At 53.7% G+C, this 57245-nt stretch carries 51 protein-coding genes and 2 tRNA genes (2 of these 53 cut by a window edge); 36 read left to right on the top strand and 17 right to left on the bottom strand.

Translation table 11 applies throughout. From position 1 onward, the window contains the following. The 4 genes from HMJ29_RS12350 to HMJ29_RS12335 form a co-directional block, all read left to right on the top strand. Positions 1-579, top strand: partial view of a T9SS type A sorting domain-containing protein gene (locus HMJ29_RS12350; RefSeq protein WP_171591782.1) — the end only. It extends 648 nt beyond the left edge of the window; the window shows 579 of its 1227 coding nt (coding positions 649-1227); the start codon falls outside the window, past its left edge; its stop codon occupies positions 577-579. A gap of 166 nt (positions 580-745) precedes the next feature. Next, positions 746-1570, top strand: a complete 825-nt coding sequence (locus HMJ29_RS12345) for an MOSC domain-containing protein (protein WP_171591781.1) — start codon at positions 746-748, stop codon at positions 1568-1570. A gap of 345 nt (positions 1571-1915) precedes the next feature. Further along, positions 1916-2722, top strand: coding sequence for a DUF547 domain-containing protein (locus tag HMJ29_RS12340; protein ID WP_171591780.1), 807 nt, complete (start codon positions 1916-1918; stop codon positions 2720-2722). Positions 2723-2820: 98 nt separating this feature from the next. Continuing rightward, the gene (locus HMJ29_RS12335) at positions 2821-3492 is read left to right on the top strand and encodes a DUF2461 domain-containing protein (RefSeq protein ID WP_171591779.1); all 672 of its coding nucleotides are present in this window, start codon (positions 2821-2823) and stop codon (positions 3490-3492) included. Positions 3493-3769: 277 nt separating this feature from the next. Here the strand turns inward: HMJ29_RS12335 and HMJ29_RS12330 are convergent, their stop codons facing one another. Then, on the bottom strand, positions 3770-4393 hold the full coding sequence (locus HMJ29_RS12330; RefSeq protein ID WP_171591778.1) for a deoxynucleoside kinase: 624 nt from the start codon (positions 4391-4393) through the stop codon (positions 3770-3772). Positions 4394-4560: 167 nt separating this feature from the next. Between HMJ29_RS12330 and HMJ29_RS12325 the strand changes: the two genes are divergently transcribed. Then, positions 4561-5031 carry a hypothetical protein gene (locus tag HMJ29_RS12325; RefSeq protein ID WP_171591777.1) on the top strand — a complete coding sequence of 157 codons (471 nt, stop codon included), beginning with the start codon at positions 4561-4563 and terminating at the stop codon, positions 5029-5031. Between the two features lie 98 nt (positions 5032-5129). Here HMJ29_RS12325 and HMJ29_RS12320 read toward each other — a convergent pair whose 3' ends face one another. After that, positions 5130-5780, bottom strand: a complete 651-nt coding sequence (locus HMJ29_RS12320) for a DUF6565 domain-containing protein (protein WP_171591776.1) — start codon at positions 5778-5780, stop codon at positions 5130-5132. Positions 5781-5925: 145 nt separating this feature from the next. On the opposite strand from HMJ29_RS12320, the gene HMJ29_RS12315 reads away from it, so the two are divergent. Both HMJ29_RS12315 and HMJ29_RS12310 read left to right on the top strand, forming a co-directional pair. After that, positions 5926-6441 (top strand): GNAT family N-acetyltransferase, encoded by a 516-nt coding sequence (locus tag HMJ29_RS12315; RefSeq protein WP_171591775.1) that lies wholly within the window; start codon positions 5926-5928, stop codon positions 6439-6441. Between the two features lie 159 nt (positions 6442-6600). Beyond that, the gene (locus HMJ29_RS12310; RefSeq protein WP_244679284.1) at positions 6601-6879 is read left to right on the top strand and encodes a CDGSH iron-sulfur domain-containing protein; all 279 of its coding nucleotides are present in this window, start codon (positions 6601-6603) and stop codon (positions 6877-6879) included. 102 nt (positions 6880-6981) lie between these two features. Here HMJ29_RS12310 and HMJ29_RS12305 read toward each other — a convergent pair whose 3' ends face one another. Then, on the bottom strand, positions 6982-7326 hold the full coding sequence (locus HMJ29_RS12305) for an acyl-CoA-binding protein (RefSeq protein WP_317241699.1): 345 nt from the start codon (positions 7324-7326) through the stop codon (positions 6982-6984). 63 nt (positions 7327-7389) lie between these two features. Between HMJ29_RS12305 and HMJ29_RS12300 the strand changes: the two genes are divergently transcribed. Together HMJ29_RS12300 and HMJ29_RS12295 are read left to right on the top strand one after the other, a co-directional pair. Beyond that, positions 7390-8697 carry a metal-dependent hydrolase family protein gene (locus HMJ29_RS12300; RefSeq protein WP_410780016.1) on the top strand — a complete coding sequence of 436 codons (1308 nt, stop codon included), beginning with the start codon at positions 7390-7392 and terminating at the stop codon, positions 8695-8697. A 196-nt stretch (positions 8698-8893) separates the two neighbouring features. After that, positions 8894-9397 carry a CinA family protein gene (locus HMJ29_RS12295; RefSeq protein WP_171591774.1) on the top strand — a complete coding sequence of 168 codons (504 nt, stop codon included), beginning with the start codon at positions 8894-8896 and terminating at the stop codon, positions 9395-9397. Here the strand turns inward: HMJ29_RS12295 and HMJ29_RS12290 are convergent. Continuing rightward, a complete protein-coding gene (locus HMJ29_RS12290; RefSeq protein WP_171591773.1) occupies positions 9394-10440 on the bottom strand; it encodes a hypothetical protein in 1047 nt (348 codons plus the stop codon). The two genes, HMJ29_RS12295 and HMJ29_RS12290, sit on opposite strands and share 4 nt — an antisense overlap. A gap of 184 nt (positions 10441-10624) precedes the next feature. On the opposite strand from HMJ29_RS12290, the gene HMJ29_RS12285 reads away from it, so the two are divergent. Both HMJ29_RS12285 and HMJ29_RS12280 read left to right on the top strand, forming a co-directional pair. Beyond that, entirely contained in the window at positions 10625-11863 is a 1239-nt protein-coding gene (locus HMJ29_RS12285; RefSeq protein WP_171591772.1) for a zinc dependent phospholipase C family protein, read from the top strand. Positions 11864-12131: 268 nt separating this feature from the next. Further along, positions 12132-12881: a peptidylprolyl isomerase gene (locus HMJ29_RS12280; RefSeq protein ID WP_171591771.1), complete on the top strand. Its 750-nt coding sequence runs from the start codon at positions 12132-12134 to the stop codon at positions 12879-12881. Positions 12882-12985: 104 nt separating this feature from the next. Here the strand turns inward: HMJ29_RS12280 and HMJ29_RS12275 are convergent, their stop codons facing one another. Together HMJ29_RS12275 and HMJ29_RS12270 are read right to left on the bottom strand one after the other, a co-directional pair. Continuing rightward, positions 12986-13447 (bottom strand): hypothetical protein, encoded by a 462-nt coding sequence (locus HMJ29_RS12275; RefSeq protein WP_171591770.1) that lies wholly within the window; start codon positions 13445-13447, stop codon positions 12986-12988. Positions 13448-13548: 101 nt separating this feature from the next. Further along, the gene (locus tag HMJ29_RS12270) at positions 13549-15660 is read right to left on the bottom strand and encodes a M13 family metallopeptidase (RefSeq protein WP_171591769.1); all 2112 of its coding nucleotides are present in this window, start codon (positions 15658-15660) and stop codon (positions 13549-13551) included. A gap of 260 nt (positions 15661-15920) precedes the next feature. On the opposite strand from HMJ29_RS12270, the gene xseA reads away from it, so the two are divergent. From xseA to HMJ29_RS12240, 6 genes are all read left to right on the top strand, one after another. Next, positions 15921-17393, top strand: a complete 1473-nt coding sequence (gene xseA / locus HMJ29_RS12265; protein ID WP_171591768.1) for an exodeoxyribonuclease VII large subunit — start codon at positions 15921-15923, stop codon at positions 17391-17393. A gap of 15 nt (positions 17394-17408) precedes the next feature. After that, positions 17409-17636 carry an exodeoxyribonuclease VII small subunit gene (xseB, locus tag HMJ29_RS12260; RefSeq protein ID WP_171591767.1) on the top strand — a complete coding sequence of 76 codons (228 nt, stop codon included), beginning with the start codon at positions 17409-17411 and terminating at the stop codon, positions 17634-17636. A 206-nt stretch (positions 17637-17842) separates the two neighbouring features. After that, the gene (locus tag HMJ29_RS12255; protein ID WP_171591766.1) at positions 17843-18220 is read left to right on the top strand and encodes a hypothetical protein; all 378 of its coding nucleotides are present in this window, start codon (positions 17843-17845) and stop codon (positions 18218-18220) included. A 70-nt stretch (positions 18221-18290) separates the two neighbouring features. Continuing rightward, a complete protein-coding gene (locus HMJ29_RS12250) occupies positions 18291-18911 on the top strand; it encodes a hypothetical protein (protein WP_171591765.1) in 621 nt (206 codons plus the stop codon). Positions 18912-19013: 102 nt separating this feature from the next. Next, the gene (locus tag HMJ29_RS12245) at positions 19014-19826 is read left to right on the top strand and encodes a sensor histidine kinase (RefSeq protein WP_171591764.1); all 813 of its coding nucleotides are present in this window, start codon (positions 19014-19016) and stop codon (positions 19824-19826) included. Continuing rightward, positions 19823-20239, top strand: a complete 417-nt coding sequence (locus HMJ29_RS12240; RefSeq protein WP_135433714.1) for a response regulator — start codon at positions 19823-19825, stop codon at positions 20237-20239. Before HMJ29_RS12245 ends, HMJ29_RS12240 begins: the two co-directional genes overlap by 4 nt. 126 nt (positions 20240-20365) lie before the next feature. Here HMJ29_RS12240 and HMJ29_RS12235 read toward each other — a convergent pair whose 3' ends face one another. After that, entirely contained in the window at positions 20366-20728 is a 363-nt protein-coding gene (locus tag HMJ29_RS12235; RefSeq protein WP_171591763.1) for an MGMT family protein, read from the bottom strand. 938 nt (positions 20729-21666) lie between these two features. Between HMJ29_RS12235 and HMJ29_RS12230 the strand changes: the two genes are divergently transcribed. The 3 genes from HMJ29_RS12230 (at position 21667) to HMJ29_RS12220 (ending at position 27508) form a co-directional block, all read left to right on the top strand. After that, positions 21667-22842 carry an efflux RND transporter periplasmic adaptor subunit gene (locus HMJ29_RS12230; protein WP_171591762.1) on the top strand — a complete coding sequence of 392 codons (1176 nt, stop codon included), beginning with the start codon at positions 21667-21669 and terminating at the stop codon, positions 22840-22842. A gap of 109 nt (positions 22843-22951) precedes the next feature. After that, positions 22952-26032 (top strand): efflux RND transporter permease subunit, encoded by a 3081-nt coding sequence (locus HMJ29_RS12225; RefSeq protein WP_171591761.1) that lies wholly within the window; start codon positions 22952-22954, stop codon positions 26030-26032. Between the two features lie 51 nt (positions 26033-26083). Continuing rightward, entirely contained in the window at positions 26084-27508 is a 1425-nt protein-coding gene (locus HMJ29_RS12220; protein ID WP_171591760.1) for a TolC family protein, read from the top strand. A gap of 576 nt (positions 27509-28084) precedes the next feature. Here HMJ29_RS12220 and HMJ29_RS12215 read toward each other — a convergent pair. From HMJ29_RS12215 to mltG, 6 genes are all read right to left on the bottom strand, one after another. Next, on the bottom strand, positions 28085-29344 hold the full coding sequence (locus HMJ29_RS12215; RefSeq protein ID WP_171591759.1) for a zinc dependent phospholipase C family protein: 1260 nt from the start codon (positions 29342-29344) through the stop codon (positions 28085-28087). Between the two features lie 211 nt (positions 29345-29555). Further along, a tRNA-Ser gene (locus HMJ29_RS12210) sits at positions 29556-29640 on the bottom strand. A gap of 72 nt (positions 29641-29712) precedes the next feature. Beyond that, positions 29713-29799, bottom strand: a tRNA-Ser gene (locus HMJ29_RS12205). A 130-nt stretch (positions 29800-29929) separates the two neighbouring features. Further along, a complete protein-coding gene (locus HMJ29_RS12200) occupies positions 29930-30874 on the bottom strand; it encodes a YihY/virulence factor BrkB family protein (RefSeq protein ID WP_171591758.1) in 945 nt (314 codons plus the stop codon). Between the two features lie 171 nt (positions 30875-31045). Continuing rightward, positions 31046-31558, bottom strand: coding sequence for an acyl-CoA thioesterase (locus HMJ29_RS12195; RefSeq protein ID WP_171591757.1), 513 nt, complete (start codon positions 31556-31558; stop codon positions 31046-31048). A 95-nt stretch (positions 31559-31653) separates the two neighbouring features. Then, the gene (mltG, locus tag HMJ29_RS12190) at positions 31654-32730 is read right to left on the bottom strand and encodes an endolytic transglycosylase MltG (RefSeq protein WP_171591756.1); all 1077 of its coding nucleotides are present in this window, start codon (positions 32728-32730) and stop codon (positions 31654-31656) included. 368 nt (positions 32731-33098) lie between these two features. On the opposite strand from mltG, the gene HMJ29_RS12185 reads away from it, so the two are divergent. Continuing rightward, entirely contained in the window at positions 33099-33728 is a 630-nt protein-coding gene (locus HMJ29_RS12185; RefSeq protein WP_171591755.1) for an L-threonylcarbamoyladenylate synthase, read from the top strand. Between the two features lie 72 nt (positions 33729-33800). Here HMJ29_RS12185 and HMJ29_RS12180 read toward each other — a convergent pair whose 3' ends face one another. Together HMJ29_RS12180 and HMJ29_RS12175 are read right to left on the bottom strand one after the other, a co-directional pair. Next, a complete protein-coding gene (locus HMJ29_RS12180) occupies positions 33801-34727 on the bottom strand; it encodes a lysophospholipid acyltransferase family protein (protein ID WP_244679285.1) in 927 nt (308 codons plus the stop codon). Beyond that, entirely contained in the window at positions 34727-35602 is an 876-nt protein-coding gene (locus HMJ29_RS12175) for a hypothetical protein (RefSeq protein WP_171591754.1), read from the bottom strand. The genes HMJ29_RS12180 and HMJ29_RS12175 overlap by 1 nt, the downstream gene beginning before the upstream one ends. Positions 35603-35780: 178 nt before the next feature. Here HMJ29_RS12175 and HMJ29_RS12170 point away from each other — a divergent pair, with 178 nt between their 5' ends. The 8 genes from HMJ29_RS12170 (at position 35781) to HMJ29_RS12135 (ending at position 46254) form a co-directional block, all read left to right on the top strand. Then, positions 35781-36425: a WbqC family protein gene (locus tag HMJ29_RS12170; RefSeq protein WP_171591753.1), complete on the top strand. Its 645-nt coding sequence runs from the start codon at positions 35781-35783 to the stop codon at positions 36423-36425. A gap of 121 nt (positions 36426-36546) precedes the next feature. Next, entirely contained in the window at positions 36547-39168 is a 2622-nt protein-coding gene (locus HMJ29_RS12165; RefSeq protein WP_171591752.1) for an ATP-dependent Clp protease ATP-binding subunit, read from the top strand. Between the two features lie 211 nt (positions 39169-39379). Then, positions 39380-40183: a class I SAM-dependent methyltransferase gene (locus tag HMJ29_RS12160; protein WP_171591751.1), complete on the top strand. Its 804-nt coding sequence runs from the start codon at positions 39380-39382 to the stop codon at positions 40181-40183. Beyond that, positions 40180-41199 carry a polysaccharide deacetylase family protein gene (locus tag HMJ29_RS12155; RefSeq protein ID WP_171591750.1) on the top strand — a complete coding sequence of 340 codons (1020 nt, stop codon included), beginning with the start codon at positions 40180-40182 and terminating at the stop codon, positions 41197-41199. Before HMJ29_RS12160 ends, HMJ29_RS12155 begins: the two co-directional genes overlap by 4 nt. Before the next feature lie 97 nt (positions 41200-41296). Further along, positions 41297-42190 carry a glycosyltransferase family 2 protein gene (locus HMJ29_RS12150; protein ID WP_171591749.1) on the top strand — a complete coding sequence of 298 codons (894 nt, stop codon included), beginning with the start codon at positions 41297-41299 and terminating at the stop codon, positions 42188-42190. Between the two features lie 187 nt (positions 42191-42377). Then, positions 42378-43946 carry an acyl-CoA carboxylase subunit beta gene (locus tag HMJ29_RS12145; protein ID WP_171591748.1) on the top strand — a complete coding sequence of 523 codons (1569 nt, stop codon included), beginning with the start codon at positions 42378-42380 and terminating at the stop codon, positions 43944-43946. A 299-nt stretch (positions 43947-44245) separates the two neighbouring features. Then, positions 44246-45316 carry a M42 family metallopeptidase gene (locus HMJ29_RS12140; RefSeq protein WP_171591747.1) on the top strand — a complete coding sequence of 357 codons (1071 nt, stop codon included), beginning with the start codon at positions 44246-44248 and terminating at the stop codon, positions 45314-45316. A 137-nt stretch (positions 45317-45453) separates the two neighbouring features. Next, positions 45454-46254 (top strand): ABC transporter substrate-binding protein, encoded by an 801-nt coding sequence (locus tag HMJ29_RS12135; RefSeq protein WP_171591746.1) that lies wholly within the window; start codon positions 45454-45456, stop codon positions 46252-46254. A 68-nt stretch (positions 46255-46322) separates the two neighbouring features. On the opposite strand, the gene HMJ29_RS12130 is transcribed toward HMJ29_RS12135, so the two are convergent. Together HMJ29_RS12130 and aroB are read right to left on the bottom strand one after the other, a co-directional pair. Then, positions 46323-47603 (bottom strand): 3-phosphoshikimate 1-carboxyvinyltransferase, encoded by a 1281-nt coding sequence (locus HMJ29_RS12130; RefSeq protein ID WP_171591745.1) that lies wholly within the window; start codon positions 47601-47603, stop codon positions 46323-46325. A gap of 51 nt (positions 47604-47654) precedes the next feature. Further along, positions 47655-48695, bottom strand: a complete 1041-nt coding sequence (gene aroB / locus HMJ29_RS12125; protein ID WP_171591744.1) for a 3-dehydroquinate synthase — start codon at positions 48693-48695, stop codon at positions 47655-47657. Between the two features lie 176 nt (positions 48696-48871). Here aroB and HMJ29_RS12120 point away from each other — a divergent pair, with 176 nt between their 5' ends. From HMJ29_RS12120 to lysS, 7 genes are all read left to right on the top strand, one after another. Continuing rightward, positions 48872-49288, top strand: coding sequence for a hypothetical protein (locus HMJ29_RS12120; RefSeq protein WP_171591743.1), 417 nt, complete (start codon positions 48872-48874; stop codon positions 49286-49288). A gap of 187 nt (positions 49289-49475) precedes the next feature. Beyond that, positions 49476-50669: a proline dehydrogenase family protein gene (locus HMJ29_RS12115; RefSeq protein WP_171591742.1), complete on the top strand. Its 1194-nt coding sequence runs from the start codon at positions 49476-49478 to the stop codon at positions 50667-50669. 115 nt (positions 50670-50784) lie between these two features. Then, positions 50785-51153 (top strand): hypothetical protein, encoded by a 369-nt coding sequence (locus tag HMJ29_RS12110; RefSeq protein ID WP_171591741.1) that lies wholly within the window; start codon positions 50785-50787, stop codon positions 51151-51153. Positions 51154-51349: 196 nt separating this feature from the next. Next, entirely contained in the window at positions 51350-52183 is an 834-nt protein-coding gene (locus tag HMJ29_RS12105) for a hypothetical protein (protein WP_410780017.1), read from the top strand. Between the two features lie 337 nt (positions 52184-52520). After that, positions 52521-54668 carry a carboxy terminal-processing peptidase gene (locus tag HMJ29_RS12100; RefSeq protein WP_171591740.1) on the top strand — a complete coding sequence of 716 codons (2148 nt, stop codon included), beginning with the start codon at positions 52521-52523 and terminating at the stop codon, positions 54666-54668. A 289-nt stretch (positions 54669-54957) separates the two neighbouring features. Continuing rightward, complete coding sequence (locus tag HMJ29_RS12095) at positions 54958-55980, top strand: hypothetical protein (RefSeq protein WP_171591739.1); 1023 nt, start codon at positions 54958-54960, stop codon at positions 55978-55980. A 195-nt stretch (positions 55981-56175) separates the two neighbouring features. Continuing rightward, positions 56176-57245, top strand: the 5' portion of a protein-coding gene (gene lysS / locus HMJ29_RS12090; RefSeq protein WP_171591738.1) for a lysine--tRNA ligase. 493 nt of this gene lie beyond the right edge of the window; the window shows 1070 of its 1563 coding nt (coding positions 1-1070); it begins with the start codon at positions 56176-56178; its stop codon lies off the right edge, out of view.

The following is a 57245-nucleotide window of genomic DNA, read 5'->3' as shown; positions in this document are numbered from 1 at the left end:
GACCTGATGGGTATCTGGACGCTGGCTGCCAAAGGCAAACCATTGCCGGTTGAGCTAACCCAATTCACAGGCCAGGCCGAAGCCAATGCTGTACGGTTGCGGTGGGCTACGGCTGTTGAGCTAAACAACAAAGGCTTTGAGGTGCAGCATCAGCTTCCGAACGGCAAATGGCGGGCACTGGGCTTTGTGAACGGAAAAGGATCTTCTGAGCGCGCTTCTTCTTATGAGTACCTCGACCGTACCGCTGCTGCCGGCCTGCAGTACTACCGCTTAGCTCAAACGGACCTCGACGGGAAAGTGACTTACTCAGCTGTGGTAACGGTGAAAGTGGGCGACCAGGCAGGGGCACAGCTCGTGCTTTACCCCTCTCCGGCCAGTAGCTCCTTGTCGGTTAGTGGCCTAGCGAGCGGCAGGCACTCCGTTGAAATCTATAATGCGCAGGGCCAACGCGTGCTTACGCAGGAACTCACTGAGGCGCAACCTACCGTATCAGTTACGGTACTACCAGCGGGCATGTATACAATGCGTGTAGCTGGCCAAGGCCAAACCGCTAAATCTAGCCGCTTCATCAAAGAGTAGCTTTCTAAGTTGCTCTTTACTACCTCCCAGCCCTGCATTTTGCGGCGCTGGGAGGTTTTTAGTTTTTGGGAGAACCAGCTTAACACGCTCTCAGCAATTGACTAATGATGCAGAGGTGGTGGACTTATCTCATCAACTTCACCTATTCGTCGTCTACCTTTGAGGCATGACTTTGCAACTCTCCGATCTCTATATCTACCCCGTAAAATCTTTAGGCGGTATTCGTCTCACTGAAGCGCAACTTGATAGCCGGGGTTTGCGCCATGACCGGCGCTGGCTGATTGTGAATGAGCGTAACCAATTCATGACCCAGCGCCAGACACCCGGCATGGCCTTTCTCAAAGTAGAGCCGGCCTATAATGGGTTTCTGCTCCGCCACTCCGGCCGCCCCGAGATGTTACCCTTGTTCGTACCCTTTGAGGCTACCCCCGACAAGACTCTGTTTGTTACTATCTGGGATGACATGGTATTTGCCTGGCGGGCCCGCCCTGAGTGTGATGAGTGGCTCACAGCTGCGCTAGGCCAGACTTGCAAACTGGTGTATATGTCGGATATGGTGTGCCGCACAGTGGAGCCCGAGTTTAACCCCAACAATCAGCTCGTAAGCTTTGCCGATGGGTACCCCTACTTGCTGGTTGGGCAGAACTCGTTGGCTGAGCTGAATAGCCACCTCGCCGAGCCAGTGGGTTTAGACCGCTTCCGGCCCAATTTGGTGTTCAGCGGCGGAGAGGCCTTCACCGAAGATACGTGGTATGAGTTTCAGATTGGGGAAGTAACCTTTCGGGCGGTAAGGGCCTGCGCCCGCTGCGTGCTTACGACTATTAACCAGCACACAGGCCAAAGGCACCCCCACACTGAGCCCCTCCGGACGCTAGCCAGCTACCGCATTGAAGAAGGTAAAGCCATATTTGGCCAAAATGTAACTGGCCCCGCAACAGGTATCCTTCACGTAGGTGATACGCTCACGGTCAAGAGCTACAAGGCTTTGTAGCACAGCATTATTACAGCCGTGTTACCACATTGTATAACATATTTTCGTTCTAAAGCCATTAATATTTTTGCCTTATACCAATACCATTTTACCCTATAGTACTCACTGTCAAATATTTGCCTGTATTAACAGTTGAACCAAACCTCTTATATCACTTAAATTATTATATTGTATTCGGTTTATACACAATATTTAATGTATTTTTGAGAGCTAATCTTATCTGATGTAGCAAGGGAATATGTTTCCGCGCGCTGGTGCATTCCGGAGTGCCTTTACACTCCCTGAAAGGTTTCTGCCCTACCGATAAGAGCTGCCGCATTCGTATTTTACCTGCTCTCTTCTATCATGCCTGTTGCCCTTACTTTCTTGTCACGCTATGCTTGGCTGATCTGGCTGCTAGCACTGGCGCCCACATTTGTACACGCCGATAGCCAAACCTCGCTTCAGCGCTTGCATGAACCCTGGAGCGACCTACTGAATCGCCATGTAACCTACGAGGGCCGGCTGGACTACCAGGGTTTGCAGGAAGATGAGGCGGAGCTGCTAGACTACTTGATGAGCCTGCGCAAGGTAACCCCTAGCGCCGCCTGGACGCCTCAGGAGACCAAAGCCTTCTGGCTTAATGTGTACAATGCCTCTGCCGCTTATTTGGTGGTGCAGTACTACCCCGTAAGTAGCATCAACGACATCCGGGTGAAAGCACTTAGCGGTGCGAAGTCGCCGTGGGAGGCACCGGTAGTAAACGTGGGTGGCCAGACGTACTCGCTCAACCAGATTGAGCGCGAAAAATTAAGCAGCTCTACGCCCGATCCACGCATTCATTTCGGGCTGATGTACGCGTCGGCCTCGGCAGCACCCATGCCAAAGGAGGCCTACGACGGCAGCCGGCTTGATCAGCAGCTAGATGCTCAAACGCGGCGCTACCTCAACGACTCTAACTTCAACCTGCTCACGGCTACGCACCTGAAGCTCTCGGGCCTTTTTGATGCATATGCCAAGGATTTTGGTTCTCCCTCTGAGGTGCGAGCATTTATTACTCATTACACGCAAACCCCCATTGAGCCAACGGCCACCATTGAGTACCTCTCGTTCAGCTGGGCCCTCAACGACCGTAACACCCTCAATACTTCACAGCCCATGAGCAGGCACTAAGTGCCGTTCCTGTTAACCTCATCCTCTTGTGCCCCGTACCGCTAACCCGGTGCGGGGCATTTTTGGTTTTACCCTCACGTTCTCCTTACTTCGTCTGTATGCAACGGGCTTTTATTTTATCCTTCCTGCGTGATTTGGCCGACAACAATAGTAAAGCCTGGATGGATGTGCACCGCGCTGAGTACCACCGTGCCCGCGCCGACTACACCGCCTTTGTGGCAGAACTAATAAAGGGGCTTCAGCAGCTGGAGCCCGATTTGCTGGGCCTTACCCCTCAGGAGGTAATGTTCCGGATCAACAAGAATGACCGGTTTCAGCAGAGTGATGAGCCCTATAAGCGTCATATGGGCGCCGGCATTAAGCGGGGTGGGCGCCACAGCCAGTGGGCCGGTTACTTTGTGGCGCTGCAGCCTGGCGGCGAGACGTATGTGGGCGCCGGCCGCTGGCAGCCTGAAGCTGAGCAACTTGCCCGCATCAGGCAGGAAATTCATTATAACCCTGCTGAGTTTCACGCCCTACGCCAAAACCCAGAGCTGCTACACCATTTCCCAAGTGGCCTAGACATGACGCAGACACTTAAAACTGCTCCCAAAGGCTACGACCGCACCGACCCCGATATTGAGTGGCTGCGGCTTAAGAGCTTCTTTGTGTGGCAATCCTTCTCCGATAAAGAAGTGCTCCGGCCAGACTTCCTAGCCCGGGTGCTAGCCGCCTGGCAGGCCGCCCAACCTTTTGTGCATTTCCTGAATGAAGCCATGCAAGTGGAGTAGCGGAGAAATGTGTAGATGAAGTGGCCTAGCGGCTCTGTCATTGCAAGGAGGCGCCCGCCGGACAGCGTAGTTACTCCTTCTTTCCGCAGTGATAAGCCCAGAAACTTGAAAAGCCCTTACCTCCACGCAGGAGGTAAGGGCTTTTGAATGAATCAGAGATAATAGAGAGTCAAGAAAGAAGTAGCTGCGCTGTTCGATAGGCGCTTCGTCGCGCCTCCTTGCAATGACACTTTACCCAGTCATCAACTCGCTTAATCACCACCTCACCACTTCACCGTTAAAAGAGCCCGAAGAGAGTGCTGTTGATTTTATCGATGATGACGCTTAAGTCCTCGGGGTTGTGCACGTAGTCGAGGTTGTTGACGTCTACAATGAGCAGCCGGCCGTGCTTGTAGTTGCTGATCCAGTGCTCATAGTGCTCATTGAGGTTCTTGAGGTACTCAATCTTGATATTATTCTCGTAGTCGCGGTTGCGGCGCTCAATCTGCTGCACTAGCTTGGGCAGGTCGGCGCGCAGGTAGAGTAGCAGATCCGGCGGATCTACCATGCTAATCATCGACTCAAACAGGCCTAGATAGTTCTGATAATCCCGCTCCGACATTAGGGTAGACTGGTGCAGGTTGGCCGCGAAGATGTGGGCGTCTTCGTAGATGGTGCGGTCCTGAATTACTCCTTTGCTGGCGCTTTGCAGCTTTTTGATGTGCTGGGTTTGGCGGAAACGGCTGTTGAGGAAGTACACCTGCAGGTGAAACGCCCAGCGGGGCATATCGTCGTAGAAATCCTTCAGGTAAGGATTGTGGTCTACATCTTCCAGAAATACCTCCCAGTTGAAATGGTGCGCCAGTTTATTGGCCAGCGTAGTTTTGCCGGCCCCGATGTTGCCGACGATTGCAATGTGCATGAGCGAAGCGGGGGAGAATGCGAGAAATAAGGAGTTGCGTTAGGCTACAAAAGTAACGGAACCAACCTGAACCCGCACCCCTATTCTAATAGCAGATTTCTACTAATAAACTATATATTAGAGTTCTGCCCCGCGCCTACCTATCCTACCACAACCAACTCAGTGCTATGTATCGCTATCAACAATACCATATAGGCTCCCTGTTTGATGAGCATGGCACGCGCTTAGCAGAACTATATTACGCGGCCGCCCAAGAATTACTACAGGTTCAATGGTTCGGCAATATTACCAGCCGTGAGGTAGTGTTTGTGGCCCAGCAGTTTCTAGAAGCCCAGCACCGAATGAGTGTAAGCCTGCTGCTTAATGATAAAACCAATGCCACCGGCGACTGGGCTGAGTGCATGGAATGGCTGGAATTTGACTGGCTGCCGCAGGCTTTGTCCAATGGTTTGCGCGCAGTGGCCTACGTGTTCAGCCCCGATGCCAGCAGCCATTATGCCAGCAGGAAATTCTCGGAGCGGGTGGCGTCTTACCTCCCCATAAAACTATTTTTTGATGTTCCCTCCGCTTACAAGTGGCTGTGTGACTACGCGCATTTTAACCCCAATCCCGGTAGGGGGTTTGCCGCTCAGGCCTAGCGAGAGTGGCCTAGCGCCGGTCGGAAAATAGAATCGGCGGCTACCCTCTGAGAGCAGCCGCCGATTTGGCCTAGAACCACAACTAAGTGACGCTCTTGTTACTGTTCGTTGATGGCGTCCTTCACATTGCGGGCTTTCTCCAACGTCCGGAACTCGCCCTGCAGAGTACGAATGCGCAAGCGCTCTTCAATGGGCAAGTCGGTGCGCACCTGCTCATAGCGGGCATTCAGGTTGCTGAGCACGGCACTGGCGGCACTCCAGTCAGCAGAAGTCCAGTTCTTTCTTTTGTCGCGCATGGTTTCTACCAGCCGGAAGTACAGGTCAGGTAGCTCCGTGGCCCGCGCCCGGCTGATTACGACCTCCTCGCCCAACAAGCGGCGTTGCGCCTGAGCCGACGTTTCGGGCCTACGGGCCACCCGGTCGAGGCTATCCTGCTTGGTCGACCAGTTTTTATAGCGCACTTTTTGGGTTTCGTACTCCCGCTTGCCTTCCACAGTGAGGCTGTCTACGGCCCGGTCAATACGCTTGCTCTGGCGCTCAAACTCAGCATTGAGCCGGGGCTTTTCGCGGCGGATATCCGCGGCGGCACGGTCTATTTTATCGTTTACCCAGTCGCTGAACACGTCTAAGTCGCGTTGCACGGCCGTGGTAGTGCTCACCTTGGGGCGGGAAGCAGAAGGCGAATTTTGCGCTACTGCTGCCGTAAGGGAAAGCAGACTGGTAGCTAAGACTAGCGGAAGTTTTTTCATAAGACGGGAGAATGCGTGAGCGAACGGGAAATAACGGTTGAGGTAAACTGCCCCGTATACTGTAGCTGGCATTTCTGTCCCAAAAACGAGCCAACCTTTCGTTTGGGTTCGGTTTTGCGCGAAATAATGCCGTTTTTTGCTCGCTATGTCAGTTTCTGCCACCGCTTCCGTTATCATTCATCCGGCTACTCTGGCCGATATTCCTACTATAATTGAGCTGGCCGAAGCCACCTGGGAGCCCACGTACCGGTTTATCATATCTAAGGAGCAGATAGACTATATGTACCGCGTTATCTACACGCCCGCCTCCCTGGAGCGGCAGATGACGGAGCAGGGTCACCAGTTTCTGCTGCTGCTGGAGGATGGCCAGCCGGGCGGCTTCGCCTCTTACTCCGCCAAGGCTGAAGCCGGGACATATCACCTCAACAAAATTTACATTCTGCCCTCGCACCAGGGCCGGGGCTTTGGGCAGCTGCTGATCAGGGCCGTTGAAGAAGCCGTGCGGCAAGCAGGCGGCCTAGTGCTGGAACTGAACGTTAACCGCCACAACCCCGCCCTGGCCTTTTATGAACGCCAGGGGTTCCAGCGCCACCACGAGGAAGATATTCCGATTGGCCCCTACTGGATGAACGACTACGTAATGCGCAAAGAGCTGCGCTAAGCGCAGGTAGTGCCGCAGAGAGCCGGTAGAATGGTGCCGTTGCCACTCAATTGGCTTACGCAAAGTGAGTACAACCCACAGCGGCGCCAGAGCCGGCCTCTATCTTTGCTCCTGCTACCTCATCCCCCCTCATAATTTCACTCCTCACAACTTCACCATATGGCCACTAAAATCACCGTCCTTAGCAATGGCTCCCTCCGCGTAGAGGGCACCGATTTCGAACTCGTAGATGCGCAAGGCCAGGCTTACGGCCTCGGCGGCCGCGAGCGTATCAGCATTTGCCGCTGCGGCCTTTCCTCCAACAAGCCTTTCTGTGACGGCTCCCATAAAGGGCATTTTGAACACGATGCCAAGGCGTTTGACCTGCCGGCTCCCGCAGCGCCTAAGCCCGTTGCTCCTCCTACCGCTCCCGACGCCGGCGGACAGCCGCTCGGCTAGGCCAGTGGTAAAAGCACAACAGCCCGCTTCCGGCAACCGGAAGCGGGCTGTTGTACTTTTACGGGCAGCTTGAGCTACCCGCGCGCTACCTATATTGTGGCGTTAGGCGCCCTGAAACAGAGAGTCAACCAGGCCTACGTACTCCTGGCGGGCATCGTCCTGAGACTTACCTTTTAGGGAAGCCCAGGCATCGTACTTGGCAATGGCTTTGAAATCAAACCCACCGGGCCGGTCGCCGGATACGTCGCCTTCGCTGGCCTGCTTGTATAAGGCGTAAAGCTGCAACAATACCGTGTTAGAGGGCTTGGTAGGGAGCTGTTGGGCGCGCTGGGCAGCGGCTTCAAATTCGGCGGAGGTAGCCATGTAGTTAGTCTGAGTATATGAGTTGAGAGCAGGAACGGCAGAGCCGGGTGGGAAGATACGGATTCCGGCAATTTTAGGCTGCATGCAGCATTTATTTACGATGTATCTTCCGGCTCCCAACTCTCACCCATTGTCTTGCTCTTTTCTATGACCTCACCCCTACTCCGCTCGTTTGCAGCTTTTCTCATGACCGGTGCCCTGCTTGGCGCTGCCTCGCCGGTCTGGGCCCAAAAAACCTACCTGCACTGCGGCCGGCTGCTGGACATGCGCCAGGACCGCGCCCAAACCGAAATGACGTTGGTAGTGGAGAAGGGCCGGATTATAGCGGTTGACAAGGGCTACACTACTCCCACGGGCTCTACTGATAAGGTCATAGACCTGAAAACCCGGACTGTACTGCCCGGCCTCATTGACTGCCACGTGCACCTGGAGAGCGAAACCAGCAAAGACAATCAGCTGCAGGAGCTCACTCGCAACCCCGCCGACATTGCTTTTGGCTCTCTCGACCACGCCCGCACAACGCTGCTTTCGGGGTTTACTACGGTGCGTGATTTGGGCGGTACGGGCGTAAACCTGGCTCTGCGCAACGCCATCAACAAAGGCCAGGTGGTGGGGCCGCGTATTTTCACGGCGGGCAAAGCTATTTCGGGCACCGGCGGCCACATGGACCCCACCAATGGGTACCGCCTTGATTTGATGGGCATTCCGGGGCCCGCCGATGGCGTAGCCAACGGCCCCGACGAGTGCCGCCAGGCGGTGAGGGAGCAGTACAAGCGCGGCGCCGACCTCATCAAAATTGCCTCTACCGGCGGGGTGCTTTCGGTGGCGAAAGATGGCAGCAGCGCCCAAATGACGGAAGCCGAGATACGGGCAATTGTAGAAACCGCGCACGATTTAGGCCTGCAGGTAGCCTGCCACGCGCACGGGGCCGAGGGCATGAAACGGGCTATTAGGGCGGGCGTAACCAGCATTGAGCACGGCACCCTCATGGACGACGAAACCATGAAGCTCATGGTGAAGCACGGCACCTGGTACGTGCCCACTATTACTGCTGGCAAGTCCGTAGCCGACTCCGCTAAGATTCCGAACTACTACCCGCCCCTTGTGACGCCCAAGGCCATCAGCATCGGGCCTAAGCTGCAGAGCACGTTTGGGCGGGCGTACAAGGCCGGAGTTAAAATTGCCTTCGGGACCGACGCGGCGGTGTTCCGGCATGGCGTAAATGCCCTGGAGTTTCAGTACATGGTAGAGGCAGGTATGCCCGCCGTGCAGGCGTTGCGGGCGGCTACCGCCAATGCGGCCCTGCTGCTAGGCCAGTCAGAAAACCTGGGTACTCTGGAGCCAGGCAAGCTGGCTGACGTAGTGGCCGTAGAAGGCGACCCCGTGCAGGATATTAAAGTGATGCAGCACGTACGCTTTGTAATGAAGCAGGGCACCGTGTATCGGCAGGAATAAAATAACCGGCTGCTGGCCAGTCCGGCGCAACAAGGCCCCGCTCCCCTTTGGTAGTGGGGCCTTTTTCTTTACTCAAGCGCTGCCAGACCAATACTGCGCTACCCTAGGCCTGCCATTCAGCTACAATCAGCAGCAGAACAGTAGCAACCTTGCCCGTAGGCACCCCCGTATCCACAGCATTGCTCTCTCCCCGACTATGAAAAAAACCACCCCCGAAGTCCTGATCAAAGATTTTATCAAGCACAAGCTTACCCTGGCCCTGGCCGAAAGCTGTACGTGTGGTTTAGCCGCTGCCCAGCTGGCCCCTGCCGAAGGCGTGAGTGAGGTACTCCTGGGCTCCGTGGTTACGTATCATACTGATGCCAAGGAAAAGCTGCTTGGCGTGAAGAAAGCAACCCTCACCACCTACTCTGCGGAAAGCCAGCAGACCACCAATGAAATGGCCCTGGGCCTGCACCGCCAGCTCCCCCATGCTGATGTCTGCGTGGCCGTAACGGGCTTGTGCGGCCCCGGCAAGTCAGAAACCCCTGACAAGCCCGTGGGCACCGTTTTCGTGACCGTCTTGTTTAAGGGCCACGCCCACGAATACCGGGAGCAGTTTGGTGGCAACAGTGATGCTATCCGGCAGCAGGCCACCGAGTTTATCTACCGTAAGTTGGCTGAGCTCCTAGACCGCGAGCAAATAGCGCCCACTACCTAAACCTGCACCCGCCGGTCGGCCCGCCCTACCAGCATGATCTGCAGATTCAGGCGCACCACGTCGCCCATGCATCGGCAGTCAGCAAAGCGCTTGGTGGCGTGGTGCTTATTCAACTCCTGCTTGAGCTGCTCCACCTTTTCCGGGGGCGATATTTCGTCGCGGCGCAGGCAATCCATCAGATCCTTGAGGCGGTAGCGCTCTGAGCGCACCCGCCGGGCCATGAGGGTGCGCTCCTCGGCCTGGTACTGCCGAATGGTTTCGGGCTTGAGCAGCTTACTGCAGAGCATTACTACTGCGCGGTTGTCTTTGAAATACTGCGGCATGTACATGGTTTTCTTGCCTTCGTAGCTCTGCTGATCAAAGTCAATGGCCCGCACCCGGTACTGCTCATCTTCAAAGTCGGGGGTCACAACAATTACGTAGTTATAGGCGCGCATATCACCTAGCAGGCGCGCAAAGCAGCGCTCATTGAACTTCACAAACTCTTTGGCAATACGCACCTGGTTGAGATGGGGCCGCTGCAGATGGTCACGGATAAAATCGTCGCCGGGGATGCCAGCAATGTGCTCCTCAATGAGCGTATCGCCGTGCACGAGGTAGTTCATGCTGTTGGGGGAAAGCAAGTGCTCCAGCTCCAGGCCATACACCCGCGAGGCATCAGCCCGCTTCACGTAAAAATAATCGTAGTTGTCGTTGAGCTGGTTTACAATGCGCACCCGAAACGGGTTGCTGTTCCCAAAGCGGCAATAGTCGATGCGGTCGGCCAGCAGGTGGTCAGTGAATGATAAGTCGCCGGCGGTTTTCAGCAGAGCATACACTTGGGCCAAGCCCTCACTGAGCTCCCGCAGAGCCTGGGGCTCATAAAACACCGTTTCCCAGAGCGTGTCACGCTCCTGCCGGTCAAGCAACGGAAAGCTGCCGGCGGTGCGCGTGAGGTCGGCGTACGTCACGGGCAAACGGGTTTCACGGTCGTACTGGTGCAGGTATTGGCGCAGAGGCTGCCCAATGGTATAGTTGATTTTTTTGCGGGAAATAGCAGTCAATGAATAGGCAGATTAGGTGGGCAGACGGGTATCTAACGCGGAAAAAGTGAAAAGATACACGCGCAGCAAGCCGCCATAACTAGTTTCTGGTCATCACTTCGTCAAAAACTCCAATTGCTGCCTCATTGAATCGTCAAATTCCCGAACTTTGTTGCGCCGCGGGTTGCGGTGTGTTTGTGCTGCTATGAAAAAACTGATCCTCTCACTTCTCTTAGTCATACTGTGCCCCCTGCTGTCGCAGGGCTGGGGCTTCTTTGGGCACCGCACCATTGCCCAGATTTCAGTGTACGCGTTGCCCTCCTCTATGCGCGGCTTTTACTACCGGCACATGGCCGAGCTGGTGAAACGCAGCACCGCCGCCGATGAGCGCCGCGAAGCCGACCCCACCGAAGCCCCCAAGCACTTCATCGACATGGACCACTACGGCGACAACCCGTTCGGCCTGATGCCGAAGCTGTATGATAAAGCGGTAGCCAAATACACCGCTGATACGCTGCGCAAGTACGGCACTGTGCCCTGGACGGTGATGGAGCTAAAAGAGCAACTCACCGACGCCTTCCGCAAAGGCGACACCGTGGCCATTGTGCGCCTATCGGCTGACCTAGGCCACTACGTTTCCGATGCCTTCGTGCCCCTGCACACCACCGAAAACTACGACGGGCAGCTTACCAACCAGGCGGGTATTCACTCGCTCTGGGAAAGCAAACTCCCTGAGCGCAACATTGCCAAGTACAAGCTTGATGCTGAGCCGGCTTCCTATCTGAAGGATCCGCAGACGGATATCTGGAAGGTAGTGCAGAGTTCCTACGGCTTTCTGGGGGCCACGTTTGATTACGAAGACGACCTGAACCGCAAGTTTACGCCGGAGCAGAAGTACGTATTCTCGCATAAGTATGGCAAAACCCGCCGCTCCTACTCCGATGCGTTTGCTGATGCTTACCATGAGAAAGTAGGTGGCATGGTGGCCTACCGTCTGAAGCAAGCACCTACTATGGTAGCCTCTATGTGGCTGACGGCTTGGAAAGACGCCGGCAGCCCCAACCTCGATGCCATGATGACCAAGAAGCCGAGCAAAGAGGAAAAGGAAAAGCTGGCCGCCGAGCTCAAGATCTGGGACAAGAATGAGCTGGTTAACCAGCAGATGCTGTTGTCGCTGCAGAAGGTAGAGCAGGAAGTCCGCCCCGACCTCATTAATGCAGCCCAGGATATGGCTCCCGTGCCAGATGAGCCTACCCCGGCGGCTACTGCCCCCACGGGCTCGCCTGTACCAGGTGCGCCGCCCGTGCCTGCCGGTACCAATAAGGTGAAAGTGAAAACCAAGGAGCCCAATGCCCCCGCGCAAAAGCAAAAGGCCAAGGCCGCACCGGCGCCCAAGAAAAAGGCCGATGACGGCTGGGGAGCTCCTAGTGGCTCAGGGTGGTAGCCCAACACTAAGTACAGCACAACAAGAAAGGCGGCCTTCAACAGGGCCGCCTTTCTTGTTGCCGTTTGATTGCGGGTACACACGTTTGCGCAGCTGGCGTCTGCCATTACCAGCCTATATCAATAGGCAGAGTGGGCGGAAAGGTGGCCTAGGCCACTCTGCTCAGCGCAAACGCCTACTTTTGGGCGTGGTTTTCTGCTGAAAGCTGCACGTATTGCGTTTCTGCCCGTTTGCTAGTGGCCTAGGCCACCTTTCCGCCCGCTCTGCCATGAAACACCTCCTCGCCACACTGCTGCTTGGAACCGCGCTTACTACTGCCTGCAACCGCGCCCAACCCGAAACTGCCACAGAACCGGCAGCTCCGGCCCCCCTTCCCGGCCCCGATCTTATGGCCCTGACCGACTCAGGAGGAGTTGCGGAGCGCCTGATCCTGGCTTACGGGCAGCAGTACCCCGCCTCAGAAGTTATTATGCATACGCGCCTCGGCGACATGCGCATCCGCCTCTACGACGACACGCCCCTGCACAAGGCCAACTTCTTGCTGCTCAGCCGTAAGGGCGTATTTGATGAAACGGTGTTTCACCGGGTAGTGAAGGATTTTGCTATTCAGGGAGGTAACTCCAACTTCCGCACTATTGACATGAAGGAGTACCACCTCAAGCCGGAAATCAGGCCCGAGCATTTCCATAAGTACGGGGCACTGGCAATGGCCCGCTACGATGGCGCACAGAACCCCGGCAAGCTCTCCTCCAACAACGACTTTTACATTGTGCAGGGCAAAAAAATGAGTGCAGCCGAAGCCAAAGCCTCCTCGAGCCGCCCTCTCACGCCTGAGCAGATAAAGGCCTACACTACCAGTGGTGGCACCCCCGGCCTCGATGGCGAATACACCGTGTTTGGGGAAGTAGTTGAAGGGCTCGAGGTCATCGATAAAATTGCCAATGAGCCTCTCGACCCCTATAACTGGCCTAAGAAGGACGTGTGCATCAAGATGGAAGTAGTAGAGCCTCAGAAGTAGCAGACTGCTTTTTTAGTAGTCTCGCTTACATACAGCAAGGCCCGGCTCGCTAGGAATAACCCTCCTAACGGGCTGGGCCTTGCCGTAGGGTAACCCCTTGCTTTTTACGGCCGACGCACAGCTACCAGGCGGCTATGCAGTACGTCGCCGGGTTGCTCCTGTAACAGTTCCCGGGCTTCGGCGCGGGTATAGGTCATTGCGTTGCTGGCTTCGTTGGCGAAGAACCGGGGAGCACTGGTATCAGCCTGCGGATCTTTAGCCTCCTGCCGGGCCGGGTATAAATCAACTTCATTGGGGCGCACGGCAAACACTTGGTAGAAATAGTACCGCTGCTCAGTGGTATTGCGCGGCTGAAACTGCACCACATATACGTCGCCTACGCGCGGGTTTTGCAGCTGCGCCGAGATGCTGGTAGTATCTGTGGGTGCCGCTGAAGCCGGTTGGGTTGCCACTGGTGAGGCAGCCGGAGCAGCTGCAGATTGCTCTGAGGAAGGCGCCGAGTTGCAGCCGCTGCTGAGTGCAACACCAGCCAGCAGCATGGGTAGTAATCGAGATAGAATTTGCATGGGGTAAGCTAGTAACGAACTAGGCGTAACGAAGCAGACAAAAAAAGGTGGCCTATATGTAGTAGGCCACCTTTTTTTATTGAGTGAGAGCGGGCCGGGGCCTACCACACTTTAGCACGGTCAGCTTGGGCGCGCACCATCTTGGCGTCGTCCTTGCAGCCAAATGCCTCAAAGAACTCCGGCATGTTCATGAGCGGACCAACGGTGCGGAACTGACCGGGTGAGTGCGGATCTGTCATTACCTGCTGGCGCAGGTACTCAGGGCGGGCGTTAGTACGCCAGATCTGAGCCCAGGCCAGGAAGAAGCGCTGCTCGGGGGTGTAACCATCAAACTTGGGGCGGGCACCATTACCGTACTGCTTCTGCAGCTGCTTCTCCAGAGCCGTGTAGGCAATGTTCAGGCCGCCCAGGTCAGCGAGGTTTTCGCCCATGGTGAGCTTACCATTCACGAACACGGAGTCGAGGGGAGTGAAAGCAGAGTATTGCTTCCCTACCATGTCGGCACGCTGCTCAAACTTGGCGGCGTCCTCCTTGGTCCACCAGTCGCGCAGGTTGCCTTCAGAGTCGTACTGCCGGCCCTGGTCGTCGAAACCGTGGGTGATTTCGTGGCCGATTACCGCACCCATGCCGCCGTAGTTTACCGCGTCATCGGCCTTGGGGTCGAAGAACGGGGGCTGCATGATACCGGCCGGGAACACGATTTCGTTCATTGGCGGGTTGTAGTAGGCATTCACCGTGGGCGGCGTCATGCCCCACTCGCCGCGGTCAATGGGCTTACCAAGGTGCTTAGCGTTATCAATGCTAGCCCACTGACGCGCAGCCAGCATGTTCTTCAGGTACGACTCGCGGGAGATGTTCAGGGTAGAATAGTCCTTCCACTTATCGGGGTAGCCGATTTTTACGGTAAAGGCATTCAGCTTCTGTAGGGCTTCTTTCTTGGTTGCCTCGCTCATCCAGTCAGACTTCTGGATGTGCTCACCCATGGCCTCCCGAATATTGGCTACCATTTGCATGGCCTTCTGCTTGGTGTCGGGCGTGAAAGCCTTGTCTACGTACAGCTGGCCAAAGGCCTCGCCCAGGGCGCGGTCGGTGGCGCTGTTCATGCGCTTCCAGCGGGGCTGCTGCTTCTTAGCGCCCGTGAGCACCTGAGCAAAGCGGAACGACTCATCACCAAACGCCTTTGGCAGCGCCGAAGTCAGCGACGAGACCATGTGCCAGCGCAGGTAGGTTTTCAGGTCAGACAGGGGCTCCTGCTTCAGCATGGCGCTTTCCTCCTTAAAGAAGGCCGGCTGCCCCACAATGATTTCCTTAGCTGAACCAACTTGCAGGGTTTGCAGCGTGGCAGGCAGTCCCAGGTTTGGGAACTGCTTATTGGCCTCGGCCACCGTCATTTTGTTGTAGTTGGCGTACGGGTCGCGCAGATCAACGCGGCTCTTGCTGGCTTTAGCGAGGCGCGTTTCTAGGCGCATTACCGTAGCGGCGTTCTTGGCGGCGGCAGCCTCCGAGTCGCCCAGCATTTTGAACGTGTTGGTGAGGTAGGTGGTATATGCCGCCCGAATGCTTTTTGAGCGGGCATCATCCTTCAGGTAGTAGTCGCGGTCGGGCAAGGTGAGGCCACCCTGCGAAATCTGCACCGCATACATGGTGCTGTTTTTCTCATCCTGCCCAACATACTCGCCATAAAACGCCCCCGTACCTAACAGCTGCTGGCGGGCAATTTCTGCTTGCAGGCCTCTCAGGTCCTTAATGGCCGCAATGCGGTTCAGCTCGGGCTGCAGATACTTCAGGCCGGCCTGCTCAATGGCCATAGTATCCATGGCAGAAGCATAATAGTCACCAACTTTCTGCTCGTTGGAGCCTTTGGCCGCGGAGGTGTTCTTAGCCGCCTGTTCCAGAATCTGCCGCATTACGGCGTTGTTCTTATCACTGAGCTCATTAAACGAGCCCCAGCGTACTTCAGCCGCCGGAATGGGGTTGTTCTTGAGCCAGTTGCCGCTGGCATACTGGTAGAAGTCGGAGCAAGGGTCTACTGACTTGTCTACATTGGCTACGTTGAGGCCTACGCCGGGCGTTACGGCTTCTGCAGCAGGGGCCGCGGGGGCAGTGGTAGTGGCCGCGGCCACGGGAGCAGCCGTTTTGCTTGATGCACAGCCTGCCAGGGCCAGACCAGCAGCGGCTACGACCGCCAAAGTCAGGCTATTACGGTTTTTCATAAGGAGATTGTGTGGGTTGGGAAAGTGCGGATGATACACCCAAGGTAAGTGAAAAAGCTCACTCACGCCGTTGAGTGGCCATTGCCAAAGTGGCTTTTGCGGAACGCAAAGACGCTGCCAGGCCAGGTAGCATTGCACGCCTAGCCTGCTGATTTGGCTCGGGGCGGCCATTAAGAAGAGCAGTACGGAACAGGCCTATTCCCCCTCTACACTCACAATTTCACCACTTCACCACTTCACCTTTCGTAACTTGCAGTTCTATGCCGCTCTATAACCGCCGCCCTGAGCCGGGGCTTTCCGCGTCGCCCCCTGCTGCCCTGCCCCTGGCCGAGCTACTGGCCCGCGTGCGGCAAACCTTGAGCGAGCGGTTTGCGGATTCTTACTGGGTGCTGGCCGAAATTGCTGACCTCACCGTTCCTCGCTTTGATGGGGCTCACTGCTACCTTACCCTCACCGACCAGCACACCACCGGCCGCGGTGCTCAGCTCAAAGCCCAGGCCCGCGCCACCATCTGGAGCCAGCGCTACCAGCAGCTAGCTCCCGCTTTTGAGCAGCAGACTGGCCTGGCGCTGAAAGTGGGCCTGAAAGTAATGCTGCGTGTGCAGGTGAAATTTCACGAGCAGTTCGGCCTCTCCCTCGATGTAGTAGCCATTGACCCCACCTACACCGTCGGCGACCTGGCTCGGCAGCGCCTCGAAACCCTGCGAAAGCTGGAGGCCAAAGGTCTGCTGGAACGGCAGCGCCGCCTTACGCTGCCTATTGGGGTGCAGCGCGTAGCCGTTGTCTCCTCTCCCACCGCCGCCGGCTGGCAAGACTTTGTGCAGCAGCTGCGTGAGGCCCCTTTCTATTTTGCCCTGACGCTCTTTCCCGCTTCCATGCAGGGCGATGACTCTCCAGCTAGCATTCGGGCAGCGCTGGCGGCCATTAAGGCCCGCCGCCGCGAGTACGATGCCGTGGTTATTATTCGGGGCGGAGGCTCCAAAACGGACCTGCTGGCTTTTGATGATTATGGCCTAGCGGCGGCCGTAGGCGCATTTCCGCTACCCATTATTACCGGCATCGGCCACGAGCGTGATGAAGCCGTGGTTGACCTCACGGCTCATACTTCGCTTAAGACTCCTACGGCCGTAGCGGCCTTCCTTATCGAACGGCTTGCCCGCTTGGAGGCAGCGCTTGATGGATACGGTGGCCGCATTCGGGAGCTGGCCCAGGCCCGCGTGCAAGATGCCACCGACTCTCTGCACCGCCTGTTGCGGCGCTCCCAGCAGCACGCCCGCCAGCAGCTCCAGGAGCACCGCGAAACGCTGCACCAGCGCATCCGGCTGGCGGCGGCCGCACCCCGGGCCCAGCTGCGCCAGCAGGAGCAGCAGCTTACCCGCCGCCGCCATCAGCTGCACCGGGCGGCTCGCACTGGCCTACGCAGCCAGGAGGGCCGCTTGCGCACCTTTGGGCGGGCGCTGGCTCAGCGCTTTCGGCGCCTGCATCGGCGCCGTTGTGAGCAGCTCCTGCGCCGCCGCTACCAGCTGCAGCTCGCCGCCGAGCGGCTTCTGCACCAAGCAGAGCTACGGTTGCTGCAGCTCCAGATTAGCGCAGCGGCATCACCCGTTGAGCAGCCCGCTGAACTGGCTTCCGTACCTGCGGCTCCTCTCCGGGCTAAACCCACCACCCCTACCACTAGCCGTAAAACTGCCAGCGCGCCCACTAAAGGGCAGCTTCCCTTGTTTTTGTCTTAGCGCATCTGCTTTCCCATGCCCCAACCCATAACCTACCGCCAGGCCATCGAAGAGCTCGAAACCATTCTGCGCGCTCTTGAAACCGACTCCGTGGATGTTGATGATCTCACGGCCCGCGTGCAGCGTTCCGCGGAGCTTATTCGCCTGTGCAAGCAAAAGCTGCGCTCCGCTGAGTCGGCCATTGACCAGGTATTTGAGAACCTGGATGAAGAGGATGACTCTGATGAGCTAGAAGAGGAATAGGCCTAGCGGCCCTTCTGATACCTCTGTACAGAACAGAACGAGGAAGCCTAAGCACCTAAAGGGTACTTCGGCTTCCTCGTTCTGTTCTAGGGCTGGGTGGCTTAGCCCTGGGTCGCACATAGGTTATTATCAGTTGCCCCTCTGTTTGCGCTACAGAGCGCTCTATATTTGTCCGTTCTGATTTTCCCTGCGCTTACCTGCCACCTATGAAGTCACCTGCTGCTGATTCGTCTTCGGAGCTTAATAAGGCCAGCCAATGGACCCGCAACTACCGCAACCAAAACCCCAACGCTCCTAAGGGCCATTGCATAAAAAAAGAACAGCTAGAGGCTATTCTGAGTCAGCCGGGCTGCGAAGGTATTCGGGCCTACTATGGCCTCGATGATGATGGCAACCGCAAGTTGGTTTTGGTGGGCATTGATGCCAACGAGAACGATATCCTCTCGGAGACTGGCGTGGATACTTTGCTGCGGGCCGCCGATACCGATGGCGCCGGTACTGAGTCATCCGCGGCCACTACTATTGCCACAGACCTGCCTCCTTGCCCACCGTGCTGCAGCATTGAAAATCCGCTGAACTCTTAACGATAAGCCCTTGGTGCCTTCTTGGGTAATCGGTCTGGGTATTTACAGCGACTTGATCGTGTACTGCTTCATGCTCATTCCCTTAGGGATGGCATGGAGCCGGCGTGCTTACCTTACGGGTGGCCTACGAACGCTGGCGGTGTTACCCGCTTTCTTGTTTGCGTCTTACTGGTTGATGCAGCTCGGAATTTACCTCTGGCACTACAACCTGCCCATTGCTCATCTAAGCACTTTTGGCGAGTCGTTGCTCTACCTCAAAGTATTCCGCGACAATATGAAGCCTTCCCCTAAACGACGACTTGTAAACGGGCTTGCGTTATTTTTTATCGTTTTCGCGGTATTTGATTCTTTTTATCTGGAAGGGTTTGATCAAATCAATTCCTACACCAACCTGCTCGAGAGCCTCCTGGTCACCGGGCTCATTCTGCAGTATTTTGAGGAAGTTGTTTTTTCCCAACATCGTACCGACTTATTAAGAATACCACTTTTTGTGGCCTCCATCGGCATCTTACTATATCTGGCCGGAACGGTTACTGTGTTCCTGTTCACCAATCATCTTATCATGCACAATGATGAGCTGCATGCACGCCTGGTATATCTGCTTAGCAGTGCCCTGGTTTTCATTATGGCGCTGCTGCTCACGCGTGCCTTCTATTTGGTGCGCCCCGCTGTAACGGCTGTTCAGCGCTAGGCCACAGGGCTGCCGTATTGCGTACTACTTACGCCCGTAGTCAGATAAATCCCTGTATCTTGGTGAGCTGATTATTATCTATTTGGCTGCTGCATCATTCTAATGCCCGACGCGCTTATCCCGTTGGTTCTCGTTACGCCCATCCTGCTGCTATTGGCATTGGGCATCGTGGGCTTTGTAGTGCGTTACCAACGCCGTTTGCTGCAGCAGCAGCAAGAGTTTCAGGCCCTGCAGGATGTAGCCCAGCAGCAGGCACTGGAGGCCGCCTTGCTGGCTCAGGAGGAAGAACGCCGCCGCATTGCCGGCGACCTGCACGACGGGGTGGGCACCACCCTGGCCATTGTGAAGCTGCACCTGAATATTCTTGCCCAACCCGATTTAACGCAGGAGGCCTCTGCCCTGCTCGACCAAGCCATTAGTGAAGTTCGACGCATTTCGCGCAATCTGCTGCCGGCGGCCCTGCAGAAGTTTGGCCTTTCCTTCGCCCTTGATGCCCTGGCCCGCACCATGCCCGTTGATGGGCCCACGCACGTGGTGCTGGAGCAACTAGGCAACCCACGCCGCCTCGACCCCAAGTACGAGCTCATTGTGTACCGTGTAGTGCAAGAGCTGCTTGGCAACGGCCTGCGCCACGCCCACGCCGCCCTTATTGAGATAAAAGTAGAGTTTGGCTCCGACTACTTATCTATCCATTATACCGACAATGGTATCGGTTTTGACCCCACCGTGGTGGAAGCACAGCCGGCTCCGGGCGTACGTACTGGCCTGGGCCTCACCAACCTACGCAGTAGGGTGGCCGTACTACGCGGAACGCTTCGGCATGAGTCGGCGACGGGTGAGGGTAGCCGTGTTTGGATTTCCCTACCTATCCCTTATCTTACTACTAGTCAGCCTTCTACTCTTACTATTGCATGACCACACCACCCATCCGCCTGGCCGTAGTTGATGACCATATTCTGTTTCGTAAAGGCTTGAGCGCCCTAATCAGTGGCTTTCCTAACATGGAGGTGGCCTTTGAGGCCGGTGATGGTCAGGAGGCCCTAGAACGCCTCGATCAGGGCATTGTGCCCGATGTGGTACTGATGGACCTACAAATGCCCGTGCTGGATGGCTTGCAAACTGTGCGCCTGCTGCGGGTGCAGTACCCACAGGTACGTACCATTATCATTTCTATGCACGATGAGCCCGAGCTTATTGACAGTTTGCGGGCAGAAGGTGCCCACGGCTATTTGCTCAAAAACGCCAGCCCCGAGGAAGTACACCGAGCCATTTTGGCGGTTCTAGGCCAGGATACCCGCGCTAACCGTATCATCTCAGCACGCTTCTAAAGCGTGCCCGATTGGCCTAGCAATCGTATAAACGGATAATTGTTTACAACGAAAGTGGCCTACACCACCCATACAGCCTTTAATATAGGCGAGTGGGTAGTGTAGGCCACTTCCATTGTTGCAGCCTCACTCCAGTTCCTGAGCCGGGTCCCAGAAAAGGCGTTTGAATTCTACCACCTGATCATCTTCAACTTTCACGCCCTCTGCCTCCAACGCTTCTTGCATGGCTGTGGGCGTAGAGAAGTGGTGGCGCCCCGTGAGCAGACCATTGCGGTTCACTACACGTTGCGCGGGCACCTTATCTAGGCCCAGGGCCGGTGCCGCAGCAATGAGCGCATACCCTACCATTCGGGCCCCGTGCCGGGCACCCAGGTAATGGGCAATGGCGCCATACGTACTCACGCGGCCCGGCGGTATCAGCCGCACTACTTCGTGCACATCCTGAAAAAAGTTACGGCCTTCAGCAGAGGGTTCAGCGGCAGATTTCATGCTGGCAAGATACGTGTAAACCAGTTGCCGGTTTTACACCAAATCAAGCTCAAAGGCAGTAAAATGGCAGATTTTTCCCTTAGTCCCGCGCCGTAATGGCCCGCCGCAACCGGATTTTTAGCCGTGTGGCTACGTATAATTTATGTTCATTTATGCCCTTCACCTACCTGGCTATGACTGAAAATTATGGGTACCCTATTTCAGCGCAGGAGCAAGGATTTGTATAGCGCCGAACATCAACGGGCAAGAGCAGTTCTTAAGATGAGAGCTGCACCCAAATACAAACGCCTGCGCGCCGCTATTGAGCGCCGCTTCAGAGAAACTCAGCCAGTAGAATATCTCGGGGGCGCTGGCAAATCCTGGATATTGGCCTCAATGGCGAAACCTGCAAAGCCCCGAAGAACCTCGTTGCAGAAGACCAGAAAACGCCGTCTGGAAATGGCACGGATGAAGTAATGAATGCCGCTAGTACTACCACCCCTCCAAGAATTGAGCTCCACCAAGTTTCTGGCTATAGCGCGGCAGCGCACTGTGCCTAGTACTTTGGCTACGACGAGGCGGCTCAACTCTTGCGGCCGACGCCGGAAGAAGCGCAGCCAAAAGGCCCCAAACTTAACGACCCCGCTAAAAGCTGTATCAGTCAACAGGCGATATTGACGCTTTTCTGCCAGGTTGAGTAATAGGTTTTTGCGTGTACTTACGCCGACTGTAGAGCTGCTACTAGCTTCCTAATTCCTAAAAAGCCTGCAACCTGCGGGCTTTTTTTGTGTCTTACCCCCATCATAAGCTTAAACCTTCAAGCCGTTTCTGCGTCTCACCCTGATTGCAATTTCACGGCTTCAAACGAAAAGCAAACCCAAATTCCGCGGTTAGCGTTGTCACATTTGCCTCTCTGACCACAGACACTTTTATCAAGCTGGGAATCACCTCCTTATTCCATGCAAACCCAAGAACGCGAACCAGAAGTAGCTATTCCTGAAACCGACACTCCTCGCTCCGGTGGGGCTGGCCGGCGGATACTTTGGTTGATTATCAGCCTGGCAGTAGTGGCTGCCTTGGTATTCATCAAGATGAAGTACTTCCCGGCTCAGAGTGCAGAAAAAGGAGGTGGCAAAGGGGCCGCAGGTGGTAAAGGTGGCCCTGGCGCGGCTGGTGCCAAAGGGAGCAAGGGCGGTGGCCAGAAGCTACCAGTACAGGTGTACGTAGTAAAAGCTACCAACCTATCAGATGAAGTGGCAGCCACTGGCTCTATACTGGCCGAAGAATCGGTGGTTATTAAGAGTGAAATTTCGGGCAAGATTACCAGCCTTAATATTCGGGAAGGGCAACCGGTTCGGAAAGGACAACTCCTGTTTACCATCAACGCCGACGAGATTCAATCCAACCTGCGCAAGCAGGAGTATAATATCAAGCTCTTCCGTGACCAAGAGCGCCGTCAGCGCACCCTGCTAGACAAGGAGTACATCAGCGCCCAGGAGTACGAGCAGGCCAACAACCAGCTACTCACTGCCCAGGCCGATTTACAGACCCTACGCGCCTCCTTGGCCAAAGCTTATGTCCGCGCTCCGTTCGATGGCGTGCTGGGCCTGACTACAGCCACGGTAGGAACGTACGTTAGCCCAGGGGCTGAAATCACCACGCTATCTAAGGTAAAGCCGGTTAAAATCAACTTCACGGTGCCGGGCCGCTTTGCCAGCATGGTGAAGCCTAGCGACCAGATTACTATCACCGATGAATCTTCTAACAAGAAGTTTCAGGCCAAGGTATACGCCCTTGATCCGCAGATTGACCCGGTAAGCCGCACCCAAACCGTGCGGGCCCGCTACGCTAACACAAACAACGAGCTACGACCCGGCGCTTTCGTGAAGGTAAACTTGCAGTTAGGAGAATCAACGGAGGCGCTTCAGGTACCCACTGAGTCGGTGATACCAGAGGCGGCGGGGTACAGCGTGTACACGGTGGAAGACGGGAAAATGGTACCGAAGAAGGTGAAGATTGGTGTGCGGTCTGCGAAGCTAATTCAGATAACTGATGGTTTGGCTGTAGGCGATACCGTTCTCCGTACTGGCATTCTGCAGGTTAAACCCGGCGATGCGGTAAAGGTCATTAAATAAATCAGTAGCCCAAGGGGTAGCAGAGTTCGGTGCAGTGTCTCGCAGTAGCCGTTCCTTATCTGCTAGCCTTGGCGCTTTTCTAGAGCGAGACACTCTGTGTATTTGACGTATGAGCTTATCCTCCACCAGTATAAACCGGCCAGTGCTTGCCATTGTGATGAGCTTGGTCATCGTGATTTTCGGGGTGATTGGGTTTCGTTACCTGAGCGTTCGGGAATATCCTAGCGTTGATCCACCTATCATCACGGTATCGGCGAGCTACACGGGTGCCTCCGCCGACGTAATGCAGGGCCAGGTAACGGAGCCATTGGAAGAAGCCCTGAACGGCATCCAGGGCATCAAAAACCTGACCTCCAACAGCCGCGACGGCCGCACCCAGATTACGGTTGAGTTTGACCTCGACGCCGACCTTGAAACGGCCGCCAATGATGTGCGCGATAAAGTATCGGGGGCGCAGGGTCGTCTGCCGCGCGATATTGACCCGCCGGTAGTGAGCAAGGCTAACGCCGACTCACAGCCTATTGTAATGACTTACCTGAGCAGCGACCGGCGCAATCTGCTGGAGCTGACGGACTACGCCAACAACACACTCAAAGAGCGTCTCCAGACTATTCCGGGTGTTTCCGAGATACGAGTGTACGGGGAGCGTAAGTACTCTATGCGCCTCTGGCTTGACCCCATTAAACTGTCGGCCCTGGGCGTGTCGCCGGTAGATGTGCAGGCAGCCTTGACCCGTGAAAACGTAGAGCTGCCCAGTGGCACCGTGCAGGGCGAAGCCACCCAGCTTACTCTGCGTACCATGGGCCGCCTCAGCACCGTCAAGGACTTCAACAATATGATCATCCGTCAGGATGAAACCTCCCTGATCCGCATGTCGGATGTGGGCTACGCCGAGCTTTACCCGGAAAACGACCAAACCATCTTTAAGGTAAACGGGGTGCCCATGGTAGGCCTGGCCGTCATTCCTCAGCCGGGCTCCAACCAGATTGACATTGCCGATGAGTTTAACAAGCGCCTTCAGATTTACGGCAAAGACCTCCCGAAGGACCTGGTCCTAAAGCCGGGCTTCGATAACTCGGTCTTCATCCGTAACTCTATTAATGAGGTAGAGCATACCATCATCGAGGCCTTCGTGCTGGTGGTTATCATCATCTTCCTGTTCCTGCGTGACTGGCGCTCAACCATCATCCCGGTGGTAGCCATTCCTGTTTCGCTGGTGGGCATCTTCTTCGTGATGTACCTGATGGATTTTTCTATCAACGTACTTACCCTGCTGGCCATCGTGCTGGCCATTGGCCTGGTAGTAGACGACGCCATTGTGGTACTGGAGAACATTTACTCCCGCATTGAGGAAGGCGAAGACCCAAAAACGGCCGCTATCAAAGGCTCGGAAGAAATTCTGATGGCCGTAGTTAGTACTACCATCGTGCTGGCGGCCGTGTTCTTGCCTGTCGTGTTCCTGACGGGTATCACCGGCCGGCTATTCCGGGAGTTTGGTATTGTGGTGGCCGGCTCCGTATTGATTTCGGCCTTCGTATCGCTGACCCTCACCCCCATGATGTGCAGCTTGCTGCTAAAGCGCGAAGAAAAGCACAACTGGTTTTATCGCAAGACTGAGCCCTTCTTTGAAAAAATGATTGGCGGCTACCGCGAGAGCCTCGAAACATTCCTGCGTAACCGCTGGCTGGCCTGGGTAATGGTGGCAGGTACTGGCCTAGGTATCTGGTTCTTCATGAAAACCATTCCCTCGGAGCTGGCTCCGGTAGAAGACCGTAGCCGGATAAATATTAACGCTACTGGCCCTGAGGGCGCCTCCTTCGATTTTATGGAGGAGCATATGACCGAACTCACCAAGCTGATTATAGACTCTACGGGTGAGAAAAACATGAGTAGCGTGTTTACCGTGACCTCGCCAGGTTTTGGCGGGGGCTCTAACTCGGGTATTGCCCGGGTGCTGCTGAAGAATGCCGATGAACGCCCCTTCAACCAAGAACAGCTCACCGACAAACTATCTAATGGGGTGAAGCGCTTAACCGCAGCGCGTACTTCTGTGTCACAGGACCAGAGCATTGGCAATGGGGGCGGTGGCCTACCGGTGCAGTTTGTTGTTCAGATTCAGGATTTTGATAAGCTGCGCGCTGCCGTACCCAAGTTTCTGGAAGCGGCCCGTCAGGACCCTACCTTCCAGTTCGTGGATGTAAACCTGAAGTTTAATAAGCCCGAGCTGCGCGTGAACATTGACCGCGAAAAGGCCCAGAGCCTGGGCGTATCGGTGCAAAGCATCAGCCAGACACTGCAGTCGGGCCTGAGCGGGCAGCGCTACGGTTATTTCATCCGGGGCAGCAAGCAGTACCAGATTATTGGGCAGGTGGCCCGCGAAGACCGCAGCCAGCCCCTGGATGTTCGCCTGCTGTCAGTGAAGAACGCGAAGGGAGAGCTGATTCAGCTTGACAACGTGATTCGGCTGGAAGAGAGCAGCACCCCACCCCAGCTTTACCGCTTCAACCGATATAACTCCGCTACTTTCTCCGCTTCACTGGCTCCCGGGCAGACCCTGGGCGACGGTATTGCGGCCATGCAAGCCATTGCTGATAAGAGCCTCGACGATACGTTTTCAACGGAGCTAGCCGGAGCATCCCGCGACTTCCAGGAAAGCTCTTCGTCACTGGTGTTTGCTTTTGGCTTGGCGCTGGTGCTGATTTATCTGGTGCTGGCCGCGCAGTTTGAAAGCTTCCGCGACCCGGTTATCATCATGGTAACGGTGCCGCTGGCCCTATCTGGCGCACTCTTGAGCCTGTGGTACTTTAACCAGACGCTCAACCTGTTCTCACAGATTGGCATTATTATGCTCGTAGGCCTGGTAACAAAAAATGGTATCCTGATTGTGGAGTTTGCCAACCAGCAGGTAGAAAATGGCAAAGACTATATGACTGGCCTAATTGAAGGCGCTACAGCTCGTTTTCGCCCAATTCTGATGACCTCGCTTTGCGCTATTTTGGGTATTCTGCCCATTGCGGTTGCCTCTGGCGCTGGTGCACTCAGCCGGCGGGCTATGGGTATTGGCGTAGTGGGTGGCCTGTTCTTTGCCACCGCGCTTACGCTGTACGTGGTGCCGGTTATGTACTCGTACTTCGCTACCGCCAAGAAGCACAAGCAACCGGTAGAGGAAGAAAAAGCCGTAGCGGCTTAACCAGCACTATTTCCCTTGACGCCGCTTCTTTATTTGCCGTTAACCTCACCCATGCCTCGTTCTTTCCTGCTTGCTGTTTGCCTCGCCGCTGCCCCCCTACCCTTGCTTGCGCAGCAGCCAGTTCTTCCTTCCCGTCAGCCAGCCACTCAGCCCCAGAGCAAGCCCCAAACTGAAAAGCCCGAAACGGTGGCTCCGGCGCCTTTCCTGAGCCTTGCGGATGCCATTCGGATAGGGATAGAAAACAACTACAACATCCGGTTGTCTCGGCAGGACGAGCGTATTGCGGAAAACAACGTGACGCGCGGCAACGCAGGCCAGTTGCCAACGGTTAACGGTAACCTTACTCGCACTTTTAACCGCAACAACGTCCGGCAGGAATCTTCCAGTCGCCCCGAGCCCAGTATTGCCAACGGGGCCAAGTCTAACCTGCTCAATGCAAACATTGCCGCTACCTGGACCATTTTTGATGGCTTCGGGATGTTCATTGCCTACGACCGGCTAAAGGCCTTGGAGCAGAGCCAACGGGAAATAACCCGGGCAACCGTAGAAGAAACCGTAGCCAGTATCACCGACGCTTATTTTGTGGTGGTACGGGAGTCGGGCAAGATCAACTCCATTGAGGAAGCCTTAAAGATTGGGCAAGCCCGGATTGACCTCACGCAGGCGCGGGTAGATGTAGGGGTTAGCGCTAAGGTGGAGGTACTCACCGCCCGGGTTGACTACAACGCCGACCGCTCTGCCCTGATACAGCAGCAGGAAGCGCTTCGCACGGCCAAAATCAATTTAAACAATCTACTCGGCCGCACTCCTGGCCTCGACTTTCAGCCCAAAGACTCTATTGTAGTAGCCCAGGACTTAGATCGGGAAGCCGTACTGCAGGCAGTGCGCCAGAACAACCCCCGCCTGCAGCAAGCCCGAACCAACATAGATGTGGCTACCTATGACCGGCGTTTGGTACGGGCCTCACGGTTTCCACAGGTTGGCCTGACTTCCGGCTATGGCCTCAACCGCAACATAAACGGCGCTGCCTTCTTCGGCTCACAGTTAGTAACCAACACCGGCCGCACGTATGGGTTAAACTACGGCTTGGTTGCTTCAGTACCCATTTTTGACGGTTTCAACCGCAACCGCTTAGAGCAAAACGCCCGCATTGCGGAGGAGCAAAGCAAGCTTCAGCTCGACCAGACTCAGCTGCAGCTCGATGCGGAGGCCGAACAGGCCTACGCCCAGTATCAAAACCGGCTGCAGCTTCTGGAGCTGGAAGAAACCAATATTTTGCTCGCACGCGAGAACGTGGCTATTGCGCTGGAGCGCTACCGCCTGGGTCTGCTTACTCCCCTCGCCCTCCGCGAGGCTCAGCGCACCCAGCTTGATGCCGAAGTACGTCTGTTAGATATTCGTTATCAAGCCAAGCAGGCCGAGATTGTACTACGCCGGTTGAGCAGTGGCCTAGTGCAGCAGAACGGCCCTCAATAAGTATAACGTTAGTACATATAAGAGAAAGGGGGCCGCTAATGCAGCCCCCTTTCTCTTATATTCTTCAAATGCCTACCAGATCAGGCCTACTTAGCGCAGGTCTATTTAAGATAATATGCGCGAACCTGTATTCATTCGCTTTGTAAAACAGTCCGCTTAAGTGCTACTTTCTTAGATTAATCGAAACTTGGAGTTCTTTCACAAGATCGGAAACTACATTTGTGAACCTTTTACATCATAGCTAGTTCGGAACAGCTTAATTAAAAGACTGCTCTACTCTCCAACTCCTTTACCTATTGCCATGTTTACCTCTTTTTGCCGCCTCTTTTTGGTTCTCACTCTCGTTGTAGGCACTCTCCTGGCTGCCGCCCCATCAGCATCAGCAGCATCGCCTTTGGGAAAACGCAGCCGTTTGCTGCCTAGCGTACGAGCCAAAATCAAAGGCCACAACCGTCTCCACCGGCCAGTATATCGGACCTACAAAGCTCGCTAAGCTTCATACCTAAAAGCAGCGGCCCGCTTCTCCACAAATTGTGGAGGGCGGGCCGCTGCTTTTAGGTATGAAGCTTAGCGTTCCTATTTCAACTGTAAGTCGCGTAACTGCGCCAGCGCTTGCAGGGTTTCTTCATGGGTTTTCGCTTTCTTCTCGTCTTCGTCAATGGGAGCTTTAGGCGTAGTCCCGAAGAAAGCAAGGATGTTTTGCTTTAACGGAGGTGTTACTCCGTTAAACTTTTGGGCCGCCAGCTTCCGTAACCACTCACCGTAAGCCTCGTCCGTGAGCTTATACTCTCCTACCCGCGTGGGCTTACCAGTATCAAAGTCGGTGTTGGGTAGTACTTGGGTTGAAGCTACTAGGGTGTCTTTCGGCTCTAACTCTACCCGACGGCAATATTCAGTACTTACATCATGGAAGCTCGATAAAAAAAGCTTCTGCGCCTCGGGAGTAGGCAACTTAAAAGCAAAAGGCTTCAGAGGCCCAATTTTTGGCAGCACCCGCACGAAGTAGGATAATACCCGCGCCCCGGTACCGGGCACCTGATAATCGGACCCGTATAGTTTGCGGTATTCACGCTCACTTTGCTTATACACGTATTCCCGGCGGCGGGCTCGGGGGCTCAACCGCCGGATTTCTTTTTTCTGTGACTGCCAAGCTGCCCGGCTAGCAATAGGAATGAGGGAGCGCACAGCAAACCGGAAAGTGCTAACGGCCAGGTCTACGTTGAATACTACTTTGCCTAACTCCAGGCCATACGTCTTTTTAAAAGCTCGCTCCAGCACTGGCTTGCTTACTTTAAAGCCAATTGCCCGCTGATAATCAGCGGTGCGGTAGCGCCCGGCTGCCAACTGAACCACATCGAAGGCAAACTCTAACTGAGTATGTTGAATGGGGGCTTCTTCGTAAGTAATAGCATTACCAAACTTCTGCTTCAACTCCGGGTACACGGATGGCATTGCCTTGTTAGTGCCTTCTGGGTGGCCTACAATATCGGCGGTGTAGTGCGACAGTGCCCCCAGCGCAAACGCGTACTCGTTCCGGTTGTGCGCTTCATCCAGCATATTACGCACAAAGTCGCCGCTACGCACATAATGCGTTAGGTTGGTAAATAGCTCTGAGCCGAATGGATAAAAGCCCATGTCCTGAACAATAGAGCCACCATAGGCAAAACTTTTAGCTTCAACAAGCTCCTGCTCAGTAGCCCCCGGGTACCGTTTCTCCAACATTGGCTTCAGGCACCGCGCCCAGGTGGAGTCAATATTAGCTTGGTGAGAAAGCACGGAGTAACCCGATGAAGAAAAGGGCAGCACTAACAGGAGTACCAGTAATAGGCGAAGCATGAGACGAGGGCGAGAGAGTAAAAGCTAATGCACCGCAAACGTGAGAACCTCCGTTCGCGTTGTCCAGCTTGCCGGTTGTGGCAACTTGGTTTTGTTACACTCTCACGCAAGAGTCTTCGCGCAGCAGCTCTGCATAAGCTGAACCATTCTCTACGCATATGCTGCCAGCAAATAAAAACGCCTGCCTCCGGGTTGGAAGCAGGCGTTTTAGCAGAGGAGGAGGGATTCGAACCCCCGGAAGTTTAACCTTCAACGGTTTTCAAGACCGCCGCAATCGACCACTCTGCCACTCCTCTAGTAGCGTATTATACCCATTTTACTTACCCGAGGTTCGGATAAAAAGACTTTCCTGGGAAGAAAGCCTTTCGCAGAGAGGGGGGGATTCGAACCCCCGATACCGTTGCCGGTATAACGGATTTCGAATCCGTCGCATTCGACCACTCTGCCACCTCTCTGGGTCCCAAACGAGTGGTTTGGGATGGCAAAAGTAGCAGCCCAATTTCCTTGGTGCAAGCCTCTAGGCCACAATTTTCATAAAATTTGACAAGACCCCTGCTGGTTTTTGAGGCACCTGTTCATAGTCAGCTACTTAGCCAGCCGTAGTCTACCGGTTACGGCATCAATGCTTACATTGATTTCAAACCCCAGAATCAACGTCATGCACACAAAGTCGAGCCACACCATAAAGCCGACTAGTGTACCAATGGAGCCATAGAAGTGATTGTAACTGTCAAAAATCTTCACGTACAGGATGAACAGAAACGACACCAGGAATATCAACAGTGTAGCTACCACGGCCCCTGCCGAAATGAATGGCCATTTATCGTGCACTGGGGGCACATAATAATATACCAAGCACGTAGTGAGCAGAAACAGGCCTACCACTGACCCATAACGTAGCAACGTGATAAGCTGATCGGTCATGGCTTCCGACACTATTTCGTGGTATACCAGCGCATCAATGATGTAGGTTCCGAAGAAAATACCCGCCACTGAGAACAGCAGCACTGAGGATAATACGATAGTAAGGAGTGTGGCTATAACCCGTTTGCGGACATACGTGCGCTTCTTAAAAGAGGGGTACTTTTTCTCAAAGGCATCCAGCAAGGCCATGATACCGTTGGAGCTCAGGACCAGCGCCGTGGCAAAACCGAAGGACAGCAGCCCCCCGTGCGGAATGTTCACAATATCTTCGATGGTGCCAGAAACGGCTACATACATTTCCTGCGGAATCAGATCGGAGAGAAACTGCAGGATGTCGAGGTTCAGGTTAGGAATATGGATGTAAGGAATAAGCGTAAACAGGAAGATGATAGTAGGAAAAATGGCAATCGTGAAGTTGAATGCCATATAGCTGGCCCGTTTAGTCAGGCCATCCAGCTTAATCTCCTGGAGCATACGGTCCACTACGTCGTACACGGAAGCTTGCCCGTCATGAAACCGCAGACGTTTCAGAAACACTATGAAGCGCCGGTAGCTACGCCGGCGGCGTACATCAGGCAGATGGTAACGGCGAACGGGTAGACGCATGAGCTTAATGTGTAAAGTGGCCTAGAACAGTTGAGTGGTGTTCAGTGGCCGGCAGCCTTATTCTTCTATAACGCCAGTGGGCACCGCAGAGGTTCTTAACTACTCGGCTTAGTCTTGCCGCAAGGCAATTGTGCTAGGCCATGCTCCCCCCCCCTTTTGCATTGCTGCGGTTTACTCACTCTTCGACTCATTGCCTTTCAAAAAAGCCGCGGGGGCCGGTGCATTTTCCGGCAGCTTCTCAATAGGTGGGGTGAGCGGACCGGCCACTTCATCATCGGTAAAATAGGGCGCAAGCTTCTCTTGAATGCTGGCGGGCATAGGCACCGGCCGGCCGGTAGCCATGCTCACGAACACCATTAGGGTGTGGCCTTCGGTGAGTAGCTCCTGGCCTTCGTTATATATCTCGTACTCAAACAGCACCCGGGCCCCGTCAGCAGGCTGCTTCAGCATCAGGCGCACCGTCAGAAGGTCGTCGTAGCGAGCCGGCCGACGGAAGCGCGTCCGGATTTCGCCTACGGGCATTCCTACCCCATCGGCTTCCAAGTCTTTGTAGCGAATTCCTAGCTGCCGAAAAGCCTCCGTGCGGGCTACTTCAAAGTAAGCGGCGTAGTTGCCGTGGTAGACGTAGCCCATCTGGTCTGTTTCGGCATACCGAACTCGTATTCGTGTGTCTTGGGAGTACATAGATGAGGGTTGAGTTGTCAGTGACCAGTAATTGAGAACAGCAATGAGGGCGGGTTATATCTTGGTACCTCATTGCTGGCAACCGGCTATTGCATTTACTTCATAATGCCGGCGCGGCTTAGGGCGGCCTGATAGCGGTGGGCATTTACCAGATGCTCCTGCTCGTTGCGGGCAAAGGCGTGGTAGCCACTGAAATCTTCTTTCGCACAGAAGTACAGGTACTCGTGGCTCTCCGGGTTCAAAACCGCATCAATGCTGGCAATGCTGGGTAGGTTGATAGGGCCAGGCGGGAGCCCCGCGTACTTGTATGTATTATAGGGTGAGTCTTTAGCGAGGTGCACATTCAGCACCCGCTTTATGGTGAAGTCGTGGTTGGCATACACTACGGTGGGGTCGGCTTGCAGCTTCATGCCGCGCTTGAGGCGGTTAAGGTACACGCCTGCCACCCGGGGGCGCTCATCGGGGTGCTGCTGCTGCTCAGCTTCTACAATACTGGCTAAGGTGCTTACTTCCGCACGAGATAGGCCCAGCTTCTCGCGCTTGGCGTCGCGGGCTGGCGTCCAGAACTTCTCGTACTCCTTTTTCATGCGCTGCATGAGGTTCTTGGCCGATGCGTTCCAGGGCAACTCGTACGTGTTTGGGATGAACATGGTGAGGATGCTTGTGGTATCGAAGCCCAGGCTTTTAGTATAACCAGGTGAGGTTAGGAGCGAGTCGAACTGACCGGGACGGGCATCAATAGTAGAGGCCAGCTTGCGCGCAAGATCTTCCCGCAGCCGGATGTTTTGAAAGGTGAGCCGTAACGGCAAGCGGTTGCGGCCAGTGCGCAGGTCGTTAATCAACTCACGGTTGGTATAGCCATCTTTCAGCTCGTAGCGGCCAGGCTTCACCAGCTGATCGTACTTCATCAGGCGCGCCACAAAGTGCAGAGAGAGCTTATCCACGATAACGCCGCTGGCATCAATGGAGTCGAGCACCTGCTTGGCGGTTTCACCGCGCCGCACTACCACGTAGGTGGGGCGCCCATTGGTTTCTACGTTTGGCGTGAAGAATACCTGGTAGAAATAATAGGAGAACGTAATAAGGAGCAAGCCCAGAATACCGGTAATGTAGGCAAACCGGTTTCGGCGCCGCGTGGCGTTGGCTTTATAATCGATGCGGGTTTTGGCCATATGGCGAAGCAAGAATCAGTAAGGTACACGAGTTGCTCCCACTACCGCGTAGGCCACGCAGGGCCACTGGCATGAATTGGGCTGCCAAAAGTACGGCTTATCCGTGGCTATGCCGCAGGGTATGACTGTCATTTACAGGCGGGCGCTGCGGCGCGCTTCGTCTGCGCTTAACAAACAGATTAGCGGCAGCGAAATTAGCCCTAGACTCTTTTCTGACGGGCTTACTTAGTTTCTTGGGTGGCCTAGCGCAACTCAACCTGCCTTTTTATCGAAAAGAGTAGCAGGTTACTTTATCACCTTGTACATTGACCGCCCCCACCACCCGCCGGTAGTGGGCTTGGTGTTTCCCCCTTATTCCTGATTCAACCATGGCTGCTACGCTGCTTCGCATTCACCCCGATAACCCGCCTCAAAACCGCCTTCTGCAGGCCGTAGAAGTGCTTCGCAAAGGCGGAGTCATCATTTACCCAACCGATACGGTGTACGGCTTGGGCTGTGATATTCACAATGCTAAAGCAGTAGAAAAGCTCTGCCGTATTAAAGGTCTACATCCTGATAAGGCTAATCTGTCGTTTATCTGTGCTGACCTTTCCCATATCAGCGACTATGCTCACGGTATCACAACGCCGGTATATAAGGTGCTGAAGAAGGCACTGCCGGGGCCATTTACCTTCATTTTTGAGGCCAGCGCCAAAGCGCCCCGTTACGGCGGAGTAAAACGCAAGACGGTAGGCATCCGGGTGCCCGACAACCTGATTTGCACCAGTTTGGTGCGGGAGCTGGGCAACCCCATCGTCAGCACTTCCATTCATGATGATGATACTCTCATTGAGTACAGCACTGATCCGGACCTCATTTTTGAGAAGTACCGCTCTTTGGTAGATATGGTAATTGACGGCGGGTTTGGCAACAACGTAGCTAGCACGGTTGTGGACTGCACCAACGAGGATTTTGATATTATTCGGCAGGGTGCTGGTGAAATTGAGCAGTACCTGTAATACTTCTGGGCAAGCCCAATAAACAAGAAGAGGCCTAGCAGTTGCTAGGCCTCTTCTTGTTTATATACCCCATCACGTGGTAGCTACCGGGCGCTTGTGTTTCCAGCGCCGATGACTCCAGAGGTACGCGGCAGGGTTTTCCCGGATGGTTTGCTCCAGATGCCGCACAAACGCCTCCGTTATGGGGTAACTATCAGTGGGAATCGGCGAATCACCATCATAGAGCTCCGCTAAATCAATTTCGTAATAGCCACGGCGCAGGCGCCGGATACCCACGTAAATCACCGGGAATTTGAAACGGCTCGCCAACCGTTCGGCGCTAGTGTAAAAGCCTGCATCCTGGTGCATAAATGTGGTCCAGTAGGGTCGGTCTTCGGGCCCAGCAGCTTGGTCAGAGAGCAAGCTGATAGATCGCACAGCCTCTCGGTGCTGCACCATGTTGCGTAGGGTGTCGCGCATGGGTACTAGTCCTGCCCCCGTGCGCGACCTGAGCCGATACATAAAGCTTTCAAAAAAGGGGTTGCTTAAAGGCTTATATACTCCGGTGGCCGGAGCACCCATAAGAAGCGTGCCCGCTGAGAGCACCCAATCCCAGTTACCGGCGTGCGAGGCCAAGGCAATGACCGGCCGCCCTTGTGCAAAAAACCGGTCGGCTACTTCCGCGTGGGTTAGCCTTACTCGCCGCGTGAGCTCTGCCCGGGAGATGGTCGTCAGCTTGAGAATTTCGACTACCAAGTCAGCGAAGTGTCGGTAAAACTGCTTAGCCAGCCGCTCTATTTCGGCATCGGTTTTCTCAGGGAAAGAGTTACGCAGGTTTTGCACTACCACCCGGTACCGGTAGCGCACCACGTAGGCCAGCAGTATATATAAGCCGTAGGCCACTCCATACAACACCGCCAGAGGCAGACTGGCAATGGCTATCAGCAACCACTCCAAGGGGCGGTAATACCAAGGAAATGATGGAGCGGATGAGCGGGAAGCGGAAGTAGTAGAACTCATTAGGGCATAACGGCACCAGCCGGTGCGTAATCGGCCGGATTGTAGCGCATTTTGGCGGTTTGCGAAGAAAGCACCTGGCTTTTAGCATTCCGAATTTCAACTGTCAGCACGTATTCTCCGGCCGGCAGTTTGGTTAAGTCTAATTGGCCAACCACGGGCGTAGGGCGTCCTTCCTGGCCAGTAACGGTACTCGTAGCAACGGCTGCATCTTTGGCTGCCCCCGTTGCACGTACTCGATAGCGCACCGAAAGCGGCTGCCCAACAGGGGCGCTGTATAGCTCAGCGTAGAAATTAAGCTTCTCAGTTCCCCGAGAATACATGCCTCCGGGTGCCCGAGTCAAGCTGAATCCGTTTCGGATGAAGTTATTGCCTTCGGCAATGGTACGGCTGGCGGGCTTAGCCAGCAACACCACGTCGCTGAGGGTGGGTTTGGTTGCGGCAGGCTTAATCACCAAGGGCAAATCGGTGATGGTGGAGGTGCCGGCCCGGTACTGGTCGCGGACCTGCCCACGCAGGGTGTAAGTGCCTTCTGGCAGCGCAATGCGCTTTTGAAAACTGATGGGATTTTTGATGGCTGCCGTTGTGTCACGTAATACTGGCGGCTTCAGCGTTACCGTTTCCTGGTAAGCGGCGCTGCCATCGGGCCGGATAACCTCCAGTGTAACGGTTGCTGCTGCCTGAAACAGCTTAGGCCCCCGGCGCATGTACGTGAGAGCCTGCCCTGATACTGTTGCATAAATTTCTACCACTCCGCCTTTTACTACCTGATCTTCATTGCGAAAGCGCGCGACGTCCAGCAGGAGTTGGGGTGGAGCGGCAGCCTGCGCACACAAGGCAGTTAATGCCAGAAGAAGAGTAAGTAAATTCCGCATCATGTCAGCTTGTCGGGATAAAGGTAGAAGGTATAGCTGCAAAAGAGAACCGGCAGGATAATGGTTCAGGCAGCCTACAGCTTCCTGACTGGCCTAGCTGGCAGCTTTTCACTCATGGCCCCTACAGCTTGAAGCACGGCTTCGTTTCATAGCTTATAGCCGATACCAAACTTTTTGCAGCATGTTGCTTGTTTCTGAATCACAGTACCATCCTCCCCTCGCCTTTTTCAGTCAGCTGCTGGGAGCCCAAGAACTGTGGCTGGAAACACAGGAGCATTATCGCAAACAAACTTACCGAAACCGCTGCCTTATTCTCACGGCCCAGGGCATAAAGCCACTCACGGTGCCGGTAGTAGATGGCAACCGTAGCGAAAAAGTATTGACGTCCGCCATTGAGATTGACTACCGTCAAAACTGGATTCACCAGCACTGGCGTACTCTGCAAACCGCATATGGCGGCACCCCGTATTTTGAGTATTACGCCGATTACCTGCACGATATCTACGCAGATAAACCACAACTCCTCTTTGAGTTAAATCTGGCTTTTCTGCGTTTTTACCTGCGGTGTCTGCGCTTACCTATCCCAATCCATTTTACCGCTGAGTACCACCCCTCCTACCCTCCTACGGAATTGCCGACGCCGGCCGGTGATGCTTGGCAGGACCGGCGGGATTGGCTGTCACCAAAAGCCCGAGAAAATGCAGAACCTGACAGGACGTCGGTTCGGCCCTACTCCCAAACGTTTGGTAAAGATTTTGCACCGGGACTCAGCATCTTAGACCTGCTCTTTATGCAGGGACCGGCCGCCGGCAGTTTTCTTGCGTAGTGTAACTGTCGCCCCCGAACCTTCACCCGCTCCCATCTGTTTCAGATACTAGCGGCCCAATCCCCGGAATTCGCGTAAACAGCGCTTGCGGGGTTCCGTATTTCTTCACTACCTTATCTGCATGGAAGCTAAATTCTCAAATCGAGTCAAAGAGGTCATCTCTTTGAGCCGGGAAGAGGCCATCCGGCTCGGGCACGATTATATCGGTACCGAACACTTATTACTGGGCATGATTCGCGAAGGGGAAGGCACTGCCATTGGTCTGCTCAAGAAATTGGGTGTATCAGTGGAAGAGCTTAAATATGCCCTGGAGCAAGCCACCCGTAATACGGCCACGCAAGGCACGAGCATCACGGGATCTATCCCTCTGACGAAACAGACCGAGAAAGTTCTCAAGATCACGTACCTCGAAGCCAAAATCTTCAAGAGCGAAATTATTGGCACGGAGCATCTGCTGTTGTCAATTCTGCGCGATGAAGACAATATCTCGTCTCAAATCCTCAGCAAATTCAACGTGAACTACGAATCTGTGCGCGATTCGCTGGACTACCACGGTAACACGGCGAACAACCCCACCAACGGCCCCGAGGCCGATGATGACGACAACGACCGCCTCTTTGGAGGCTCGGCCGGCCGCGGTGGTGCGGGCGCCGGAGCTGCTCCGAAGAAGGGCGGCGAGAAATCGCGCACTCCGGTGCTCGATAATTTCGGCCGTGACCTGACCAAGCTGGCGGAAGAAGACAAGCTTGACCCCATTGTAGGTCGCGAGAAAGAAATTGAGCGGGTTGCTCAGATTCTGTCGCGCCGCAAGAAGAACAACCCCATCCTAATTGGTGAGCCTGGCGTTGGTAAAACGGCTATTGCCGAAGGCCTCGCCCTGCGCATCATCCAGAAGAAAGTGTCCCGGGTGCTGTTTGGTAAGCGCGTGGTTACGCTTGACCTGGCCTCGCTGGTAGCTGGTACCAAGTACCGCGGTCAGTTTGAGGAGCGCATGAAGGCCGTGATGAACGAGCTGGAAAAGTCGCCCGACGTAATTCTGTTCATTGATGAGCTCCACACGATTGTGGGTGCTGGTGGTGCTTCCGGCTCGCTGGATGCTTCCAACATGTTCAAGCCAGCCCTAGCCCGCGGCGAAATTCAATGCATCGGGGCTACCACGCTGGATGAATACCGTCAGTACATCGAGAAGGATGGCGCTCTGGCCCGTCGTTTCCAGATGGTAATGGTTGATCCAACTACGCCGGAGGAAACCATTGAAATCTTGCACAACATCAAAGACAAGTATCAGGACCACCACCACGTGGTGTATACCGACAAGGCCATTGAGGCCTGCGTAAAGCTGTCGGACCGGTATATGTCTGACCGCTTCCTGCCAGACAAAGCCATCGACATTCTTGATGAGGCTGGCGCTCGGGTGCACATTAACAACATTGTGGTTCCCGAGGATATTCTCAAGCTTGAAGAGCAGATTGAGAACATCAAGACGGAGAAAAACCGCGTGGTGAAGTCGCAGAAATATGAGGAAGCCGCCAAGCTCCGCGACACGGAGAAGAAGCTGATTGATCAACTCGACCAGGCCAAGAAGGACTGGGAAGAGGAGACCAAGAAGAAGCGCTACACCGTGAAAGAGGAAAATGTGGCCGAAGTAATCGCCATGATGACTGGCATTCCGGTAAGCCGCGTTGCCCAGAACGAAAGTGCTAAGCTCCTGAACATGGGCGAGGAACTGCAGGGCAAAGTAATCGGTCAAGACAAGGCTATTAAGCAGCTGGTGAAAGCCATCCAGCGTACTCGCGTAGGTCTGAAGGATCCGAAGAAGCCTATTGGCTCGTTCGTATTCCTCGGCCCAACCGGTGTTGGTAAAACGGAGTTGGCCAAAGTTCTGGCTACTTACCTCTTCGATAAAGAAGATGCCCTCGTGCGCATCGACATGTCGGAGTATATGGAGAAGTTCAGCGTATCGCGCCTGGTGGGCGCGCCTCCCGGCTACGTAGGGTATGAAGAGGGTGGTCAGTTGACGGAGAAAATCCGTCGCAAGCCCTACTCGGTCATCCTGCTCGACGAGATTGAGAAGGCTCACCCAGACGTGTACAACCTGCTGCTGCAGGTGCTGGACGATGGTATCCTGACCGATGGCCTGGGCCGTAAGGTTGACTTCCGCAACACCATCATCATCATGACCTCGAACATTGGGGCACGTGACTTGGCAGACTTTGGGGCTGGTATTGGTTTCGGCACCAAGGCTCGCCAGGAAAACATGGATGAGCTGACGAAGGGCACCATCACCAACGCTCTGCGGAAGACCTTCTCTCCTGAGTTCCTCAACCGCTTGGATGACGTGATTGTCTTCAACTCGCTTGAGAAGAAGGACATTCACAAGATTATCGATATCTCGCTGGCAAAGCTGCTGGGCCGTATTCAGACGCTGGGCTACCGTGTGGAGTTGACCGATGCCGCTAAGGACTTTGTAGCTGAGAAAGGCTATGACCCGAAGTATGGTGCACGTCCGCTAAACCGGGCCATCCAGAAGTACATCGAAGACCCGATTGCCGAGGAAATTCTGAAGGCTGAAATCGCGCAGGGCGACGTTATCACGGCTGACTACACCGAGGGGGCTGAAGAGTTAACCTTCGCTGTAAGCAAGAGCGGTGAAACGCCTAACCTAGCCAGCGATGAGCGGCCCGAGGAAGCTCCCGAGCCCACGGACGACGAGCCAAAGGACACGAAGAAGAAAGGCGAGTAATCTGCCTTCACAAACGAATAAAAAAAGGCCAACTTCTATGTAGAAGTTGGCCTTTTTTTATTCGTACTTGTAAGCTTCCAACTAAGTAAGCAAAATCCGACTGCACGTCCACAATAGCTTGATATCAAACCTGTGCACTAAGCCGGTTATGCGATAACCTCAATCAAAGTGGCCTAGCGGTTGCTATACAGGCTAGTACGGACCTCAAGCTATGTCAGTCATAAACGTTACTCCACTCACCATACAAATGCGCTCAACAGTACTCACTATTGCCAGAAAAATACTCAAAACCGTAATGCCAGCCCCCATTAAGAAAGCGCTATGGAGCAACACAGCATTACGCAGGTATATTAAACAGCAGGGCCCAATAGATTTGGGAGATTTAAGACGAGTGACTCCTCTCAGTACTTGCTTTGGCTATGACCGCGGCGGTCCTGTAGACCGTTATTATATAGAAGGATTTCTACACAAAAACGCTGCTTTAATCAGGGGCAACGTGCTTGAGATAGGTGATAATGAGTACACTCTAGCGTATGGCAAGGAAGCCGTTTCCAAAAGTGACATACTTCACGTCAACTCCAATAATGAGAAGGCCACGTATGTCGGCGACCTGAGTAACGCGCCACACCTCCCTGACGACACATTCGACTGCATTATACTTACCCAAACTCTTCACTTAATTTATGATTTCCGCCAAGCCATTGGCACATGCTTTAGGGTATTAAAGCCTGGTGGAACACTACTCCTAACAGTGCCGGGCATTAGCCAGATTGATCATGATGAGTGGCAAGATATATGGCTTTGGTCATTTACCAGAAGCTCTATAAAAAAGCTGTTGCAGGAATATTTCGTGGATAGCAATGTTAAAATAGAAACACACGGTAACGTACTTACTTCCGCTAGCTTCTTATATGGGCTGGGGGCTCCTGAGTTAACTAAAGAAGAACTTGATTATAACGACAGTCACTTTCAACTTATAATTACCGCTATGGCTACCAAACCTAGCATTGTATGATAAGTAAATTAGTACACAGGATAAAGCGCGCTGTGGCTCCTAGAGCGGCAGTACTCATGTATCATAGAATAGGCTATAGTGAAAGTGATGCTTGGCAATTAACAGTGAACCCTGATTTTTTTGAACAACATCTGCAAACCTTAAAAAACAATTACAAAGTACTATCATTAGATACATTAATTAAAAAGCATAAGTATAATACTCTCCCACACAGAAGCATTGCTATAACTTTTGACGATGGATATATAGACAATTATACAATTGCGCTACCACTGCTTAGTAAATACAATTTACCCGCCACATTCTTTATTCCTACCGGATCAATAAACGATCAAAAGGAGTTTTGGTGGGATGAGCTTGAATATATTTTTCTTAATAAACCTCAGCTTCCGCAATTCTTTACAGCCCTAACAATTTCGTCTTCACAGAGCTTCGATTTAGAGAACGAAACTTTTTTAAGTACTGAAATCAAACAACGCCATCACGTCTGGAACGGCAACCAACCGCCCGCAACTCGCCGAGCTGCGTTGTATATAATGGTTTGGAAGGCACTCAAGGAAATGTCTCATGCTGACAGAGAAAATGCCTTAGCCCGGATAAAACAGTGGGCGGGTTTGCAGCAACCGAATTATCGGTCAGAGTACACTACCGGCGATACTAGGTTAATGCTCCAGGCAGCCGATACTGGGCTCATTACTATTGGTGGACACACGGTTACCCATCCGGCATTGTCGGGGCTATCATTAGAGGAACAGTATGCTGAAATTGCCCTGGGCAAAAGCGCACTCGAACAGGTGCTAAGTAGGCCAGTGCAACATTTTGCCTATCCTTACGGTGACACATCTCCGGCTACGCAGGCAATTGTTAGTAAGATTGGGTTCACATCAGCCCTGACTACGCATCCATCCACAATTACCGCATCATCCAATCCTTTTGCTCTAAGTCGATTTCAAGTTAATAATTGGAACGCCAGTGAATTTTCTACTAACATACGCAATTGGCTAAAATACAATTAGTGCTATACCCCGTGATTTTTTGTCAGCGAAATGCATTGATGATCAATATTTAAACTATTCTTTAAACAACTCCTTACTTCCATTAAATACAATTAATATGTCATTGACACCTCTTGTCTCAATTATTACATGCTTCTTAAATCAAGAGGCATTTCTAGAGGAGATGATTAATAGTGTTCTTAGTCAAAGCTATATCAACTGGCAGCTTTTATTAGTCAATGATGGGTCTAGTGATAACAGCAAAAGCATAGCCACTAAATACACTCAACTATTTCCTGATAAGATTATATATCTGGAGCATAACCAGGGTATTAATCGGGGGCTTAGTGCCAGCAGAAACTTAGCTATCAGCCAAGCCAAGGGGGAGCTTATTACTTTTCTGGATGGCGACGATGTATGGTTAAATGAGTATTTAATAAATCAGGTAAAAGTTTTACAGGAAAATCCTGAAGCCTGTATGATTTGTGAAGCATCCGAATATTGGCATAGCTGGCATTCTACTACCTCAGACATTATTATACCTGTTGGCAGCCCACAGAACACCCTATTTCAGCCCCCGCAATTAGGTGAACTACTCTATCCGTTGGGTAAAGGAGCGGCCCCCTGTGTATGCGGAATTATAGTTAAACGAGAAACCCTACTTAGAATAGGCATGTTCGATGAAGCCTTTTCGGGTATGTATGAGGATCAGGTTTTTCTGATGAAAATTTACCTAAGTGAACCTGTCTTCATCTCTTCAGCCTGCTTTAACAGATACAGACAACGCGCCGACTCATTAGTGCATGCCTCACATGCGCAGGGTCAGTATCAAGCCATAAGAAAACGGTATCTGACATGGCTGGAGCAATACTTAAGTCAGCAAACATACCGCTACCTAACCATTGAGTTGCTTTTACAGCAAGCGCTGTATTCAACAAAACCTCCTTATTTGAGCGCTATTTCATTACTTAGGCAGGCACTTAGTAAGATTGCCCGAATCATGCACCTATAGCATAGCTATGGAGTAATTTGACTGTGGAATGATTGTGACGCCTGTGCGCTTTTTCGCTAATCACTTTTACTAACTCAACGCTTTCGTAGTGATGCCGCACCAGAATTCTGGTGCGGCTTTTCTTTGCGGGTACGTTACCTTTGGCCTCCTACTCACAGCACCCACTCTGCATTCCTAAGCCCATCCAATGTCTGACTTGCACACTGACGCCCAACTAAGCAAACTCGAAATTCTCGACCGCAAAAATCAAGAAGCCTTATTGGGCGGCGGCCAAGCCCGCATTGATGCCCAGCATAAGAAGGGTAAGCTCACGGCCCGTGAACGGATTGACCTACTTATGGATGAAGGCTCTTTCGAGGAGATTGGCAAGTTTGTGATGCACCGCTCCAAAGACTTTGGCCTTGATAAAGAATATTACCTCGGCGACGGGGTAGTAACGGGCTACGGCACCGTAAATGGTCGCTTGGTGTACGTGTTCTCCCAGGATTTCACGGTATTTGGCGGCTCACTCAGCGAAACTCACGCCGAGAAGATTGTGAAGATTATGGATTTGGCCATGAAGAACGGCGCGCCAGTGCTAGGCCTCAACGACTCCGGCGGAGCCCGCATCCAGGAAGGGGTGGTAAGCCTCGGTGGATACGCCGACATCTTTTATAAAAACACGCTGGCTTCGGGCGTGGTGCCTCAGCTTTCGGCCATTATGGGGCCCTGCGCCGGCGGCGCGGTATATTCTCCTGCTATTACTGACTTTATTCTGATGGTGCAGGACACGAGCTACATGTTCGTGACCGGCCCAAACGTGGTGAAAACGGTAACCCACGAGAATGTGACCAGCGAGGAGCTGGGTGGCGCCAGCACCCACTCGGCCAAAAGTGGAGTAACGCACTTCACCTGCGCCAACGAAGTAGAGTGCATCAACTACCTCAAGCGTCTGCTGAGCTACATGCCGCAGAACTGTGAGGAAACGGCTCCCACTCTCCCCTACGAGAGTGGTCTAGATGAAGCTAGGCCAGTGCTGGACTCCATTATTCCCGAAAACCCCAATCAGCCCTACGATATTCGGGAGGTGATTGAGGGAATTATTGATGCGGATAGCTTCCTGGAAGTACACCAGAATTTTGCCGAGAACATTGTAGTGGGCTTTGCCCGTTTGGGTGGCCGTAGCATTGGCGTTGTGGGTAACCAGCCGGCTGTGCTGGCCGGTGTGCTTGATATCAATGCCAGCACCAAAGCTGCTCGCTTCGTACGCTTCTGCGACTCATTCAATATTCCGCTGTTGGTACTGGAAGACGTGCCTGGCTTCTTGCCCGGCACCGACCAGGAGTGGCGTGGTATCATTACCAACGGGGCTAAGCTGCTGTACGCCTTCTGTGAGGCCACGGTGCCGCGTATTACGGTAATCACCCGCAAAGCCTACGGTGGGGCGTATGACGTAATGAACTCCAAGCATATAGGGGCCGATATGAACTATGCCTGGCCTACCGCCGAAATTGCGGTAATGGGCGCCAAAGGAGCCGCTGAAATCATCTTTAAGCGCGAAATTGCTCAGGCTGAAGACCCAGAGGCCAAGCTGCAGGAGAAAGTAGATGAGTACCAGCAGAAATTTGCCACGCCTTACCGGGCGGCTCACCGTGGTTTCGTAGATGAGGTAATTCTGCCTTCTCAGACACGTCAGAAGCTGATTCGGGCATTTAAAATGCTGGAGAACAAAGTAGATACCCTGCCACGTAAGAAGCACGGAAACATTCCACTGTAAACTTATATGCCTTGGCTAGAAATTAGTAAGGTTACCGCTGTTATAGCAATTATTGCGCTAATAAGCTGAGCCTGTATTCGGTTTGTGGTTGTGCAGATTATTTTGTCGCCGCTGCTACTCATTATTGGCTTGATCATTTTGATTGCCAGTATTGTTGAGTACTCTCCACCTCGCAGTAGCTCATGGTCTGACTCGAAAAACAGAATGCTCGGTAATTACTTACTCTTATCCAGCTTTGCACTTTTTGCCACTTCATTGGTAGCTTTCACTATCTACCTGCTACATTAGTTTCTTCCCTCATGCGTCAAGAAAGCTTCGACTTCCTCCAGAAATACTTGAATAATCCCTCTCCTACTGGCTTCGAAAAAGAAGGCCAGCAGCTGTGGCTGGAGTACATCAAGCCCTACATCGACGAGTATTTCGTGGATACTTACGGCACGGTGGTAGGCGTTATTAATCCAGAGGCCAAGTACAAAGTGGTAATCGAGGCGCACGCTGATGAAATCAGCTACTTCGTCAATTACATCACCAAAGAGGGCTACCTCTACCTGCGCAAGAATGGAGGCTCCGACCCCCTAGTTGCGCCTAGCAAACGAGTGAACCTGCACACGAAAAAAGGCATTGTAAAAGCTGTTTTCGGGTGGCCCGCCATTCACGTGCGCAAAGTGGAGCAGGACAAGGCCCCCACTATTGAAACCGTTTTCCTCGACTGCGGCGCTTCCTCTAAAGAAGAAGTAGAGGAAATGGGCATCCACGTGGGCACTGTGGTGACGTTTGAGGACGAGTTTACCGTGCTAAACGATAAGTTTTACGTGGGCCGCGCGCTGGACAACCGTATCGGAGGCTTCATGATTGCGGAAGTAGCCCGCATGCTGAAGGAGAACGATAAAAAGCTGCCGTTCGGCCTCTACATCGTAAATGCGGTGCAGGAAGAGATAGGCCTACGAGGCGCCGAGATGATTGCCCACCGCATTAAACCCGACGTAGCCATCATTACGGACGTGACCCATGACACGCAGTCGCCGATGTATGAAAAGAAAACATCTGGTGATATTTTCTGCGGCAAAGGGCCGGTTATTACCTACGGCCCAGCTGTACAGAACAACCTGCGCGACCTGATAATTGAAACTGCCCAGCAAACAGAGGTTCCGTTTCAGCGGGCCGCTGCTACCCGCGCTACCGGCACCGATACCGACGCCTTTGCCTACTCCAATGCTGGCGTAGCTTCAGCCCTGATTTCGCTGCCGCTGAAGTACATGCATACCACCGTTGAAACTGTGCATAAGGATGACGTAGAAAGCGTAACGAAACTCATTTATGAGACCCTGCTACGCATTGAAGATGGCCACGACTTCCGCTATTTCAGCTAAGCTACACAACCGGTTCTGCGTACTATAAAGGATCTTGTTGCACTTGAGTGGTTCTTACTAGGCCATTCTTCTAAGTGCAATAAGATCCTTTACTCATTATGGCAGCGCCCGTTTTTTAGTGCCTTCACCCACTTGTTATGCTTCTTCCTGCCGTGCCTAGCCTACCGCTTACCGTCACTGATCAAATGGGCCGGCGGGTAGCGGTGCCGTTTCCTCCGCGGCGGATTGTCTCGCTGGTGCCATCTCAAACGGAGCTATTATTTGATTTAGGCCTAGGTGAGCGGGTAATAGGCGTGACAAAGTTCTGCATTCACCCGGCCCACGCTCGCAAAACAGCTACCGTTATTGGAGGCACCAAAAACTTCCACCTGGAGAAGATTGAGGAGCTACAACCCGACCTGATTATCGGCAACAAGGAAGAAAACTACCAGGAGGGCATCGAGCAACTGGCTACCAAGTACCCCGTCTGGATGAGCGACATTTCTACTCTGGCTGAGTCGCTGGACATGATTCGGCGTGTAGGCCTGCTCACCGGCCGGAAAGAGAAGTCGGATGCTTTCGTCAGTGAGATTCAAGCATCTATGGCCGCCTTACCGCCAGCAGTGGAGCTAAAAACAGCTGCGTATTTTATTTGGCGCAAGCCCTACATGGTGGCTGCTGCCGGCACTTTCATTGATGATTTGCTGGTGTGGGCTGGTTTTCAGAATGCCTTCAGCCACCTCAGTCGATACCCTGAAATCAGCGCTGAGCAACTGCAGGCGGCGGCTCCGCAACAAATATTGTTGTCTTCTGAGCCCTATCCTTTCAGTGAAAAGCACATTGCTGAGTTTAATCAGCTTTGTCCAGCGGCCACCATCCGGATTGTAGATGGGGAGCTATTTAGTTGGTACGGTAGCCGCTTACGCCATACGGCGGCGTATTTCCAGACGCTTAAGTAGCAGCCATAAAAGCAAAAATCCCTTAACCACGCGTGGTTAAGGGATTTTTGCTTTTGACACTATCGGGCTTACACGCTGAAGCCCGCTTTCTCAAGCTCAGCCCAGAACTGCGGATAAGATTTGCGCACCACTTGGGGTGCTTCAATTGTCAATGGGCCTCGCATAGCCAGGGGCGCAAAGGCCATAGCCATGCGGTGGTCGTGGTAGGTGGCCACTGACTGGCCCGATACCTGGAAACCCTCAGATGAAGCCCGGAACCGCCCTTCCCCTTCATCGGTGAGAGCCCCCCCGAACTTGGCTAATTCCTGTTGCAAGGCCACAATTCGATCAGTTTCCTTAATGCGCAAGCTCTCCAGGCCAGTCATGACTACGGGCACCCCTAGGGCGGCAGCCACTACGGCCACAGTTTGGGCCAGGTCAGGGCAATCGGTAAAGTCCTGGGTAAACTCTTCGGTGTTTCCAGTCTGGGTTAGCCGTACTGATTCGCCAGCCAGGAATTCTGTGTTTACGCCAAGCTTGGCCATAATGTCCACAATGGCTTGGTCGCCCTGCCAGGAGTGGCGGCGCAGATCAGGGAGCGTAATATGGGAGCCAGCCGGAGCCAGAGCCACCAAAGCGTACCAGTAGCTGGCCGCCGACCAGTCACCTTCCACTGTGTAGTCGGTGGGCTGATAAGCCTGCGGGCGCACTTCCAGCACCTCACCCAGGTCACGGCACTGCGCCCCAAAATGCTGCATGAGCGCCTGCGTCATCCGGATGTAGGGACGGGAGCCAACTTTACCCGTTAGCCAGATGCGTAGGCCACTGGCCAGCATGGGCCCCACCATCAGGAGAGCTGAAATGTACTGGCTGCTGATATCACCGCGCACGGTAAGCTCCGTAAACTCATCGGTGGCGGGCTGAGGCGTGCGCCCGAGTAGCCGCAGAGGTGGGTAGCCTGCCTGGCCCAGGTACTCAATGCGGGCACCTAGTTCCTGTAAGGCGTCAACCAGAATACCAATTGGCCGCTCCTTCATGCGGGCAGTGCCGGTAAGCTCCGTTTGGCGGCCCGTCATGGCCAGATAAGCGGTTAAGAAGCGCATAACGGTGCCGGCGTCCTCGGCATCAAAGGCGGTAGCCTCTGGGTTTGCCAGCAGCCGCTGCATGAGTTGGGTATCATTGGCGTCGGAAAGGTTATCGAGCTGTCCACCGCCCGCCAGCGCCCGAATTATTAGGGCGCGGTTGCTTTCGCTCTTGGAAGCGGGCAGTTGAGCCGTTCCGCGGAGTGGCTCACCGGCCCAGGAAAGAGAAATTGAAGTGTTAATGGCACTAGTAGTTACGGCGCGCAGCAGTGCAGCTACGCACCTCATGAAAAATCAAATAAAGCTTGGCAAGCACCCTAAGCCAAACTAGCCTAGCGGTTATAGCCGGTGGTAGTAACGCAACGACTCGGCAATTTCCGTCACGGTCACTGGCTGGTCATACACGGCCTGCCCAATGGCCTTTAGCAGTGTGCAGTTAATGACGGAGCCCGCGTTTTTCTTGTCTTGCCGGGCCAGATCCGCAATAGCATCTGTTTCAAGCGTCACGAACTGCGCCTTGTCGTAAATTGAAAACAGAAAGGTTTCTACTTTGTCTAGCTCTTCAGAGCTGAGCAGGCCTTTGTGGTGGCTGAGCCAGGCCTCGCACACCATGCCGGCTGCTACCGCTTCGCCGTGCAGAATCTCGCGCCCCGGCTGTAGTAGGAGGTAGCTCTCAAGGGCGTGGCCCACGGTATGCCCGAAGTTCAAAATCTTGCGTAGGCCACCCTCCAGGGGATCTTGCTCTACAATGCGCTGCTTGAGGGCCACCGACTCCCGAATAATGGGAGTCCAGTCTTCTACAAACATACCTTGCTGCCGATGCTCGGCAAAAGCTGTGGCATCGGCAATAAGCCAGTGCTTTACCACTTCTGCATAGCCAGATTTTAGCTGGCGCGGATCAAGGGTTTCCAGAAAACGCGGCTCAATGCACACGGCCGCAGGTTCTTGAAATACGCCCAAGTGGTTTTTAAAGCCCAGAAAATCTACTCCGGTTTTACCACCTACACTGGCGTCTACCTGTGCTAGCAGTGTGGTGGGCACTTGTACAAACCGAATGCCCCGCTTGTAGAGCGCCGCACAAAACCCACCCAAATCGGTAACTACTCCCCCGCCCAGGTTCAGCAGCAGCGCGTACCGGTCGGCTCGCTGCTCCGTTAGCTGGTTCCATACGGTTTCACAAGTAGCCAGCGTTTTGTACTCCTCCCCCGCCGGTATTTCAATCAGGGTGTGCTCAGCCGGCAGGTGGGGCTGCAGCAAGGGGTAGCACTGGCGAGCCGTGTTAGAGTCAGCCAATACCCACACTTGGCTTACAGCGGGCCTCCGCACCATTTCTGCTAAAGCGGGTAGCGCATCTGGGCCAATAAAAAGAGTATTATTCAAAGCGTTAGTTCTTATTTTAAGATTTACCTTACAGAAAAGCAGGAAATCAAGCAAAAATAGCTTGCTTTGATGCAACTATTGAAGGTTTTTACTACTCATACTACTGCAACTTAACTTCTATTCTATATATGTGCTCCGTTGTTCGTAGTGTATTACTCACGCTCGGCGCTGGAATTATGCTTTTTACTAGTGCTTGCAGCCGAGATTCGCTGCCCTCTGCCGAAGAACAATTAGTTGGCCGTTGGGAATGGGTTGAGAGCACTGGAGAAGCTACCACGAGTGTTACTCCGGCTTCTACTGGCCACCGGGTATGGGTTGATTTTGACCGTCGTGGGCGGGCGCGCTTTTACGAAGATGGCACTCTGCGCAGTGCGGCGGCTTTTTCTGTGCGGCGCGCCGCGCATGCAGCCAATCGCAAGCGCCCATTCCGCCACATGATTATTTACCGGGGATATCAGAGCAACCAATTTTACTCGGTTTCGGGTAACCGGCTGTATATACAGGATGCTACCGGTAAAGCCAGTTCCCACATTTACCGGCGTGCTAGCCACTCAGAAGACACCGAAGTTGCTGCCAACGATGTGCCAGAGTAGCGGTTGAGCTATGAGTTACCACGGCGGATGGGGGCATAGCCTGGGGCTGGCTACCATAGGCCTGCCTGAAAGTGCAAAATGAATGGTAAAGAGTATGCCAGCAAGGTAACTATCGCGCCCGCAATGGTGTTTTACGGCTATCTTAGCACCGCGTAACCCACCCATTTCGCGCTCAACTTACCACCCGATGTCTGTAATCCATGCCCCGCAGTTATCCTTTGACGATACTGCTGTTGCCTTTGCTGCCAAGTCTGATGGCGAACTGCGTAAAATGTATGCGCTCTTTGCAGCCATGAATAACAACTCCCTGGTTAAAACCGGCGGGGGACTGATGAAAACGGCGTTAAAGTGGAGCCTGCCCGGCACCAAGTTCTTGATTAAGAACTCCATATTTGGTCAGTTTTGTGGCGGCGAGACCATTGAGGAATGCTTACCCGTAATTCAGGAGCTAGGCCGGTATAACATTGGCACCATCCTCGACTACTCCGTGGAAGGCGAAGGCAGCGACAAGAGCTTCGATGCTACCACTACCGAGATTTTAGCTACGCTGGACATGGCTCACCGTTCCCAGCACATTCCGTTCTCGGTATTCAAGGTAACTGGCCTAGCCGACAGCAAAATTCTGGAGAAGGTGCAGGCAGGCGTTGCCCTTTCTGCAGTAGAACAAGCCAGCTTTGAGCGGAGCAAGAAACGCATAAATGCCATTTGTGCTCGGGCCCACCAGTATGGCGTGCGGGTGTTTGTAGACGCGGAAGAAAGCTGGTTTCAGGAAACGATTGACCAGCTCACGTATGAGATGATGCAGCGTTACAACCATGAGTCAGCCATTGTTTGGAACACGTATCAGCTTTACCGCCAAGACCGGCTTGATGCTATCAAGACTGCGTATGAAGCAGCTGTAAAAGGCGGCTATTTTTTAGGCGGCAAGCTTGTACGCGGCGCTTACATGGAAAAGGAAGCGCGCATAGCGCAGCAGCAGGGCCGCAACAACCCCATCAACCCTACCAAGCAAGCCACCGATGACTTGTACAATGAGTCGTTGCGGTTTTGCGTGCAGCACGCTGACCACATCAGTATTTGTGCCGGCACGCATAATGAGGCTAGTTCTTTGCTGCTCACGCAGCTTATGCAAGAGAATGGCCTACAGCCCAACGACCAGCGAATTTGGTTTGCTCAGCTCTATGGCATGAGCGACAACCTCACCTATAACTTGGCAAATGCTGGCTATAATACGGCTAAATATGTGCCTTACGGCCCCGTAGAGGCAGTTATGCCGTACCTGCTGCGGCGGGCCGATGAGAACACGGCTATTGCCGGCCAAACGAGCCGGGAGTTCTTGCTTATTCAAAAAGAAATGAACCGCCGGAAGAGCCGGAAGTGATATTTGCCCCTGAACGGCATAGTTTTGGTTAGCGGCCGCCCGTCCCTTCAATTGCATATTGATTGGATGGGCGCTTTTTTTTGGTAGATTCCGCTCCCCTATTCCACTTTTGCTCATGACCGGCCGAGTACGCAGCCATTTAATTCGTTTTGCCCGCACTCAGGTGGGCACCACCAGCTACCTCAATTTAGTGCAGGAAGCTGAGTTAGGCCTCAACCTGGATATTTCTCACGAGAAAGCTGGCTTGAACGAGCTGCTTGCGGAAATTTCCGAAAGCGAGTATCGGGCGGGGCGCCCTATCCTGAGTTGCCTGGTAAAAGTAGAAGGCTCAAAAGGCCAGGGCGATAATTTTTATAAGCTCTGTGAGCGGCTCGGGATGGGTGAATGGCGGACGCTTAAGCAGCAGGAAAATTTTTTAAAATCCCTCCGGAAAGAATGCCGTGCTTTCTGGCAGAATGAGGAAAATTATCAACAATACGCTTGATTTTTCCCTTTGGTGTAAGCGCTGAGATGGCCTAGTTGTGCGTGTGCCGGAGAGAACGAGAGCCGAATTTTGTGTAACCCCTATTACGCAGTTCCCGTTAAGCTAACCTGAAACCACTGTTGTACTTTCCTTTCCAAAATTTGTACAGCAGCAGGTGGTTACTCTCTCCTAATCATTCATTTTTACTTCCCACCTCATGAACACCAACGATTCAATCAACCCCACGAATAGCGGCACTGGTTCAGGCGCAAACTACGGTACTGGCTCGGCCGGCGCTGGCTATGGCACTGGCAGTGAAAGCAACTCCAGCGGCAATATGGGCAACTCTTCGGTAGGCAATTCCAGCCTGAGCGGCTCTTCAGATACCAACCCCCACCACGACCATGATGCTACCCGCAAAGGTGCAGCTATGGCTGGCTCGGCTGGCGCAGCAGTAGGTGCTGGCGTTGACGCAGTACAGAATGCCGCTGGCGATGCTGGCCGCGCAATTACGGGTAGCGATACCTCGTATGGCTCGGGCTCTACTACCTATGGTACTTTCCGTGACCGTGACAGCGCTGAGCGTGCTTACCAGTCACTCTCGTCGCGTGGCTACTCTAAAGACGACGTAAACGTGCTGATGTCGGATGATACGCGTAAGCGTCACTTCGGCGACAACACGCCTGATACCGACCTCGGCGACAAAGCTATGGAAGGTGCTGGTGTAGGTTCTGCCATTGGTGGTACTGCTGGTGCCGTAATTGGTGCAATTGCTGCTATTGGTACCTCAGTAGCGTTGCCAGGCCTAGGCCTAGTAATTGCTGGTCCTATTGCTGCTGCTCTGGCTGGAGCCGGCGCTGGTGGCCTGACGGGTGGCCTAGTAGGTGCACTAGTAGGCTCGGGTATTCCTGAGGAGCATGCCGCTGAGTATGAAAGCGACATCAAAGACGGTGGCATTGTGATGGGTGTAAAACACCGCAACGATGATGATGCCCGTTATTTCGAAGACGAGTTCCGTCGCAACAACGGCGACAAAGTGCGTCGCTACTAAGTAGCCACCATCTTGTTAGATAATAAAGGCCCTTCCCTTTCGGGGGAAGGGCCTTTATTTTTGTATATCTATTTTAGCATGTGCCCTCATGGAGTCTTCACTTTTTCCGTGCTAATTTGTTTTAGGCAGGTAAATTGCACTAGCTCTTGCTTGCCTACACTCTTCTTAATTGAGTTACTGCCCCCAATATATCTTTTTCACATTGCGCTCTAGAGTTGGGCACTTATTTATTGCTTCTCAGCGTTTTTAAGTACAACAAGCCCAGAATAGAGCGCGTAAAGCGTAAGTAGGCTCCCAGCATACGTTTGACTTTCCTTCATTTCATTACCGACTCTTCATGTCCTCCACTCGAATTAAAATAGGCCTATATGCCTCGGTGCTGCTGGCAGTATTCGTGCTGGCATCCTATAAGCTGTATCAGCGCAACGACGCCCGCACTCCCCAGAAAGACGAGGTACTGATTAAGGCCATGCTGCAGGGGTTAAGTGCAGCGCATTACCAGCCTGAGAAAATCGACGATGCTTTCTCTAAGCGTGTCTTTGATCTGTATCTCAAGCGCCTTGATTCCAGCAAAAAGTTCTTGCTGCAGTCTGATGTAGATCAACTGCGTAAGTACCAGACCGATATTGATAATGAGGTGCTTCGCGGCACGCACGAGTTCCTGGACCTGAGCACCCAGCTTATGGGCCAGCGGGTGAAAGATGTGCAGGCTCTGTACCATGATATTCTGGCTAAGCCCTTTGACTTTACCATAGAGGAGACGTTTGAGACGGAGCCTGATAAGACTACTTTCCCCGCTAATGCTGCGGCCCAACGTGAGGAGTGGCGCAAGTTTCTGAAATACCAGACCATGGTGCGCGTGGCAGAGATGATGGATGAGCAAACCAAGAAGAAGGATAAGCCATTGGCTTCTACTTCCGCTACTCCTTCTGTTGCTACCACATCCGAGCCTACTCGCACGCCGGAGCAAATGGAGGCTGAGGCTCGCAAGCGCGTAGAAAAGTATTTCGACGACTATTTCCGCGACCTGCAGCAAACGGATGCCAATGACCGGTTGGCTACCTATGCTAACAGCATCGCTAACACCTATGACCCCCACACGGAGTACTTTGCCCCGCGCGACAAAGAAACCTTTGACCAGGCCATGACTGGCCGCTTTGAAGGTATTGGTGCATCCTTGCAGGAGAAGGATGGTCAGATTAAGGTAAGCGACATTATTCCTGGCAGTGCTTCTTACCGCCAGGGTGAACTGAAGGCCGGCGACATTATTATGCGGGTTGCCCAGGGCGCTGCTGAGCCAGTGTCTATTGAGGGTATGCGCCTTGATAAGGCCGTATCACTCATCAAAGGCAAGAAAGGCACCGAAGTACGCCTGACGGTTAAGAAGCCTGATGCCAGCACCAAGATTATCTCCATTATTCGGGATGTGGTGGTGATTGAAGAGACTTATGCTCAGTCGGCTACTATCAATGATGGTGGCAAGAAGATTGGCTACATCAAGCTGCCTACTTTCTATGCTGACTTTAACGACAGCGGTAGCCGCAGTTCGGCTAACGATGTGAAGAAAGAGCTGGAGAAGCTGAAGCAGGAAAACGTGCAGGGTGTGGTGCTTGACCTGCGCTTCAACGGTGGTGGCTCTTTGCAGGATGCCGTAGAAATGGCTGGCCTATTTATTGAAAGCGGCCCCATAGTGCAGGTACGTGGTGGTCAGGGTGCTGCCAGCGTGTATAACGACAAAGACCCTCGTGTGCAGTACGGCGGCCCGCTGGTGCTGCTGGTGAACAAGTACAGCGCTTCTGCTTCTGAAATTCTGGCAGCTGCCATGCAAGACTATAAGCGTGGTGTAATTATGGGCTCAGCCAGCACCTATGGTAAAGGCACTGTGCAGCGCATCTTTGACTTAGATGATGCTATGCCTGCCGAGTTCAACAGCATTAAGCCATTTGGCTCGTTGAAGCTTACAACTCAGAAGTTCTACCGCATCAACGGTGGTTCTACGCAATTCAAAGGTGTCATTCCTGACATTGTACTGCCCGACGCTTATAGCTACCTCGATCAGGGCGAGAAAGAATCTGACTACCCATTGAAGTGGGATGAAATTACGCCAGCTCGTTACCGTGCCTGGAACAATGCTCCGGCTATTGACAAGCTGAAGCAAGCCAGTTCGGCGCGAGTAGCCGCTAGCCCCAGCTTTAAGCAGCTCTCGGGTATGGTGCAGCGGATGGTAAAGCGTAAGGATGATACCAAAGTATCATTGAAGCTCGCTTCTTACAGGGCTGAGCAGCAGCAGGCCAAAGTAGAATCGGACAAGTACGAGGCTATTCAGAACGCTGCGCCAGTAATGGCTATTGCTCCGCTGGCAGTTGACCTGCGTGCTCAGGGCGCTGACACCATCAAGGTAAACCGTGCATCACGCTTCACTAAGCCTCTGAAGAAAGACATCACGCTACGTGAAGCAGTAGCAGTCTTGAAAGACCAGATCTAATCCTATAGGCTTAAGCCTACTTGGAGCCCCCTTGCGCTACAGCGCGAGGGGGCTTTTTTATGCTCATACTTCATCAGAGGCAATTTTATAGATCCTTTAGTTGCATCATTTATTTAGTCTAACTAAATTAGCAAATAGACAGTAGAAAAGCATAATCAACAATCTTTTTTCCTTCTTCATAACTGCTTATATATCATATACTTAAGTTTAATATTATTTGGTTAAAAAATTTAGCAAACAAGAACTCAAACCAGCTCATACCTGTTTACTTAGCATGACGACGATGAACATGGAAACTCCGATTATTCCTCTCGTAACAGAGGAGCAAAAGCAGGCTGAGGAAACGTGGCGCAAATCCATTCCGGCCCAGGTTTTCCTTAACTACTTCTTTGCTATTAACTACCACATCCAGCAGGGCGACGACGCGCTGGGTGGCCTACAGCATCTCCCCTTCTTCCGGGCCCACCAGGCCGAGTTAGTAGAGGCTGATGAGCAGGCCATTGCTAAGCTGTTGCACGCGTGCTGGAGCACTGAGTATGCCCTGCGGGCAACCGCAGAGCTTGGTGATGAGGATTACCTGCGCAATGCGCTGCACTGGACGTTCCCACAGGCGTATCATACCATTATGGCTGGCCTACAGGCCTTCCTGTACACTGCTGGCGTGCGGAGCAACAACCCTTCGCTAATCCGGCGTGAGGTGGGCCGCTTAGTGGTGCGTAATGCCTACCCTAGGCCAGTATCGTTCTACGCGGCTGGCACCTACGGCGACTTCAGCATTCATCGGTTGCCGCTGGCTGGCTACAAGGCCGGGCTGCATATTGCCGGTAAAGAGATTGATGCCCAAGCCCAGATTGGCCAGTTCCTGCGCACCACGCGTAAGATGAAGGCTCAATGGACGCGTCAGCAGGTGCAGGCCAACCCCAACACTGCGCTCCGTAGCCAGAAGACGGGCAAGGTGCTGGATAAGTGGACGGCCTCCCATTGGCAGCAGATCACTTGGCGCTTAGGCTATACTACGGTCTTCGATCTGCTGGGTCGCTTGCAGATTTCGCAGACCAGCCGCGAGATTGAGCGCTACGTAGAGTCTGAGATTGACTTCAAGCTCTTTCATCAGTCGCTGCTCAACATTGTGAGCTACCTCAACGGTATTCACGAAACGTACGTGGCTAAAGCTATGGGCCTAGAGCGGTACCAAAAGTTGGTTGCCGAACTGCCGAAGCACTTACAGCACTCTTTTGTGGAGGAGCGCCTGCACTCGCGCATTGAGCCCATCCTGCTGGATCAGGAGCCCACAATGCGTGTGGCTGCCTAAGCAATACCCTTCGATCTATAGTAGTCTTACTCCATATACACCAAAGCGCCACCCTAGTAGGGTGGCGCTTTTTGCTTGTAGGCCACTCAACTATCTATCAATTCACAGGTTTATGCAAATAAGTGTTCTGGCCGCGCTATTTTTGCAGCTTGACTTTTCCGGCCCCTTGTGGGCCTTGCTTTTACGCCCCGACCCATGCAGCATCTCAGCGAACAGGAGTTAATTCGTCGCAATAAACTAGAAGAGCTTCAGAAGCTCGGTATCGAGCCTTACCCATCCGAGCTGTACGAGGTAAACTTTTACGCCCAGGAGATCCTCGACAACTACCATGTAGAGCTCAACAACTTCCAGGATGTAAGCCTGGCTGGCCGGCTGATGTCGATTCGGGTGAAGGGAAAAGCTTCCTTCGCAGAGCTGCAGGACGCATCAGGCCGCATTCAGCTCTACATCAACCGTGATGAGATTTGCCCCGGCGAAGACAAGGAGCTGTATAACACTGTATTTAAGAAGCTGGTGGACCTCGGCGACTTTGTGGGGGTAAAAGGCCATGTGTTCAAGACGATGGTGGGTGAAACCTCCATTCACGTTACAGGCTTCACTTTGCTCAGCAAAAGCTTGCGCCCCCTGCCGGTGGTGAAAGAGCGCGTAGACGAGGCTACAGGCGAGAAAATCACCTACGACGCCTTCACTGACCCTGAGCAGCGCTACCGCCAGCGCTACGTTGACTTGGTAGTGAACCCGCACGTGCGCGACGCATTTGTAAAGCGCACGCAGCTGGTGCAGGCCATGCGCAACTACCTCAACGACAAAGGCTACCTGGAAGTAGAAACCCCCATCCTGCAGCCCTTGTACGGTGGGGCCGCCGCGCGCCCCTTCAAAACGCACCACAACACGCTGGACATGACGCTTTACCTGCGCATTGCCAACGAGTTGTACCTAAAGCGCCTGATTGTGGGTGGCTTTGATGGGGTGTACGAGTTCTCGAAGGACTTCCGCAACGAAGGTATGAGCCGGTTTCACAACCCGGAGTTCACGCAGATGGAGCTGTACGTGGCCTACAAAGACTACTACTGGATGATGGATCTGGTGGAAGAAATGGTAGAGCGCGTGGCCTTGGCCTTGCACGGCAAAACCGAGGTGCAGGTGGGTCAGAACGTAATTAACTTCCAACGCCCCTGGAAGCGCTTCACCATGGCCGAATCTATTGAGCACTTTACGGGCTTCAACATTGATGGCAAGAGCGAGGATGAGCTTCGGGCCGCAGC

Source organism: Hymenobacter taeanensis (assembly GCF_013137895.1).
In the GTDB taxonomy this organism is placed as follows: domain Bacteria; phylum Bacteroidota; class Bacteroidia; order Cytophagales; family Hymenobacteraceae; genus Hymenobacter; species Hymenobacter taeanensis.
Note: the sequence above shows the minus strand (reverse complement) of the source record. Positions and strands in the feature narration are given on the sequence as shown.

Excerpts from the sequence above, each read along its gene's own strand:
- HMJ29_RS12345 (WP_171591781.1), top strand. The coding sequence starts at position 746 with ATGACTTTGCAACTCTCCGATCTCTATATCTACCCCGTAAAATCTTTA.
- HMJ29_RS12340 (WP_171591780.1), top strand. The coding sequence starts at position 1,916 with ATGCCTGTTGCCCTTACTTTCTTGTCACGCTATGCTTGGCTGATCTGG.
- HMJ29_RS12335 (WP_171591779.1), top strand. The coding sequence starts at position 2,821 with ATGCAACGGGCTTTTATTTTATCCTTCCTGCGTGATTTGGCCGACAAC.
- HMJ29_RS12330 (WP_171591778.1), bottom strand. The coding sequence starts at position 4,393 with ATGCACATTGCAATCGTCGGCAACATCGGGGCCGGCAAAACTACGCTG.
- HMJ29_RS12325 (WP_171591777.1), top strand. The coding sequence starts at position 4,561 with ATGTATCGCTATCAACAATACCATATAGGCTCCCTGTTTGATGAGCAT.
- HMJ29_RS12320 (WP_171591776.1), bottom strand. The coding sequence starts at position 5,780 with ATGAAAAAACTTCCGCTAGTCTTAGCTACCAGTCTGCTTTCCCTTACG.
- HMJ29_RS12315 (WP_171591775.1), top strand. The coding sequence starts at position 5,926 with ATGTCAGTTTCTGCCACCGCTTCCGTTATCATTCATCCGGCTACTCTG.
- HMJ29_RS12310 (WP_244679284.1), top strand. The coding sequence starts at position 6,601 with ATGGCCACTAAAATCACCGTCCTTAGCAATGGCTCCCTCCGCGTAGAG.
- HMJ29_RS12305 (WP_317241699.1), bottom strand. The coding sequence starts at position 7,326 with ATGCAGCCTAAAATTGCCGGAATCCGTATCTTCCCACCCGGCTCTGCC.
- HMJ29_RS12300 (WP_410780016.1), top strand. The coding sequence starts at position 7,390 with ATGACCTCACCCCTACTCCGCTCGTTTGCAGCTTTTCTCATGACCGGT.
- HMJ29_RS12295 (WP_171591774.1), top strand. The coding sequence starts at position 8,894 with ATGAAAAAAACCACCCCCGAAGTCCTGATCAAAGATTTTATCAAGCAC.
- HMJ29_RS12285 (WP_171591772.1), top strand. The coding sequence starts at position 10,625 with ATGAAAAAACTGATCCTCTCACTTCTCTTAGTCATACTGTGCCCCCTG.
- HMJ29_RS12280 (WP_171591771.1), top strand. The coding sequence starts at position 12,132 with ATGAAACACCTCCTCGCCACACTGCTGCTTGGAACCGCGCTTACTACT.
- HMJ29_RS12275 (WP_171591770.1), bottom strand. The coding sequence starts at position 13,447 with ATGCAAATTCTATCTCGATTACTACCCATGCTGCTGGCTGGTGTTGCA.
- HMJ29_RS12270 (WP_171591769.1), bottom strand. The coding sequence starts at position 15,660 with ATGAAAAACCGTAATAGCCTGACTTTGGCGGTCGTAGCCGCTGCTGGT.
- xseA (WP_171591768.1), top strand. The coding sequence starts at position 15,921 with ATGCCGCTCTATAACCGCCGCCCTGAGCCGGGGCTTTCCGCGTCGCCC.
- xseB (WP_171591767.1), top strand. The coding sequence starts at position 17,409 with ATGCCCCAACCCATAACCTACCGCCAGGCCATCGAAGAGCTCGAAACC.
- HMJ29_RS12255 (WP_171591766.1), top strand. The coding sequence starts at position 17,843 with ATGAAGTCACCTGCTGCTGATTCGTCTTCGGAGCTTAATAAGGCCAGC.
- HMJ29_RS12250 (WP_171591765.1), top strand. The coding sequence starts at position 18,291 with ATGCTCATTCCCTTAGGGATGGCATGGAGCCGGCGTGCTTACCTTACG.
- HMJ29_RS12245 (WP_171591764.1), top strand. The coding sequence starts at position 19,014 with ATGCCCGACGCGCTTATCCCGTTGGTTCTCGTTACGCCCATCCTGCTG.
- HMJ29_RS12240 (WP_135433714.1), top strand. The coding sequence starts at position 19,823 with ATGACCACACCACCCATCCGCCTGGCCGTAGTTGATGACCATATTCTG.
- HMJ29_RS12235 (WP_171591763.1), bottom strand. The coding sequence starts at position 20,728 with ATGAAATCTGCCGCTGAACCCTCTGCTGAAGGCCGTAACTTTTTTCAG.
- HMJ29_RS12230 (WP_171591762.1), top strand. The coding sequence starts at position 21,667 with ATGCAAACCCAAGAACGCGAACCAGAAGTAGCTATTCCTGAAACCGAC.
- HMJ29_RS12225 (WP_171591761.1), top strand. The coding sequence starts at position 22,952 with ATGAGCTTATCCTCCACCAGTATAAACCGGCCAGTGCTTGCCATTGTG.
- HMJ29_RS12220 (WP_171591760.1), top strand. The coding sequence starts at position 26,084 with ATGCCTCGTTCTTTCCTGCTTGCTGTTTGCCTCGCCGCTGCCCCCCTA.
- HMJ29_RS12215 (WP_171591759.1), bottom strand. The coding sequence starts at position 29,344 with ATGCTTCGCCTATTACTGGTACTCCTGTTAGTGCTGCCCTTTTCTTCA.
- HMJ29_RS12200 (WP_171591758.1), bottom strand. The coding sequence starts at position 30,874 with ATGCGTCTACCCGTTCGCCGTTACCATCTGCCTGATGTACGCCGCCGG.
- HMJ29_RS12195 (WP_171591757.1), bottom strand. The coding sequence starts at position 31,558 with ATGTACTCCCAAGACACACGAATACGAGTTCGGTATGCCGAAACAGAC.
- mltG (WP_171591756.1), bottom strand. The coding sequence starts at position 32,730 with ATGGCCAAAACCCGCATCGATTATAAAGCCAACGCCACGCGGCGCCGA.
- HMJ29_RS12185 (WP_171591755.1), top strand. The coding sequence starts at position 33,099 with ATGGCTGCTACGCTGCTTCGCATTCACCCCGATAACCCGCCTCAAAAC.
- HMJ29_RS12180 (WP_244679285.1), bottom strand. The coding sequence starts at position 34,727 with ATGAGTTCTACTACTTCCGCTTCCCGCTCATCCGCTCCATCATTTCCT.
- HMJ29_RS12175 (WP_171591754.1), bottom strand. The coding sequence starts at position 35,602 with ATGATGCGGAATTTACTTACTCTTCTTCTGGCATTAACTGCCTTGTGT.
- HMJ29_RS12170 (WP_171591753.1), top strand. The coding sequence starts at position 35,781 with ATGTTGCTTGTTTCTGAATCACAGTACCATCCTCCCCTCGCCTTTTTC.
- HMJ29_RS12165 (WP_171591752.1), top strand. The coding sequence starts at position 36,547 with ATGGAAGCTAAATTCTCAAATCGAGTCAAAGAGGTCATCTCTTTGAGC.
- HMJ29_RS12160 (WP_171591751.1), top strand. The coding sequence starts at position 39,380 with ATGTCAGTCATAAACGTTACTCCACTCACCATACAAATGCGCTCAACA.
- HMJ29_RS12155 (WP_171591750.1), top strand. The coding sequence starts at position 40,180 with ATGATAAGTAAATTAGTACACAGGATAAAGCGCGCTGTGGCTCCTAGA.
- HMJ29_RS12150 (WP_171591749.1), top strand. The coding sequence starts at position 41,297 with ATGTCATTGACACCTCTTGTCTCAATTATTACATGCTTCTTAAATCAA.
- HMJ29_RS12145 (WP_171591748.1), top strand. The coding sequence starts at position 42,378 with ATGTCTGACTTGCACACTGACGCCCAACTAAGCAAACTCGAAATTCTC.
- HMJ29_RS12140 (WP_171591747.1), top strand. The coding sequence starts at position 44,246 with ATGCGTCAAGAAAGCTTCGACTTCCTCCAGAAATACTTGAATAATCCC.
- HMJ29_RS12135 (WP_171591746.1), top strand. The coding sequence starts at position 45,454 with ATGCTTCTTCCTGCCGTGCCTAGCCTACCGCTTACCGTCACTGATCAA.
- HMJ29_RS12130 (WP_171591745.1), bottom strand. The coding sequence starts at position 47,603 with ATGAGGTGCGTAGCTGCACTGCTGCGCGCCGTAACTACTAGTGCCATT.
- HMJ29_RS12120 (WP_171591743.1), top strand. The coding sequence starts at position 48,872 with ATGCTTTTTACTAGTGCTTGCAGCCGAGATTCGCTGCCCTCTGCCGAA.
- HMJ29_RS12115 (WP_171591742.1), top strand. The coding sequence starts at position 49,476 with ATGTCTGTAATCCATGCCCCGCAGTTATCCTTTGACGATACTGCTGTT.
- HMJ29_RS12110 (WP_171591741.1), top strand. The coding sequence starts at position 50,785 with ATGACCGGCCGAGTACGCAGCCATTTAATTCGTTTTGCCCGCACTCAG.
- HMJ29_RS12105 (WP_410780017.1), top strand. The coding sequence starts at position 51,350 with ATGAACACCAACGATTCAATCAACCCCACGAATAGCGGCACTGGTTCA.
- HMJ29_RS12100 (WP_171591740.1), top strand. The coding sequence starts at position 52,521 with ATGTCCTCCACTCGAATTAAAATAGGCCTATATGCCTCGGTGCTGCTG.
- HMJ29_RS12095 (WP_171591739.1), top strand. The coding sequence starts at position 54,958 with ATGGAAACTCCGATTATTCCTCTCGTAACAGAGGAGCAAAAGCAGGCT.